At 63.8% G+C, this 56568-nt stretch carries 52 protein-coding genes, 1 other RNA gene and 1 pseudogene (1 of these 54 only partly in view); 41 read left to right on the forward strand and 13 right to left on the reverse strand.

Going from position 1 to position 56568, the window contains the following annotated elements; translation table 11 throughout:
- Nucleotides 1-159: 159 nt before the first annotated feature.
- Nucleotides 160-2772: pseudogene (locus tag NKI06_RS12745) on the reverse strand (hydantoinase/oxoprolinase family protein); the annotation flags it as partial.
- 177 nt (nt 2773-2949) lie between these two features.
- Here NKI06_RS12745 and NKI06_RS12750 point away from each other — a divergent pair.
- The 7 genes from NKI06_RS12750 (at nt 2950) to NKI06_RS12780 (ending at nt 6931) form a co-directional block, all read left to right on the forward strand.
- Nucleotides 2950-3147, forward strand: coding sequence for a hypothetical protein (locus NKI06_RS12750; protein ID WP_023668260.1), 198 nt, complete (start codon nt 2950-2952; stop codon nt 3145-3147).
- Between the two features lie 209 nt (nt 3148-3356).
- Nucleotides 3357-4076 (forward strand): J domain-containing protein, encoded by a 720-nt coding sequence (locus NKI06_RS12755; RefSeq protein WP_023699613.1) that lies wholly within the window; start codon nt 3357-3359, stop codon nt 4074-4076.
- Nucleotides 4073-4840: an N-acetylmuramoyl-L-alanine amidase gene (locus NKI06_RS12760; protein ID WP_352985581.1), complete on the forward strand. Its 768-nt coding sequence runs from the start codon at nt 4073-4075 to the stop codon at nt 4838-4840. Before NKI06_RS12755 ends, NKI06_RS12760 begins: the two co-directional genes overlap by 4 nt.
- Before the next feature lie 183 nt (nt 4841-5023).
- A complete protein-coding gene (locus NKI06_RS12765) occupies nt 5024-5728 on the forward strand; it encodes a lytic transglycosylase domain-containing protein (RefSeq protein WP_352859430.1) in 705 nt (234 codons plus the stop codon).
- A gap of 50 nt (nt 5729-5778) precedes the next feature.
- Nucleotides 5779-6176: RNase P RNA component class A (gene rnpB, locus NKI06_RS12770), an RNA gene on the forward strand.
- Nucleotides 6177-6356: 180 nt separating this feature from the next.
- Nucleotides 6357-6641 carry a type II toxin-antitoxin system ParD family antitoxin gene (locus NKI06_RS12775; RefSeq protein WP_023668264.1) on the forward strand — a complete coding sequence of 95 codons (285 nt, stop codon included), beginning with the start codon at nt 6357-6359 and terminating at the stop codon, nt 6639-6641.
- On the forward strand, nt 6638-6931 hold the full coding sequence (locus NKI06_RS12780) for a type II toxin-antitoxin system RelE/ParE family toxin (protein ID WP_023668265.1): 294 nt from the start codon (nt 6638-6640) through the stop codon (nt 6929-6931). The genes NKI06_RS12775 and NKI06_RS12780 overlap by 4 nt, the downstream gene beginning before the upstream one ends.
- 8 nt (nt 6932-6939) lie before the next feature.
- Here NKI06_RS12780 and NKI06_RS12785 read toward each other — a convergent pair whose 3' ends face one another.
- Nucleotides 6940-8055, reverse strand: coding sequence for a cystathionine gamma-lyase (locus tag NKI06_RS12785; protein WP_352859429.1), 1116 nt, complete (start codon nt 8053-8055; stop codon nt 6940-6942).
- 402 nt (nt 8056-8457) lie between these two features.
- On the opposite strand from NKI06_RS12785, the gene mraZ reads away from it, so the two are divergent.
- The 21 genes from mraZ to NKI06_RS12890 all read left to right on the forward strand — a co-directional run bounded on the left by mraZ (nt 8458) and on the right by NKI06_RS12890 (nt 34614).
- Nucleotides 8458-8931: a division/cell wall cluster transcriptional repressor MraZ gene (gene mraZ / locus NKI06_RS12790; protein WP_352859427.1), complete on the forward strand. Its 474-nt coding sequence runs from the start codon at nt 8458-8460 to the stop codon at nt 8929-8931.
- Nucleotides 8928-9944, forward strand: coding sequence for a 16S rRNA (cytosine(1402)-N(4))-methyltransferase RsmH (gene rsmH, locus NKI06_RS12795; RefSeq protein WP_352765077.1), 1017 nt, complete (start codon nt 8928-8930; stop codon nt 9942-9944). Before mraZ ends, rsmH begins: the two co-directional genes overlap by 4 nt.
- A gap of 4 nt (nt 9945-9948) precedes the next feature.
- A complete protein-coding gene (gene ftsL / locus NKI06_RS12800) occupies nt 9949-10341 on the forward strand; it encodes a cell division protein FtsL (RefSeq protein WP_023682142.1) in 393 nt (130 codons plus the stop codon).
- A 14-nt stretch (nt 10342-10355) separates the two neighbouring features.
- Nucleotides 10356-12080 (forward strand): peptidoglycan D,D-transpeptidase FtsI family protein, encoded by a 1725-nt coding sequence (locus NKI06_RS12805; protein ID WP_023682141.1) that lies wholly within the window; start codon nt 10356-10358, stop codon nt 12078-12080.
- Nucleotides 12081-12134: 54 nt separating this feature from the next.
- Nucleotides 12135-13589: a UDP-N-acetylmuramoyl-L-alanyl-D-glutamate--2,6-diaminopimelate ligase gene (locus NKI06_RS12810; protein WP_352985584.1), complete on the forward strand. Its 1455-nt coding sequence runs from the start codon at nt 12135-12137 to the stop codon at nt 13587-13589.
- Nucleotides 13586-15019, forward strand: a complete 1434-nt coding sequence (locus tag NKI06_RS12815; protein WP_352985586.1) for a UDP-N-acetylmuramoylalanyl-D-glutamyl-2,6-diaminopimelate--D-alanyl-D-alanine ligase — start codon at nt 13586-13588, stop codon at nt 15017-15019. The genes NKI06_RS12810 and NKI06_RS12815 overlap by 4 nt, the downstream gene beginning before the upstream one ends.
- Before the next feature lie 18 nt (nt 15020-15037).
- Nucleotides 15038-16120 (forward strand): phospho-N-acetylmuramoyl-pentapeptide-transferase, encoded by a 1083-nt coding sequence (gene mraY, locus NKI06_RS12820; RefSeq protein ID WP_023668273.1) that lies wholly within the window; start codon nt 15038-15040, stop codon nt 16118-16120.
- 8 nt (nt 16121-16128) lie between these two features.
- The gene (gene murD / locus NKI06_RS12825) at nt 16129-17529 is read left to right on the forward strand and encodes a UDP-N-acetylmuramoyl-L-alanine--D-glutamate ligase (RefSeq protein WP_023712435.1); all 1401 of its coding nucleotides are present in this window, start codon (nt 16129-16131) and stop codon (nt 17527-17529) included.
- On the forward strand, nt 17529-18680 hold the full coding sequence (gene ftsW, locus NKI06_RS12830; protein WP_352985588.1) for a putative lipid II flippase FtsW: 1152 nt from the start codon (nt 17529-17531) through the stop codon (nt 18678-18680). Before murD ends, ftsW begins: the two co-directional genes overlap by 1 nt.
- Nucleotide 18681: 1 nt before the next feature.
- Complete coding sequence (gene murG / locus NKI06_RS12835) at nt 18682-19806, forward strand: undecaprenyldiphospho-muramoylpentapeptide beta-N-acetylglucosaminyltransferase (protein ID WP_023668276.1); 1125 nt, start codon at nt 18682-18684, stop codon at nt 19804-19806.
- Nucleotides 19806-21212 carry a UDP-N-acetylmuramate--L-alanine ligase gene (murC, locus tag NKI06_RS12840; protein WP_352985590.1) on the forward strand — a complete coding sequence of 469 codons (1407 nt, stop codon included), beginning with the start codon at nt 19806-19808 and terminating at the stop codon, nt 21210-21212. The genes murG and murC overlap by 1 nt, the downstream gene beginning before the upstream one ends.
- Nucleotides 21209-22174, forward strand: a complete 966-nt coding sequence (gene murB, locus NKI06_RS12845) for a UDP-N-acetylmuramate dehydrogenase (RefSeq protein ID WP_031244260.1) — start codon at nt 21209-21211, stop codon at nt 22172-22174. Before murC ends, murB begins: the two co-directional genes overlap by 4 nt.
- Before the next feature lie 303 nt (nt 22175-22477).
- Nucleotides 22478-23404, forward strand: coding sequence for a D-alanine--D-alanine ligase (locus tag NKI06_RS12850; RefSeq protein WP_023668279.1), 927 nt, complete (start codon nt 22478-22480; stop codon nt 23402-23404).
- Complete coding sequence (locus NKI06_RS12855; RefSeq protein ID WP_352985592.1) at nt 23392-24333, forward strand: cell division protein FtsQ/DivIB; 942 nt, start codon at nt 23392-23394, stop codon at nt 24331-24333. Before NKI06_RS12850 ends, NKI06_RS12855 begins: the two co-directional genes overlap by 13 nt.
- Entirely contained in the window at nt 24330-25637 is a 1308-nt protein-coding gene (gene ftsA, locus NKI06_RS12860; RefSeq protein WP_023688034.1) for a cell division protein FtsA, read from the forward strand. Before NKI06_RS12855 ends, ftsA begins: the two co-directional genes overlap by 4 nt.
- 66 nt (nt 25638-25703) lie before the next feature.
- Nucleotides 25704-27362: a cell division protein FtsZ gene (gene ftsZ, locus NKI06_RS12865; RefSeq protein WP_023705548.1), complete on the forward strand. Its 1659-nt coding sequence runs from the start codon at nt 25704-25706 to the stop codon at nt 27360-27362.
- A gap of 271 nt (nt 27363-27633) precedes the next feature.
- Entirely contained in the window at nt 27634-28581 is a 948-nt protein-coding gene (gene lpxC, locus NKI06_RS12870; protein WP_023668283.1) for a UDP-3-O-acyl-N-acetylglucosamine deacetylase, read from the forward strand.
- A gap of 262 nt (nt 28582-28843) precedes the next feature.
- Nucleotides 28844-29713 carry an outer membrane protein assembly factor BamD gene (locus NKI06_RS12875; protein WP_023668284.1) on the forward strand — a complete coding sequence of 290 codons (870 nt, stop codon included), beginning with the start codon at nt 28844-28846 and terminating at the stop codon, nt 29711-29713.
- A gap of 219 nt (nt 29714-29932) precedes the next feature.
- The gene (gene recN, locus NKI06_RS12880) at nt 29933-31606 is read left to right on the forward strand and encodes a DNA repair protein RecN (protein ID WP_352985594.1); all 1674 of its coding nucleotides are present in this window, start codon (nt 29933-29935) and stop codon (nt 31604-31606) included.
- Between the two features lie 111 nt (nt 31607-31717).
- Nucleotides 31718-33922 carry an NAD-dependent DNA ligase LigA gene (gene ligA, locus NKI06_RS12885; protein WP_352985596.1) on the forward strand — a complete coding sequence of 735 codons (2205 nt, stop codon included), beginning with the start codon at nt 31718-31720 and terminating at the stop codon, nt 33920-33922.
- On the forward strand, nt 33919-34614 hold the full coding sequence (locus NKI06_RS12890) for a DUF2461 domain-containing protein (RefSeq protein ID WP_352985598.1): 696 nt from the start codon (nt 33919-33921) through the stop codon (nt 34612-34614). The genes ligA and NKI06_RS12890 overlap by 4 nt, the downstream gene beginning before the upstream one ends.
- Before the next feature lie 22 nt (nt 34615-34636).
- On the opposite strand, the gene NKI06_RS12895 is transcribed toward NKI06_RS12890, so the two are convergent.
- Complete coding sequence (locus NKI06_RS12895) at nt 34637-35395, reverse strand: SDR family NAD(P)-dependent oxidoreductase (RefSeq protein ID WP_023821776.1); 759 nt, start codon at nt 35393-35395, stop codon at nt 34637-34639.
- Nucleotides 35396-35508: 113 nt separating this feature from the next.
- Here NKI06_RS12895 and NKI06_RS12900 point away from each other — a divergent pair, with 113 nt between their 5' ends.
- A complete protein-coding gene (locus tag NKI06_RS12900; RefSeq protein WP_352985600.1) occupies nt 35509-36237 on the forward strand; it encodes an AzlC family ABC transporter permease in 729 nt (242 codons plus the stop codon).
- A complete protein-coding gene (locus tag NKI06_RS12905; RefSeq protein WP_023690882.1) occupies nt 36234-36530 on the forward strand; it encodes an AzlD family protein in 297 nt (98 codons plus the stop codon). Before NKI06_RS12900 ends, NKI06_RS12905 begins: the two co-directional genes overlap by 4 nt.
- A gap of 155 nt (nt 36531-36685) precedes the next feature.
- On the opposite strand, the gene NKI06_RS12910 is transcribed toward NKI06_RS12905, so the two are convergent.
- From NKI06_RS12910 to NKI06_RS12920, 3 genes are all read right to left on the reverse strand, one after another.
- A complete protein-coding gene (locus tag NKI06_RS12910; RefSeq protein ID WP_352985603.1) occupies nt 36686-38530 on the reverse strand; it encodes an aminopeptidase P family protein in 1845 nt (614 codons plus the stop codon).
- A 105-nt stretch (nt 38531-38635) separates the two neighbouring features.
- On the reverse strand, nt 38636-39508 hold the full coding sequence (locus tag NKI06_RS12915; RefSeq protein WP_023682125.1) for a 50S ribosomal protein L11 methyltransferase: 873 nt from the start codon (nt 39506-39508) through the stop codon (nt 38636-38638).
- An 82-nt stretch (nt 39509-39590) separates the two neighbouring features.
- Nucleotides 39591-40166: an SCO family protein gene (locus tag NKI06_RS12920; protein ID WP_023697009.1), complete on the reverse strand. Its 576-nt coding sequence runs from the start codon at nt 40164-40166 to the stop codon at nt 39591-39593.
- Nucleotides 40167-40347: 181 nt separating this feature from the next.
- On the opposite strand from NKI06_RS12920, the gene NKI06_RS12925 reads away from it, so the two are divergent.
- From NKI06_RS12925 to NKI06_RS12935, 3 genes are all read left to right on the forward strand, one after another.
- Complete coding sequence (locus NKI06_RS12925; RefSeq protein ID WP_023753104.1) at nt 40348-40866, forward strand: CreA family protein; 519 nt, start codon at nt 40348-40350, stop codon at nt 40864-40866.
- Between the two features lie 91 nt (nt 40867-40957).
- Complete coding sequence (locus NKI06_RS12930; protein ID WP_352985605.1) at nt 40958-41599, forward strand: DapH/DapD/GlmU-related protein; 642 nt, start codon at nt 40958-40960, stop codon at nt 41597-41599.
- A gap of 383 nt (nt 41600-41982) precedes the next feature.
- A complete protein-coding gene (locus NKI06_RS12935) occupies nt 41983-42414 on the forward strand; it encodes a low affinity iron permease family protein (RefSeq protein ID WP_031197064.1) in 432 nt (143 codons plus the stop codon).
- Nucleotides 42415-42440: 26 nt separating this feature from the next.
- Here NKI06_RS12935 and NKI06_RS12940 read toward each other — a convergent pair whose 3' ends face one another.
- Nucleotides 42441-43307, reverse strand: coding sequence for an SDR family NAD(P)-dependent oxidoreductase (locus NKI06_RS12940; RefSeq protein WP_352985607.1), 867 nt, complete (start codon nt 43305-43307; stop codon nt 42441-42443).
- A 132-nt stretch (nt 43308-43439) separates the two neighbouring features.
- Between NKI06_RS12940 and NKI06_RS12945 the strand changes: the two genes are divergently transcribed.
- Complete coding sequence (locus NKI06_RS12945; protein ID WP_023668298.1) at nt 43440-43721, forward strand: hypothetical protein; 282 nt, start codon at nt 43440-43442, stop codon at nt 43719-43721.
- A 12-nt stretch (nt 43722-43733) separates the two neighbouring features.
- Here the strand turns inward: NKI06_RS12945 and NKI06_RS12950 are convergent, their stop codons facing one another.
- Together NKI06_RS12950 and NKI06_RS12955 are read right to left on the reverse strand one after the other, a co-directional pair.
- Nucleotides 43734-44084 carry a hypothetical protein gene (locus tag NKI06_RS12950; protein WP_352985609.1) on the reverse strand — a complete coding sequence of 117 codons (351 nt, stop codon included), beginning with the start codon at nt 44082-44084 and terminating at the stop codon, nt 43734-43736.
- Complete coding sequence (locus NKI06_RS12955; RefSeq protein ID WP_352985611.1) at nt 44048-44308, reverse strand: TMEM175 family protein; 261 nt, start codon at nt 44306-44308, stop codon at nt 44048-44050. The genes NKI06_RS12950 and NKI06_RS12955 overlap by 37 nt, the downstream gene beginning before the upstream one ends.
- Nucleotides 44309-44461: 153 nt before the next feature.
- Between NKI06_RS12955 and NKI06_RS12960 the strand changes: the two genes are divergently transcribed.
- A complete protein-coding gene (locus NKI06_RS12960) occupies nt 44462-45670 on the forward strand; it encodes an MFS transporter (protein ID WP_023668300.1) in 1209 nt (402 codons plus the stop codon).
- Between the two features lie 3 nt (nt 45671-45673).
- On the opposite strand, the gene NKI06_RS12965 is transcribed toward NKI06_RS12960, so the two are convergent.
- A complete protein-coding gene (locus NKI06_RS12965; RefSeq protein ID WP_023739847.1) occupies nt 45674-47146 on the reverse strand; it encodes an MATE family efflux transporter in 1473 nt (490 codons plus the stop codon).
- A gap of 176 nt (nt 47147-47322) precedes the next feature.
- On the opposite strand from NKI06_RS12965, the gene NKI06_RS12970 reads away from it, so the two are divergent.
- Complete coding sequence (locus NKI06_RS12970; protein WP_352839911.1) at nt 47323-48117, forward strand: L,D-transpeptidase; 795 nt, start codon at nt 47323-47325, stop codon at nt 48115-48117.
- Nucleotides 48118-48195: 78 nt separating this feature from the next.
- On the opposite strand, the gene NKI06_RS12975 is transcribed toward NKI06_RS12970, so the two are convergent.
- On the reverse strand, nt 48196-49671 hold the full coding sequence (locus NKI06_RS12975) for an esterase-like activity of phytase family protein (RefSeq protein ID WP_352985614.1): 1476 nt from the start codon (nt 49669-49671) through the stop codon (nt 48196-48198).
- 161 nt (nt 49672-49832) lie between these two features.
- Nucleotides 49833-50858 (reverse strand): LacI family DNA-binding transcriptional regulator, encoded by a 1026-nt coding sequence (locus tag NKI06_RS12980; RefSeq protein WP_023697001.1) that lies wholly within the window; start codon nt 50856-50858, stop codon nt 49833-49835.
- 194 nt (nt 50859-51052) lie between these two features.
- On the opposite strand from NKI06_RS12980, the gene NKI06_RS12985 reads away from it, so the two are divergent.
- The 5 genes from NKI06_RS12985 to NKI06_RS13005 all read left to right on the forward strand — a co-directional run bounded on the left by NKI06_RS12985 (nt 51053) and on the right by NKI06_RS13005 (nt 56040).
- Complete coding sequence (locus tag NKI06_RS12985) at nt 51053-52084, forward strand: Gfo/Idh/MocA family protein (RefSeq protein WP_352985616.1); 1032 nt, start codon at nt 51053-51055, stop codon at nt 52082-52084.
- Nucleotides 52081-52989, forward strand: a complete 909-nt coding sequence (locus NKI06_RS12990; protein ID WP_352985618.1) for a sugar phosphate isomerase/epimerase family protein — start codon at nt 52081-52083, stop codon at nt 52987-52989. The genes NKI06_RS12985 and NKI06_RS12990 overlap by 4 nt, the downstream gene beginning before the upstream one ends.
- Before the next feature lie 116 nt (nt 52990-53105).
- Nucleotides 53106-54119, forward strand: a complete 1014-nt coding sequence (locus NKI06_RS12995; RefSeq protein WP_023682113.1) for a substrate-binding domain-containing protein — start codon at nt 53106-53108, stop codon at nt 54117-54119.
- 86 nt (nt 54120-54205) lie between these two features.
- Nucleotides 54206-55003, forward strand: coding sequence for an ATP-binding cassette domain-containing protein (locus NKI06_RS13000; RefSeq protein ID WP_352723543.1), 798 nt, complete (start codon nt 54206-54208; stop codon nt 55001-55003).
- Nucleotides 55000-56040 carry an ABC transporter permease gene (locus NKI06_RS13005; protein WP_023668309.1) on the forward strand — a complete coding sequence of 347 codons (1041 nt, stop codon included), beginning with the start codon at nt 55000-55002 and terminating at the stop codon, nt 56038-56040. The genes NKI06_RS13000 and NKI06_RS13005 overlap by 4 nt, the downstream gene beginning before the upstream one ends.
- Before the next feature lie 321 nt (nt 56041-56361).
- Here NKI06_RS13005 and NKI06_RS13010 read toward each other — a convergent pair whose 3' ends face one another.
- On the reverse strand, nt 56362-56568 hold the 3' end of the coding sequence (locus tag NKI06_RS13010) for an ATP-dependent helicase (RefSeq protein WP_352985621.1). It continues 2508 nt past the right edge of the window; the window shows 207 of its 2715 coding nt (coding positions 2509-2715); its start codon lies beyond the right edge, outside the window; it ends in the stop codon at nt 56362-56364.

Below are 56568 nucleotides of genomic sequence, written 5' to 3' on the forward strand. Positions count from 1 at the left end.
CGACCTGCCTGCGTTCGATCAGCCCGCCCCGGTGGGGGGGGCGGGCGCGGGCCCGCCCCCGTAGGGGGTCGTTGCGGCAGTGCTCGACGCTCTTGTGGTGCCTTCTGAGAGGACCCCACCCGGCCGCTGCGCGGCCACCCTCCCCTCAAGGGGGAGGGAAAACACCGGCGTCACCACGGTGATATCAGGCAAATGCGTGCCGCCATTGTAAGGGGCGTTCAGCGCAAAGACGTCGCCGGGATGGATGTCGCCGGAGTTCAGCCGGATAATGGTTTCGACCGAGCGGTCCATGGAGCCGAGATGCACCGGCATGTGCGGCGCGTTGGCGACCAGCGCGCCATGACGGTCGAAGACGGCGCAGGAAAAGTCCAGCCTTTCCTTGATGTTGACGGAATAGGCGGTGTTCTGAAGCGTGACGCCCATCTGCTCGGCGATCGACATGAAGAGGTTGTTGAAGACCTCCAGCATCACCGGATCGGCTTCGGTGCCGAGGGCAGCCGTGCGCACTTTCCGTTCCGTGCGGCGGATGACGACGTGATTGACATCAGTGATTTCGGCCTGCCAGCCCGGCTCGACGACGATGGTCTGGTTCGGCTCGATGATCAAAGCGGGGCCCGGGACCAGATTGGATGGGCGCAGGTTTTCGCGGCGATGGATGCCGGCCTCATGCCAGCGGCCCTCGGTATAGATGCGCCGCGTTCCGGACGCACCCGCTTCAACCATTGCCGGTCCGGCGGGCGCAACGGCTTCGGCCGTGGTCTCGACGATCTCGGCGCCTTCCACGCCAACGGTCTCGACGATCATCGGCTTGTCATCATAGACGAACCCGAACTGCGCCTTGTGGGCGATTTCGAAATCGCGCCTGGCCTGGAAGATCGAGTCCTGTTCGAAATTAACCGGCAGCGTGGTGTCGGTGCCGTCATAGCGGATGTGCAGCACCGGCTTTGCCGCAATCTTGTCCTCGGCGATGCCTTGCGCTGCCAATTCGGCGATGACGGCTTTTTTCAACGTGCCGATGAGGCTGCCGATCTCGGTCCTGGATTCTTCGGCAAGTGGCTTGAGCAGCGCCTGCTGGCGCGACGCGAAAACCGACGACAGGCCGATACCATAGGCTGAGAGCAGACCGGAAAAGGGGTGGATCAGTACCGCCTCCATGCCGAGCGCGTCGGCAACCAGGCAGGCATGCTGGCCGCCGGCGCCGCCAAAACAGTTCAGGAGATATTCGGTGACGTCGTAGCCGCGCTGCACGGAGATCTTCTTGATGGCATTTGCCATGTTTTCCACCGCGATGGTAACGAAGCCTTCGGCGACGGCTTCCGGCGTGCGGCCATCGCCGATTTCGGCGGCGAGCGCAGCGAATCTTTTATGCACGGCGGCGACGTCCAGCGGCTGGTCCTGGCCTGGGCCGAAAATTGCCGGGAAGAAATCGGGCTGGAGCTTGCCCAGCATGACATTGGCGTCGGTGACGGCGAGCGGGCCGCCGCGCCTATAGGCAGCTGGGCCTGGATTGGCGCCGGCGGAATCCGGCCCGGCGCGGAAGCGGCTGGCTTCGTAGTGCAGGATCGAGCCGCCGCCGGCGGCGACCGTATGAATGCGCATCATCGGCGCGCGGATGCGCACGCCGGCAACTTCGGTGTCGAAGGCGCGCTCATACTCGCCGTCAAAATGGGCGACATCGGTGGAGGTGCCGCCCATGTCGAAGCCGATGACTTTCTCGAAGCCGGCGAGCTTCGCCGTCTCGACCATGCCGACAACGCCGCCGGCCGGACCGGACAGCAGCGCGTCCTTGCCCTGGAACATGTCGGCGGCGGTGAGCCCGCCAGAGGACATCATGAACATCAGGCGAGGGTTCTCCCTCCCCCTCGAGGGGAGGGTGGCGGCGAAGCCGCCGGGTGGGGTCGCCGCGGCAGTGCTCGACGCTTTGGTGGTGCCTCCTGAGAGAACCCCCTCTGTCGGCTTTGCCGACTGCCCTTCGCTATGGCTCCGGGCGTTCGTCGCTGAAAAAGCCAAATCGTCGGCTTTTTCTCGGCCTTTGGCCGACCGCTCCTCACCCCCCACAAGTGGGGAGATTGGCGTCGCGCCCAGTTCTCCCGCCACCCTTTGCACATAGCGCGACAGGATCGGCGACAGATAGGCATCGACCACGGTGGTGTCGCCGCGGCCGACCAGCTTGATCAGCGGCGAGACCTCATGGCTGACCGAGACTTGGCTGAACCCGATCTTGCGGCAGACTTTCGCCACCGCCTTCTCGTGGTCGGGATATTTCCAGGCATGCATGAAGACGATGGCCACCGCATCGATGCCGTCAGCCTTCGCCTGTTCGATGGCGGGGCGGCAGGCGGCGATGTCGAGCAGGCGCTCGACATCGCCATTGGCGCGCACACGCTCGTCGATCTCGATGACCCGCTCGTAGAGCTGTTCCGGAAGGATGATCTCCTTGGCGAAGATGTCCGGCCGCGCCTGATAGGCGATCTTCAGCGCGTCGCGAAAGCCCTTGGTGATGAGCAAAAGCACACGGTCGCCCTTGCGCTCCAGCAACGCGTTGGTGGCAACGGTGGTACCCATCTTGACGTCACCGACCAGGCCCGGAGGAATAGCGGTGCCGGATTTCAGCCCCAGAAGCTCGCGGATGCCGGCTATGGCCGCGTCGGGATAGGCTTCGGGATTTTCCGACAGGAATTTCCTGGGATGCAAACCGCCTTGCGGATCACGTCCGATCACGTCGGTGAAGGTGCCGCCGCGGTCGATCCAAAAATCCCATTTCTTGTCCACGCAGAACTCCGGCATTGCATTTGGGTCCAGACTGTTAGTTCGGCATCGCCCGGCCCGCAATCGGTAGTGCGCGGATGTTACATCAGGAAACGCAACGTTACGAAACTCATGGCCGTTTGATGCATTTTGCCTTCGACCGTTCACCGCAACGTGAGCGTGTGTTGAAGGAGAGATGTCATGAAAAAGCTCATTCTTGCTTCCGTTTCCGCCCTGGCCCTGTTCGGCGTTGCCGCCTGCAGCGACAGCGGTACGGATAACACCACCACCCAGAGCACCAATCCGCCAGCCGCCGAGCCCATGAAGCCGGCGACGCCGGATGCACCGAAGCCTGCAGAACCGGCTCCGGCAACACCTGCTCCTGCCCCCGCGCAGTAGCAGCAGTCCCGGTCACTTTGACGTGACGAGAGAGGAGGCCGGCTTCGCGCCGGCCTTCCTGCGTTTAGGTCGATTCGGGGCTCAAGGGCCTTGAACCGGCTCTTTCCTACGGTTTGGGATCTGGCGCGTCGGTTGCTCGCGTAAATTCGATCCACTCTGCGGCGCTGTCTTGGCTTGATAGCAATGGCCGGCGGCCCTAATAAGCGCTCATGTCGATTTGGGATCGCCTCGGCGACTTCATCACCCGCGTTTCATCTTCAGCCACGTCCGGCGTCGCCGATGTGGTCGAGGCCGTGCGCACGGTTTTCTCGGGTGACGCTGATCTGCGCCGGCGCGTTGCCTTCTCTGTGGCGATGATTGCGCTGTCAGCCAAGATGGCCAAGGCCGATGGCATCGTCACCCAGGACGAGGTTCGCGCGTTCCAGGAAATATTTGAGGTGCCGCGAGAACAGACCCGCAATGTGGCGCGGCTTTACGATCTGGCCAAGCGCGACGTCGCCGGGTTCGAGACCTATGCCGAGAGTATGGCGCAGATGTGCGGCTCGGGCCATTCGAACTGCGTCATGCTGGAAGACATACTCGACGGTCTGTTCCATATCGCCAAGGCGGACGGGCTGGTGCATGAGCGCGAAGGGATTTTCCTGCACCGTATTGCCGAGATTTTCCGCATCGACGAGGTGCACTACGAAGCCATCCTGGCCAGGCACGTCAATCTCGGCGCCGGCGATCCCTATATCGTGCTCGGCATTGAGCGCGGCAAGCCGTTCGAGGAGGTCAGGAAGCGATACCGCAAGCTGGTCTCCGACAATCATCCGGACCGGCTGATCGCGCGCGGCCTGCCGCAGGAATTCATCAAGATTGCAACGACCAGGGTCGCGGCGATCAACGCGGCCTATGAAATGATCGAGCGGGGCCTCAGGCACGCATGACCGGCTTCTCGCCCGACGAGCCAAGCGCGGAGGTCAGGGTATCGCCGAATTTCGGCCCGCGGCGCGAAACGCTCAGGCCCGACATGATCGTGCTGCACTATACCGGCATGGCGACTGGTGCTGCCGCGGAAGCCTGGTTGTGCAACCCCGCAAGCGAAGTCTCGTCGCACTACCTCGTCCATGAGGATGGCCGCATCATCCAGATGGTGCGCGAAAGCGACCGCGCCTGGCATGCCGGTGCAAGTTCCTGGTTCGGTCGTCGCGACATCAACTCCTGTTCGGTCGGCATCGAAATCGTCAATCCCGGCCATTCGCTCGGCTATTCGGCCTTTCCCAAGCGGCAGGTGGAAGGGGTGATCGGGCTTTGCCTTGGTATCATCGAACGCCATTCCATTGCGGCGCAAAGGGTGCTTGCCCATTCCGACATCGCGCCGGGGCGCAAGATCGACCCAGGCGAGAAATTCCCCTGGAAGGCGCTGTTTGCGGCCGGGGTCGGCCATCTCGTGCCTGCGGCGCCGGTCCGGCGCGGCGCTGTGCTGAAAGCCGGCGATACCGGCGCCGAGGTCGAGGCACTGCAGTCGATGCTGGCGCTCTATGGCTATGGCGTCGAGATATCAGGTGTCTTCGACCGCCAGACCGAAATCGTCGTCGAAGCTTTTCAGCGGCATTTCCGACCACGCCTGGTGGATGGCGTCGCCGACGGCTCTACGTCTAGCACGCTGCAAAGCCTGCTGACTTCCCTTAGGTCAGTTGCGTCTAAATAATCTTTTCCTAATATTCAAGTTACAGCCTGTCACTGAAAGTGAATTGCCTCGCCTTGTTCGACACAAATTCCGCCCTCAAAGGCAGTTCGTGCAAGTTATCGGACCTCCAGCCCCCGGATGCTCCGATATTGATTAGGCCTTGCTGCGTGAAGATCTTCGCGCGGCCAAACAGAACAGGACCACATGCAGAAATTGACCGTTGTAACGGCAGCTATTGCTGCCGGCGTAATGACTTTTGCCTTCAGCACGGCCGATGCCGCACCACTGAGCCAGAGGGCAGACCAGGGCTTCATCGCCGCACCCGCCAAGGCCACCATGACGAAGGCAAACCCGAAAGCAAAAAGGGCAACCACCGCGAAAGTGCGCAAAGCAGCCGTGGTGAAGGCCAGAAAAGCCACGGCCAAGAGGCATTTTAAGCGCAACAGGAAGAGCGTCGACCTGACGACGACCGCATCGATCCGCCCAAGCACCGCTGCGGAGTCGACTGCGGCAGCCGCGCTTGGCGGCCAGTATTCGGCAATCATTGCCCGCTATGCTGCGGCCGAAGGCGTGCCGGTGTCGCTGGCCCAGGCGGTCATCAAGATCGAGAGCAACTACCGGCCGAACATCGTCGGCAGCGCGGGTGAAATCGGCCTGATGCAGATCAAGCCGGCAACGGCGCGGATGATGGGGTATAGCGGCTCCGCCAAGGGTCTGTTCGATCCCGACACCAACATCAAATACGGCATGAAGTACCTTGCCATGGCGCGCAATCTCGGCGGCGGCACCACCTGCGGCACGATCCTGAAATACAATGCCGGCCATGCCGCGACGAGGATGAACCCGGTGTCGGCGGCCTATTGCGGCAAGGTCAAGGTGCAGTTGGCGGCATTGGGATCGCCGGCATAAGTCTGCTTTTTCATTTGCGTTTTGGAACGTGAACCCCTTTATACGCTCTGCCAGCTGGCCGGGCGGCCGCACCCGCAAAGCCGAAAGGCTGCGGGTGAGGAAAGTCCGGGCTCCATGGAAACACGGTGCCGGTTAATGGCCGGCGGGGGCGACCCCAGGGAAAGTGCCACAGAAAGCAAACCGCCACGATTTATCGGGGCAAGGGTGAAAGGGTGGGGTAAGAGCCCACCGCGCGACTGGCAACAGGAGCGGCACGGTAAACCCCACCGGGAGCAAGACCGAATAGGGACGGTGCGAGGGGAAACCTTCGAGGGCTGTTTCCGGCTCACCGTCCGGGTAGGTTGCGTGAGGCGCATGGCAACATGCGCCCAAGATGAATGGCCGCCACGTTCTCGCCCCGAAAGGGGCGAGGGCCATACAAAACCCGGCTTACAGGCCAGCTGGCAATTTCTCCCCCATATCGGGATTAATCCTTTGGATCAGCAGTCTGCGCCTTCGGGCGCAGCTGGCGATTCAGGTGCTTGAGCGATTGAATCAAGTACGCATGCTGGGGTCGAGACAAACGCATCCTTGAAGCTGGTACGATTTAATCGTACCATGATTGTCATGGTTTGATCAGGAGCGCATCATGGGTCACGTCGACAAACGCAGCATCACGCTTTCGCCGGAACTGGCGGCGGCGGTCGACGATGTCGTGGCCGCCGGCGAATATGCCTCGGCCAGCGAAGTCATCCGTGATGCGCTGCGACAATGGAAAGACCGCCGCGATCTTCTCGGCTACACGGTCGAGGAATTGCGCAGGCTGGTTCAGGAGGGGATCGACAGCGGACCGGCGGTGGACGGCCAGCCCTTCATGGACCGGCTGCGAGCCAAATATCACAGGATGTCGGAAGCTGCAGGCTCGGAAGAGTGAAATATCGGCTGCTTCCTCAGGCGATATCAGATGTCGAAGGCATCGGTGACTACATTGCGGAACATAGCCCAAAGGGAGCCATGCGCCTTGTGGACGCTTTGGAGAGGCGCTGGACACTGCTCACCTTGCACCCGTTCTCAGGTGCGCCGCGCGATGATATCGCGCCCGGCATTCGTCATCTGATCGTCGGCGAATATGTCACTCTGTATCGCATGGGCGAAGACGCGATCGAGATCGTCCGCGTTTTGCACGGCAGGCGCGATATTGGCGCCGATGACTTGGTGACCTAACCGCCAGCTCAGATGCCGATCTTGTCCAGCGATGCCTCGATCGCCTGCCAGAGTTCTTCCACCGGCTCGCAGCCCACCGACAGGCGCACGAAGCCGGGCGGAACCGAATCTCCTCGCTTGGCCCGCCGCTCGGCGGAGGTGTGGACACCCCCGAACGACGTTGCCGCCTGCATCAGCGTGCAGTTGTTGATGAAATCCTCGGCCTTTTCCTGGGAGAGGAGTTCGAAGGACATGAGGAAGCCGAAGCGCTCCATCTGCGCCCGGGCGAGGTTGTGCGACGGGTCGCCCTCCAGCCCGGGGTAGCGCAAGCCGCTAACGGCGCGATGGTTTTTCAGGCGCTTCGCGATCACCTCGGCAGAAGTACACATGCGGTCGAAGCGTACCTCCAGCGTCTCCAGGCCGCGATGCACCAGCCAAGCCTCGAACGGGCCGGGAATGCCGCCCGCGGTCTCGCGCCAGCCGGTGACGTCCGCGATGATGTCTGGATTGCGGCTGGCGACATGGCCGAACAGCACGTCGGAATGCCCGTTGGCCGCCTTGGTGTCGGCAGCAACGACGATGTCGGCGCCGAGATCGAGCGGGCGCTGGCCGAACGGCGTCATCGTGGTGTTGTCGACGACGACGATCGCGCCCGCTTGGTGCGCGGCCTCGGCGACCGCTGTGATGTCGCAAATGTCCAATCGCGGATTTGACGGGGTTTCAACGTAGACAAGGCGGTAGCCGTCGAAGCCGCCGTCGAGGAATGTAGCTGTCGGCCGCAGATCATAGGCGACGCCGAAGGGCTTGAGGAAACGTTCGGCCAGCGCGCGTGTGGCATGGTAGCCGTCCGAAGGCAAAAGCACGCGGTCGCCGGATTTCAACAGGCCGAAAAACACCGCCGAGATTGCCGCCATTCCTGAGGGGAAGCCGACGCATGGCGCGTCTTCGAGATGCGCCAGCATGTGCTCGACTGCATCCCAGGTGGCGTTGCTGTAGCGGCCGTACTGGCTGTAGCCGGCGCCGTCGCCCGGGTTGTGGAAAATAGCGGCCATGGTCAGCGGCAATGGGATGGGGTCGCCTTTGGCAAGTCCGTCGCGCCGCAGATGGGCAAGGGAGGCCGCGCGGGACCTTGCTGTTTCGGACATGGATTTCTGACCTTGTTGCTCAGCGAAAAGACTGACGACGCTATTCGCGGCAGTGATGCGCGGCAAGCCGCTTCCGCTTGGGCCAGCCCGCTCTAAACGGTTCGTTAGGCTTAATGGGAGATAAAGACGGGAGTGTTGTCAGAGCTGCTCTCACCGGTTGTGGCGCGCGCGTTTGTGAAGCCTGTTCCCGTTGACGCCCATAGTGCCCCATGATATCCCATTTCGATACCAAAGCCTTCGTTCCGCGTCAGGGTAAAGCGTACGCCAATCGGGCAGCCGCGGCGGCTGTGCGTTTGCGGGGTTTTGCCGCTGGGACCGAAGCGGATTTTCGGCAGGGGACGCGCTTCGGCGCGGACGAAAACATGGAGAGGGGTGCGGCGGCGGAAGCGGCTGCAGCGTGTCATGGACCGGTTTCTGTCAAGCGCGGTGAACAGGATCGATGCGAAGGGGCGGGTCTCCGTTCCGGCGCATTTCCGCGCGGTCGTGCAGAAGCGCGGCTATTCGGAACTCTATGCGCTGCGCGGCCTGGACGTGCCTGCGATGGATGTCGGCGGGCTCGATCTGCTCGACCGCTACGAGCAGCGCATCGCGCTGGAAGACCCTTTTTTGCAGACGGCGGACGATATGTCGTTCTTCTGCCATGGCGACGGGACGTTCCTGAAGCTCGATCAGGATGGCCGCATCACGATGAGCGATTTCATCCGCGAGCATACGGGCATCACGAGCGAAGTGGCCTTTGTCGGCCGTGGCAATTTCTTTCAAGTTTGGGAGCCTGGACGGCTGGGCGCCTATGGGGCGCAGGCGCGCGCTCGGCTTTTGCAGCTTCGGCAGGGGACGAAGGCTCACGAGGCCAAGGCTGGGGAGCGGCCGGAATGATGGCGGATCACGGCGATGATCTCAGCGCCGTTGGCGGACCGGTCCGCCACATTCCGGTCCTCCTCGCCGAAGTGCTGGAGGCGCTCTCACCCAAAGAAGGCGATGTGATCGTCGACGGCACGTTCGGCGCCGGCGGCTACACCAAGGCGATCCTGGCGAGCGGCGCCTCGGTGGTGGCGATCGATCGCGATCCCGATGCGATTGCCGCCGGGCGCGGCCTGGAACAGCAATCCGGCGGCAGGCTGAGGCTGGTGCAGGCGCCGTTCTCGACGCTGGACGAACAGGTCGAAAGCGCCGACGGCGTTGTCCTCGACATCGGCATTTCCTCCATGCAGGTCGACCAGCCCGAGCGCGGCTTTTCGTTCCGCACGGACGGGCCGCTCGACATGCGCATGGCGCAGGCGGGTTTGAGTGCTGCCGACGTCGTCAATTCGTTCAAGATAGGCGACCTTGCCCGCATCTTCGGCTTCCTCGGCGAAGAGCGTAACGCCGGGCGCATTGCCCGCATGATCGAGAGCCGCCGCGAAAAACGGTTGTTTGAGCGTACGCTTGATCTCGCCGACGCCATCGAGACGCATATCGGCCGCGCGCCGAAGGACAAGATTCATCCGGCCACCCGCGTCTTCCAGGCGCTGCGCATTTTCGTCAATGACGAGCTGGGCGAATTGGCCAAAGCCCTAATGGCATCCGAGCGGGTATTGAAGCCCGGCGGGCGGCTTGCGGTGGTGACGTTCCATTCGCTGGAAGACCGCATCGTCAAGCGCTTCATCGCCGACCGCGCCGACGTCGCCACCGGCTCACGTCATTTGCCCGAGGCGCACGCGCGCACTGCGACCTTCCGCAAGGCCGGTGGCGGCGTGACGGCAGGCGATGCCGAGGTCGCTGCCAATCCGCGGGCGCGCTCGGCCAGGCTGCGTACCGCCATCCGCACCGAGGCGCCGGCGCGCGCCGGTGATCTCACCATTTTCGGCCTTCCAAAGCTTCCCGGCATCCAGGCGCCGCGAGAGAGGTGAATACGTGTTTCGAACCAGCGACATAGTCCTGATCGCCGTCATGGTCTCGGCCGCGGCCCTGACCTACAAGGCCAAGCGCGAGGCCGAGGAACAGCTGGCTTCGGTGCAGAAGATCGAGGCGCAGATCCGCTATGAGGAGGACACGATCGACCTGCTCAAGGCCGACTGGAGCCTGCTGACCCAGCCGTCGCGCCTGCAGAAGCTGGCTGAAATCTACAAATCGCAGCTCGCACTCGAGCCGGTCAATGCGCGGCAGATCGTCGGGCTCGACGACCTGCCGGCAAAACCGCTCAACATCGAGGACCTGTCGTCGCAGCGGCTTGGCGGCATGGCCGACAATTCCGGCAAAGGACCAGCCGACAAGGATCCCGTGGTCACCGGAGCCATCGTCCAATGATCGCTGGATTTCCAATGCGCGCCAAACTTCCGTCGGTCGGCAAATTGCTGAAGCGCCGCGCACGGACCGGCGAGGACGGCTCCATCGTGGTCGAAGGCGCGCGCAAGGCGACCGGCGGCAAGGCCAAGACCCGCATCGTGATGACGATGGCGGTGTTCTTCGGCATCTATTCGACCATCGCCGGGCGGCTGGTCTATCTCGGTTTCCAGTCCCCCGACATGTCGAATGGGCCGCAAAGCCGGGTGACGGCGTCGCGTCCCGACATCGTCGACCGCAACGGCGAGGTGCTGGCGACCGACATCAAGACGGCATCGCTGTTTGCCGAGCCGCGCCGCATCGTCGATGCCGACGAGGCGATCGAAAAGCTGTCGACCATTCTGCCAGATATCGACCCCGAGCAGACCTATCACAAGCTGAAAAGCGGCGCCGGCTTCGTCTGGCTGCAGCGGCAGCTGACGCCCAAGCAGCAGGCCGACATCATGCAGCTCGGCATTCCCGGCATCGGCTTTCGCACCGAAAAGCGCCGCTTCTATCCGGCCGGCGTGACCTCATCCTACATTGTCGGCCTCACCAACATCGACAATCAGGGCATCTCCGGCATGGAGAAATACATTGACGAGCAGGGCCTGAGCGACCTGCAGGCCTCAGGCTTGGCGATCGCCAAGGATCTGAAGCCGGTTCAGCTGTCGATCGACCTGCGCGTCCAGCATGTGGTGCGCGACGAGATTGCCGCCGGCCTCGAGCGCTATCGCGCCATGGGCGCAGGCGCCGTCGTGCTCAACATCAAGACCGGCGAAGTGGTGGCGATGGCCTCGGTGCCGGATTTCGATCCGAACAATCCCTTCAATGCGCAGGACAAGGACCGCCTGAACCGCATGTCGGCCGGCCTCTACGAGATGGGCTCGACCTTCAAGAGCTTTACCTCGGCCATGGCGCTCGATTCCGGCAAGGCGAACATGAACAGCCGTTTCGACGCCTCGCATCCTATCCGGGTCGGCCATCAGGCCATTCACGATTTCCACGGCAAGAACCGCGTGCTGTCATTGCCGGAGGTGTTCCTTTACTCCTCCAACATCGGATCGGCGCGTGAGGCCGAAATGGTCGGCATCGAGGGGCACCGCGAATTCCTGCATCGCCTTGGCCTTCTGGACAGGATGCAGACCGAACTGCCTGAGGTCGCGCGCCCGACCGAACCGAAGGTCTGGAAACAGGTCAACTCCTTCACCATCGCCTTCGGCCATGGCGTGTCGACGACGCCGCTGCAGGCCGCCGTCGGCTGCGCGGCGCTGATGCAGGGCTATTTGATCCCGCCGACTTTCCTGGTCCGCAGCGAGCAGGATGCCATGGCGGTGGCCAAGAGAGTGGTCAGCGAAAAGACTGTGGAGGGCATGCGCTACCTCTACACGCTCAATGCTGAGAAAGGCTCGGCCAGAAACGCCAGGGCCCCCGGCTACCGCGTTGGCGGCAAGACCGGAACCGCCGAGAAGGTGATCAATGGCCGCTACTCGAAGGAACTGAATTTCAACACCTTCGTCGCTGCCTTCCCGATGGACGATCCGCAATATCTGGTGTTTACGATCGCTGACGCTCCGCACCCGGAAAAGCCCGGGATGACCGACGTCGCCGCCAACAATGCGGGTGTCATGGCCGGAAACATCATCAGGCGGGCAGCCGCCATGCTTGGCGTGAAGCCAGATTTCAGCCATGAAAATGGCGCAACGCTGGTTTCCTATCAGTGATTCTTAGGGCGCGCCGGCAACTGCGCGCCATTTTGTTGAGATAAACGGGGTTCGATGCACCTGAGAGATTTAGCCGGTATCCTGCCTGTCGAGGGAACATCTTCCCGCGATGTGGAGGTAACCGGGATTTCGTCGGATTCCCGCACGGTCAAGACCGGCGTGGTCTTTTTCGCGCTCGCCGGCAGCAAGGCGGATGGTTCGGCCTATGCCGCCGATGCGGCAAAGCGCGGCGCAGCGGCGGTTGTCGTGGGCAAGGCCAGCGCCGTTTCCGGCCTGTCCGTCCCGGTGCTCAGCGTCGACGACCCACGCCTGGCGCTGGCGCTGAGCGCGGCACGTTTCTTCGGCAGCCAGCCGGAGACCATGGTCGCGGTTACCGGCACCGCAGGCAAGACCTCGGTCGCCGCCTTCACCAGGCAGATCTGGGAGCAGGCCGGCTTTGCCGCCGCGTCCATCGGCACCACCGGCGTGGTGGCGCCGGGCCGCAACGATTACGGTTCGTTGACCACACCCGATCCAGTGGCTTTGCACCAGTTGCTCAAGGAATTTGCGGAGGCCGGCGTCACACACGCCTCGATGGAGGCTTCCAGCCATGGTCTCGACCAGCGCCGTCTCGATGGCGTCAAGCTCGCCGCGGGCGGTTTCACCAATCTCGGCCGCGACCATATGGACTATCATCCGACGGTCGAGGACTACCATCGCGCCAAATTGCGCCTGTTCGACACGCTGCTGCCGAAAGGCGCGCCGGCGGTCATCTTTGCCGACGATCCGTGGTCGGCGCCGACCATCCAGGCTGCGCAGGCCGCGGGGCTCAATGTGCTGACTGTCGGCCGCCATGGCGATTTCCTGCGCCTGAAGCGGGTCGAGCACGAGCGCCACCGCCAGCGCGCCGAGGTCGAAGCTGACGGCGTGCTCTACGAGATCGACCTGCCGCTCGCCGGCGACTTCCAGATCGCCAACGCCCTGGTTTCGGCCGGACTGGCCATTTCCACCGGAACGCCGGTCGCCAAAGCTTTAATGGCATTGGAGAAACTTCAGGGGGCGCCAGGACGGCTCGACCTGGTCGGCGCCACCGCCAATGGCGCGCCCGTCTATGTCGACTATGCCCACAAGCCGGATGCGCTGGAAAATGTACTGGCCGCCGTGCGCCCATTCACCACCGGGCGCGTCATCGTCGTGTTCGGCTGCGGCGGCGACCGCGACCGGGGCAAGCGGCCGATCATGGGCGAGATCGCCACGCGGCTCGCCGATGTCGTCATCGTCACCGACGACAATCCGCGCTCGGAAGTGCCGGAAACGATCCGTGCCGCGATCCTGGCGGCCGCGCCCGGCGCCATTGAAATCGGCGACCGCCGCAAGGCGATCCACGAAGCGGTCGCCATGCTGAAAGCGGGCGATACGCTGATCGTTGCCGGCAAGGGCCATGAAGAGGGCCAGACCATCGGCGCCGAGACTTTTCCGTTCTCCGACCACGAAGAAGTCCGGTCGGCGCTGCGGGAGCGGGCCGCATGAGCGTGCTCTGGACTTCCGAGGCGCTGGTCGACGCCATGGGCGGTCGGCCGCTCGGGCCGATGCCGGAGGGAATTTCGGGGATCTCGATCGACAGCCGCAGCCTCCAGCCGGGCGACGCCTTCTTCGCCATCAAGGGCGAGGCGATGGACGGCCATGACTTCGCGACCGCGGCGATCAAGGCCGGCGCCGGCGTGCTGGTCGTTGCCGAAGGCAAGTTGCCGTCGCTCGGGCGGCTGACGGCGCCGATGATCGTGGTGCAGGACGTGCTGGCGGCGCTGGAAAAACTCGGTGTCGCCGCGCGCGCGCGTTCGAAGGCGAAAATCATCGCTATCACCGGATCGGCCGGCAAGACCACCACCAAGGAGGCGCTGCGTCATGTGCTGTCGGCCGTCGGCACGGTGCATGCTTCGGCGCAGTCCTTCAACAATCATTGGGGCGTGCCGCTGACGCTGGCGCGCATGCCCGGCGATTGCGACTATGCGGTGTTCGAGATCGGCATGAACCATCCGGGCGAGATCCGGCCGCTGGTCAAGATGGTCCGGCCACATGTGGCCATCGTCACGATGATCGCCGCGGCGCATCTCGGCTTCTTTAGAAATCTCGACGAGATCGCCAAGGCCAAGGCCGAGATTTTTGAAGGCATCGAGCCCGGCGGTGCGGCCTTGCTCAACCGCGACGATGCGCGATGGAAGCTGCTCGACAAGATGGCGCGAGCCGCCGGCGTCGAACATGTCTTTGGCTTCGGCGAGAATGCACGGTCGACCTATAAGCTGACCAAATGCGAGCTGCATGCCGATCATTCCGACATCACCGCCAGGATCGGCGGGCAGGATGTGACGGCGCGCATCGGCGCGCCCGGCCGCCACATGGTACAGAACGTCCTGGCGGTGCTCGGCGCCGCGCATTTGGTTGAAGCCGACATCGGCAAGGTGGCCTTGGCACTGGCCGATCTGTCGGCCGAGCGTGGCCGTGGGAAGCGCCATATGCTTCGCCACTCCAAGGGACCGATCACACTGATCGACGAGAGCTACAACGCCAATCCGGCCTCGATGGCTGCTGCCATGGCGCTGCTCAACGCGACGCCTGTCACGGGCGAGGGCCGGCGCATCGCCGTGCTCGGCGACATGCTCGAGCTCGGCGACCATTCGGCCAAGCTCCATGCAGCCCTTGCCGAGTTGATCGTCGGCACCGGCACAAACACGGTCTTTCTCGGCGGTCCGGAAATGCGGGCGTTGGCAGACATCCTGCCCGACGAGATCAAAACGGAATACCGCGCCGGCGCCGAGGAATTGAAGCCGCTGCTGTTGTCGACGCTGAAGGCCGGCGACGTGGTGATGATCAAATCGTCGAAAGGCATCGGCTTTTCAAAGCTGGTCGAGGCCTTGCTCGGCAAATATCCGGCGGAAGCCGCAGGCACGAAACAGAACTAGTCCGGGGAACGGAATCGTATGTTTACATTGCTCGTCGATTTTGCGGACAAGGTCTCGGTCTTCAATGTCTTCCGCTACATAACTTTCCGCACCGGCGGTGCGCTGATCACGTCGGCGCTGATCGTCTTCATCTTCGGGCCGACCATCATCAATTCGCTTAGGCTGCGGCAAGGCAAGGGCCAGCCGATCCGCGCCGATGGCCCGCAGACGCATTTCAAGAAGGCCGGCACGCCGACGATGGGCGGGCTGATGATCCTGTGCGGCATCGTCGGCTCGTCGCTTCTATGGGCGAACCTCTCCTCGATCTATGTCTGGGTGGTGCTCTTGGTGACGCTGGGCTTCGGTTCGATCGGCTTTTACGACGACTATCTCAAGGTAACCAAGCAGTCGCATCTCGGCTTTTCCGGCAAGGCGCGGCTGGCGTTGGAATTCGTCATCGCCGGCATCGCCGCCTGGGCGATCATGCATAATGGCCAGGCGCCGTTCTCGTCGTCGCTGACCTTCCCCTTCGCCAAGGAATTCATCATCAATCTCGGCTGGTTCTTCGTGCCGTTCTCTTGCTTCGTCATTGTCGGCGCCGGCAATGCGGTGAATTTGACCGATGGCCTCGACGGGCTGGCGATCGTGCCGATCATGATTGCGGCGGCATCCTTTGGCGTCATCGCCTACCTCTCCGGCAATGCGGTGTTCGCCGAATATCTGCAGATCCATTTCGTGCCCGGCACCGGCGAGCTGGCTGTCGTGCTCGGCGCCGTCATCGGCGCCGGCCTCGGCTTCCTCTGGTTCAACGCGCCACCGGCGGCGATCTTCATGGGCGACACCGGTTCGCTGGCCATGGGCGGCCTGATCGGCACGGTCGCGGTCGCCACCAAGCACGAGATCGTGCTGGTCATCGTCGGCGGATTGTTTGTCGTGGAAATCCTGTCGGTCATCATCCAGGTCGGCTACTTCAAGATGACCGGCAAGCGCGTGTTCCTGATGGCGCCGATCCATCATCATTTCGAAAAGCTCGGCTGGACCGAAAGCCAGGTGGTGATCCGCTTCTGGATCATCGCCGTCATCCTGGCGCTGGTCGGCCTGTCGACCCTCAAGCTGAGATAGGAACCCGCTTGATTCCCGCCGCATCCTTTTCGGGCAAACGCGTTTCGCTCTTCGGGCTCGGTGGCTCGGGGATCGCCACGGCGCGCGCGCTGATCGAGGGCGGCGCCGACGTGTTGGCGTGGGACGACAATCCCGATAGCGTCGCCAAGGCCGCTGACCAAGGCATTGCGACCGCCGATCTGCGCGGCGCCGACTGGTCGAAATTCTCGGCCTTCGTGCTCTCGCCCGGCGTGCCGCTGACGCATCCCAAGCCGCACTGGACGGTGGAGTTGGCGCGTGGTTCCGGCGTCGAGGTGATCGGCGATATCGAATTGTTCTGCCGCGAGCGGATTGCGCGCGCGCCTGATGCGCCGTTCATCGCTATCACCGGCACCAACGGCAAGTCGACGACCACGGCGCTGACCGCGCATATCCTCAAATCGGCAGGGCGCGACACGCAGATGGGCGGCAATATCGGCCGGGCCATCATGACGCTCGATCCACCGCAGGCTGACCGGGACTATGTCGTCGAGTGTTCGTCCTACCAGATCGATCTCGCGCCCTCGATCAACCCGACGGCCGGCATCCTGCTCAACCTGACGCCCGACCATCTCGACCGCCACGGCACCATGCAGCATTACGCTTCGATCAAGGAGCGGCTGGTTGCCGGCAGCGAGACGGCGATCGTCGGCGTTGACGATTCCTGGTGCGCGCAGATCGCTGACCGGCTGGAGAGGGCGGGCCGGGAGGTGATCCGCATCTCCAAGCGGCTGCCGCTGACCGACGGTTATTTCGCAGACGGTTCCGATCTGATGGAAGCCGTCCATGGCCGCTACAGCCGCGTCGCCTTCCTCGAAGGCATCGGTTCGTTGCGCGGCCAGCACAATGCGCAGAATGCGCTTGCCGCTGTTGCCGCCTGCCTCAGGGTCGGCTTGAGCCTGGGCGAGATCCAGGCGGGACTGGAGAGCTTTCCAGGCCTCGCGCATCGCATGGAGCAGGTCGGACGCAAGGACCACGTGCTGTTTGTCAACGATTCCAAGGCGACCAATGCCGATGCGGCGGCACCCGCGCTGTCGAGTTTTTCGCGCATTTACTGGATCGCCGGCGGACTGCCCAAGGAAGGCGGGATCGAGCCGCTGCGCGGTTTCTTCCCGCGCATCGCCAAGGCCTATCTGATCGGCGAGGCGGCGCCCGCATTCTCGGCGACGCTCGGCGAAGCCGTGCCCTATGAAATCTCGGGCACCCTGGCCGCCGCGGTCGACCATGCCGCGAAAGACTCGGCCAAGGATGACAACGGCGAGGTGGTGGTGCTGCTGTCGCCGGCCTGCGCCAGTTTCGACCAGTTCAAGAATTTCGAAGTTCGCGGCGAAGCCTTCAGGCAAGCTGCGAATGCTATCGAGGGTGTCAAACCCATCGGAGGGGCACGATAATGCAAAGCCGTCTCGACAAAAGCCCGGTTGCAACCTGGTGGTGGACGATCGATCGCTGGTTCCTGGCGGCGTTCCTGTCGCTGATGGGGCTTGGCATCGTCTTGTCCTTTGCGGCAAGCCCGGCGGTGGCCGAACGCATCGGCCTCGATAGTTTCCACTTTGCCACCAGGCAGATCATCTTCACCGTGCCGGCGCTCGGCGTGATGCTGGCGGTCTCCTTCCTGGAATCGCGGCAGATCCGGCGCATGGCGCTGATCATCCTGGGCATCATCCTGGTGCTGATGGTGGCCGTGCTCTACATCGGCGTCGAGGTGAAGGGCGCGCGGCGCTGGGTGTCGTTTGTCGGCATGTCGATCCAGCCGTCGGAATTTCTGAAACCCGCCTTCGTCATCGTCTGCGCCTGGCTGTTCGCCGAACACAAGCGCCAGCCCGACATCCCCGGCAATTTGTTTGCCATGCTGCTGCTGATCCTGGTCATCTCGCTTCTGGTAGCGCAGCCCGATCTCGGCCAGACCATGCTGGTGACCGGCACCTGGGGCGTCATGTTCTTCATGGCCGGCCTGCCATGGCTATGGATCATCGCGCTTGGCGCCACCGGCGCCGGCGGCCTGTTTGCCGCCTATACGGTGTTCCCGCACGTCGCCGCCCGCATCGACAAATTCCTGACCGGCGAAGGCGACACGTTCCAGGTCGACATGGGCCGCGAGGCGCTGATCAACGGCCACTGGTTCGGCGTCGGCCCGGGCGAGGGCACGGTCAAGCGCGTCATCCCCGACGCGCATGCCGACTTCGTCTTTTCGGTCGCCGGCGAAGAGTTCGGGCTGATCATGTGCTTCTTCATCATGTCGATCTTCGCCTTCATCGTGCTGCGCGGCCTCAGCACGGCGCTGAAGGAACATGATGATTTCACCCGCTACGCCGTCGGCGGTCTCGTCACCGTGTTCGGCCTGCAGTCGGTCATCAACATGTGCGTCAACCTGCAGCTGATGCCGGCCAAGGGCATGACGCTGCCTTTCATCTCCTATGGCGGCTCCTCGCAGATCGCCATTGCCATCTCGATGGGCATGGTGCTGGCGCTGACCCGCAAGCGACCGGAAAAGCGCAAGCAGATGGGCTTTGCCCTGTCGCAGCGCGCCCTGCCGGCGGAGTGATATGGCGCGGGGTGTGATCCTTCTCGCGGCTGGCGGAACCGGTGGACATCTGTTTCCGGCCGAGGCGCTGGCGCATGAGCTGATCGAGCGCGGCTGGGGCGTGCATCTGGCGACGGACGACCGCGCAGAGCGCTTTGCCGGCCATTTCCCGGCCGCCGCCATCCATCCGATCCAGTCGGCGACGATGGGCTCGAAAAACCCTGTCGCGCTGCTTGGCGCGTTCTGGAAGATCTGGCGCGGCGTGCGCCAGGCCTCCGCCGTCATCGCCAGGATCAAGCCTGATGCGGTCGTCGGCTTTGGCGGTTATCCGACCTTGCCACCGCTCTATGCCGCGACGCGGCGCAAGCTGCCGACGCTGATCCATGAGCAGAACGCAGTGATGGGCCGCGCCAACCGGGCGCTGTCCGGGCGCGTCGATGCCATCGCCGGCGGCTTCCTGCCGCAAGATGAAAGTGCCACAGGCGCCAAGACGGTGACGACAGGCAATCCGGTCAGGCCGCCAATCCTGGAGGCGGCCAAGACGCCCTACACCGCATCCAAAGGGGCGGATCCGTTCAGGCTCCTGGTGTTCGGCGGCAGCCAGGGCGCGCAGTTCTTTTCCGACGCCATGCCGACGGCGATCGCACTTCTGCCGGAGGCGCAGCGCAAGCGGCTGGTGATCACCCAGCAGGCCCGCGCCGACGACGTGGCGCGGGTGAAGGCTGGCTATGCGGCACTCGGCGTCCATGTCGAGGTCTCGCCCTTCTTCACCGATATGGCACAGCGCATGGGCGCGGCGCATCTGGTGATCTCGCGCTCCGGCGCCTCGACGGTTTCGGAGATCGCCGTCATCGGCCGGCCGGCGCTGCTGGTGCCTTATCCCTATGCGCTGGATCACGATCAGGCGGCGAACGCAGCCGCCCTTGCCGCGGCGGGCGGCGGCGAGGTGCATCCGCAATCGTCACTGTCGCCGGAGCGCATCGCGGCTCTCATTGGCGGGCTGATGGACACTCCCGAGCGGCTGACGGCCATGGCTGCCGGAGCGAAGTCGGCTGGCCGGCCGAACGCGGCACGGTTGCTCGCTGATCTCACAGAGGCTATTGCGTCCAGAAAAACCGTTTCGGATTTCAGGAAAGGGACGCATTGATGAAGATGCCGCAGACCATCGGCCTTGTGCATTTCATCGGCATTGGCGGCATCGGCATGAGCGGCATCGCCGAGGTTCTGCACAATCTCGGCTACAAGGTGCAGGGTTCGGACCAGGCCGACAGCGCCAATGTCCAGCGGCTGCGCGACAAGGGCATCGAATGCTTTGTCGGCCACAAGGCCGAGAATATCGGCGCGGCCGAAGTGGTGGTCGTCTCCACCGCGATCAAGAAATCCAATCCCGAGCTGAAGGCCGCGCGGGAGAAGTTGCTCCCAATTGTCCGCCGGGCCGAGATGCTGGCCGAACTGATGCGCTTCCGCCAGGCGGTCGCGATCGGTGGCACGCATGGCAAGACCACAACCACGTCGATGGTGGCGACGCTGCTCGATGCCGGCGGGCTCGACCCGACGGTGATCAATGGCGGCATCATCAATGCCTATGGCACCAATGCCCGTATGGGCGATGGCGAGTGGATGGTGGTCGAAGCCGACGAAAGCGACGGCACCTTCCTCAAGCTGCCGGCCGAGATCGCCGTCGTCACCAACATCGATCCCGAGCATCTGGACCATTATGGCAGTTTCGACAAGGTGCGCGAGGCCTTCCGGCAATTCGTCGAGAACGTGCCGTTCTACGGTTTTGGCGTGATGTGCACCGACCATCCGGAAGTACAGGCGCTGGTCAGCCGCATCGAGGACCGCCGCGTCATCACCTATGGCGAGAACGCGCAGGCCGATGTGCGTTTCACCAACCACCGCATGGCCGGTGCCGTCTCAGCATTCGACGTGGTGATCCGCGACCGCAAGACCGGCGGCCAGACGACGATATCGGATCTGCGGCTGCCGATGCCCGGCCGCCACAACGTCTCCAACGCCACCGCCGCAATTGCGGTCGCGCATGAACTCGGCCTGTCGGCCGAAGCGATCAAGAAAGGGCTGTCGTCCTTTGCCGGCGTCAAGCGGCGCTTCACCCACACCGGCTCGTGGAACGGCGTCGACATCTTCGACGATTACGGCCACCACCCGGTCGAGATCACGGCGGTGTTGAAAGCGGCGCGCAGCGCCACCAAGGGCCGCGTCATCGCCATTGCGCAGCCGCACCGCTTCACCCGGCTGCACGATCTGTTCGACGAATTTTCGGTCTGTTTCAACGATGCCGACACGGTGATGGTGGCGCCGGTCTATGCGGCGGGCGAGGAGCCGATCGACGGCGTGACCTCGGAGGCGCTGGTGTCGCGCATCCGCTCCGGGGGCCATCGCGATGCGCGCTACGTCGAAACCCCTGCCGCGATTTCGCCCGTCATCCGCGCGTTGGCCAAACCGGGCGACTTCGTCATCTTCCTGGGCGCCGGCAACATCACCCAATGGGCCTGTGCGCTGCCTGGGGAACTCGGCGGTACCGTCTCATGATGCGCGGCCAGGACCTGCTCGACAAACTTGGCGACCGGCTTGCCGGCCTGCGCGGCCGCATCACGCCCAATGCCGAGATGGACAAGATCACCTGGTTCCGCGCCGGCGGTCTGGCGGACGCCCTGTTCCAGCCGGCCGACGAGGAGGATCTGGCTGCCTTCCTGCGCGCCGTGCCGGAGGACATCCCGCTCACCATCGTCGGTGTCGGCTCCAACCTCCTGGTGCGCGACGGCGGCATTCCAGGTTTCGTCATCCGGCTTTCGGCCAAGGGCTTTGGCGAGGCCGAGGTGGTTTCGCCGACCGTCATCAAGGCCGGTGCTGCGACGCCCGACAAGCGCGTCGCGGCCGTCGCTTATGAGGCCGGTATTGGCGGCTTTCATTTCTATCACGGCATTCCCGGCGCCATCGGCGGGGCGCTGAGGATGAATGCCGGCGCCAATGGCGTCGAGACGCGGGAACGTGTCGTCGAGGTTCGGGCGCTCGACCGCAAGGGCAATCTCCACACCCTCAGCAATGAAGACATGGGCTATGCCTATCGTCACTCGGCCGCACCTGCCGGGCTGATCTTCACCTCCGCCGTTTTCGAAGGTGTTCTGGAAGACCCGGAGGCGATCAAGGCGGCCATGGACGCCGTCCAGACGCATCGCGAGACGGTGCAGCCGATCCGCGAGAAGACCGGCGGCTCGACCTTCAAGAATCCGGAAGGCACCTCGGCCTGGAAGGAAATCGACAAGGCCGGCTGCCGCGGGCTGATGATCGGCGGCGCGCAGATGTCGCCGATGCACTGCAACTTCATGATCAACACCGGAACAGCGACCGGATACGACCTCGAATATCTCGGCGAGACGGTGCGCGCCCGCGTGCTTGAAAATTCAGGCATCCGCCTGCAGTGGGAAATCAAGCGGCTCGGCAATTTCCGCCCCGGCCATGCCGTGCAGGAATTCCTCGGACAGCTTCTTTAGCGCAAGCTGAAGTTCATGTGATGCTTGAACTTCAAACGGTCTGAAACAACAGCGCCACCGTTGCTCCAAAGACTCACAACACGCTTTTTCCGGTCGTTTTCGCGGAAAGTGAATCTGTCGGAATCATAAGCACTTGCCAGCGAATCAACTCTCTGATTCTCTGCCTTAAAGCGTTTCCTGATTTGAGTCGTTCGACGCGTCGACCGCGTTTTCCGTCTGGGGGGGCAACCTGCCGGGAGACTCGGACTCAATCTGGTCGCTGAATGCGTGGTTGCGGGCCCGCCGTGAGAGGGATGACGGGATATGAAGAACAAGCATGTGGCTGTCCTCCTGGGCGGATTCTCGTCCGAGCGGCCCGTGTCTCTGTCTTCGGGAAAGGCGTGTGCGGATGCGCTTGAGAATGAAGGCTACCAGGTTACCCGCGTCGATGTTGCGCGCGATGTCGGCGCCGTGCTCACCGAACTCAAGCCTGATGTCGTCTTCAACGCACTGCACGGCCCGTTCGGTGAAGACGGCACCATCCAGGGCATCCTCGAATATCTGGCCATTCCCTACACCCATTCGGGCGTGCTCGCCTCGGCGCTCGCCATGAACAAGGAGCAAGCCAAGAAGGTCGCCAAGGCTGCCGGCATCGCGGTGGCGGAATCGAAGGTTGCCAGCCGCTTTGCCATCCAGAACAAGCATCCGATGAAGCCGCCCTACGTGGTCAAGCCGGTCAATGAAGGCTCAAGCTTCGGCGTCGTCATCGTGCATGAAGGGCAGTCGCATCCGCCGCAGGTCATCGGCTCGTCCGAATGGAAATATGGCGAGACCGTCATGGTCGAGCGCTACATCCATGGGCGCGAGCTGACCTGCGCCGTCATGGGCGACGTGGCGCTCGGCGTCTGCGAGATCATTCCGACCGGCCATTCCTTCTACGACTATGATTCAAAATACGTCGCCGGCGGATCAAAACACGAAATCCCTGCTAAAATTTCATCAAATATTTACCAAAAAATACAGACACTGGCACTCAAGGCACATCTGGCTATCGGCTGCCGGGGCGTTTCCCGATCGGACTTCCGCTATGACGACCGTCACTCCGAAAACGGCGAGATTGTCTGGCTCGAGATCAACACTCAGCCGGGCATGACGCCGACGTCTTTGGTGCCTGAAATCGCCGCCCAGGCCGGGCACTCGTTTGGCGAATTGTTGAGTTGGATGGTGGAGGACGCTTCGTGTCTGCGTTGAAATGGGGACAGGACAAGGGCAGGGGCGGCGCCGGGCCGGCGCTGTTCGGCATGCCGTTGTCGTTCGACCATTTCGTGCTGCCGCGCGTGCTGCGCCGGCCGGTGCGCGTGCTGGCGCGCCTGGGCGGCGGCGACTTCGTCGCGCCGCGCTTTTCCGCGGCCATCCTGTCGGCTTCGCTCATTGCTTCAAGCAGCCTCTATGGCGCCATTCTCGGCGGTCATGCCGACGACATCGTCCAGAGCATCACCGCCCGGACCGGCTTTGCCGTCGACCAGATCAAGGTGGTCGGCAACCGCCAGACTTCGGAGATCGACATACTGGACCGGCTCGAGCTCGACGGCTGGACGTCACTGATCGGCTTCGATGCTGAGGCCGCGCGTGAACGTATTGATACCTTGCCCTGGGTCGAAGTGGCGGCGGTGCGCAAGGTCTATCCACATACGCTGGAAGTGCGTGTCGAGGAGCGCGAGCCCTTCGCGCTCTGGCAGCAGGGCGCGGGGCTTTCGGTCATCGAACGCTCCGGCGCGGTGATCGCGCCGTTCTCCGGCGGCAAGCAGGCGCTGCTGCCGCTGATCATCGGCACCGGCGCACCGGCCAAGGCGCCCGACTTCGTGGCCAAGATCAAGAAATTTCCCGAGCTCGCGGCTCGGGTCAAAGGCTATATCCGCATCGGCGAACGGCGTTGGGACCTGAAGCTGGAAAACGGCATCACGATCAAGCTGCCCGAGGATGGCGAGGATCAGGCGATTGCCGACCTGGTTCGGATGGACCACGATAACGGCCTTCTGACGCGCGATATCGCCGCCGTCGACATGCGCATCTCCGATCGCCTGGTGGTGCAGCTGACGCCGGAAGCGGCGACGCAGCGCCAGGCCGCGCTCAATGAAAAGCCGCAAAATCTGAAGCGCAAGTCGGGGACGAAGATATGAGCTGGCTTGGCGGCAACAGCGATGCCTCTTCGCGGCGTTCCGGCACGCTCACCGTGCTGGATGTCGGCTCAAGCAAGGTTTGCTGCGTGGTGGCGAAACTGAAGCCGCGCGAGGACGGCAAGCTGTTGCGCGGCCGCTCGCACCGCATCCAGGTGATCGGCATCGGCCACCAGAAATCGCAAGGCGTGAAGTCGGGCGTGGTCGTCGATCTCGACCGCGCGGAGCACGCCATTCGCCTGTCCGTCGACGCAGCCGAACGCATGGCGGGACTGACCGTGGATTCGCTGATCGTCAACATGACGGCGGGCCGGCTGAAGAGCGAAACCTATTCGGCCACGATCAATCTCGGTGGCCATCAGGCCGACGAAGCCGACATCAAGCGCGTGCTTGCCGCCGGCGCCAAGCAGGCGCTCAAGGCCGAACGCGACGTGATCCATTCGCTGCCCGTCGGCTTTTCGCTGGACGCCGAGCGCGGCGTGCGCGATCCGCGCGGCATGGTCGGCGACCAGCTCGGCGTCGATATGCATGTGCTGACGGGCGATGCCGCGCCGCTGCGCAATCTGGAGCTCTGCATCAACCGCTCGCATCTTTCGGTCGAGCGCATGGTGGCGACGCCCTATGCCAGCGGGCTTGCGGCCCTGGTCGACGACGAACTGGAAATGGGTGCGGCCTGCATCGACATGGGCGGCGGCACGACGACCATCTCGGTGTTTTCGGAAGGCAAATTCGTCCACGCCGATGCCATTGCCATCGGCGGCAATCATGTGACGCTCGATATGGCCAAGGGCCTGTCGACCTCGCTCGACGCCGCGGAGCGGCTGAAGGTGATGCATGGTTCGGCGCTGCCTGGCAGTGCCGACGATCGCGACCTGGTCTCGATCCAGCCGATCGGCGAAGACGGCGAGATGCCGCTGCAGATCCCGCGCTCGGTGATGACGCGCGTCATCCGCGCCCGCATCGACGAGACGCTGGAACTGTTGCGCGACCGGCTGAACAAGTCGGGCTACGGCAATGCCGTGGGAAAACGCGTCGTGCTGACCGGCGGCGCCAGCCAGCTTGCGGGTCTCCCCGAGGCGGCGCGCCGCATTCTGGGACGCAATGTGCGCATCGGACGCCCGCTCGGCGTGGCGGGCCTGCCGGAAGCTGCCAAGGGGCCGGCTTTCTCGACGGCGGTCGGGCTGCTGATCTATCCGCAGATGGCGAGCTTCGAGAGCCATCCGGCTAAAGGAATTTCCGGTCTCAGGATGACCGGGACGGGCGGAAAACTGCATCGCATGAGTCAGTGGTTGAGAGACAGTTTCTAATTGACGGGGACAGCCCCATAGGCGGCCGCGGCGGCGAAGCGGCGGGAAAGGCAAAGGACGGAGACAATGACGATCAATCTGCAAAAGCCGGACATCACCGAGCTCAAGCCGCGGATCACCGTATTCGGTGTCGGCGGCGGCGGCGGCAATGCCGTCAACAACATGATCACCGCGGGCTTGCGCGGTGTCGAGTTCGTCGTGGCCAACACCGATGCACAGGCGCTGACCATGTCGAAGGCCGAGCGGCTGATCCAGCTCGGCGCGCATGTCACCGAGGGGCTCGGCGCCGGCTCGCAGCCTGAAGTGGGCCGTGCGGCGGCGGAAGAGTGCATCGATGAGATCATCGATCATCTCTCCAACACCCATATGTGCTTCGTCACCGCCGGTATGGGTGGCGGCACCGGAACCGGTGCGGCTCCCGTCGTTGCCCGCGCGGCGCGCGAACGGGGTATCCTCACCGTCGGCGTCGTCACCAAGCCGTTCCATTTCGAAGGCCAGCGCCGCATGAAGACGGCGGATCTCGGCATCGAGGAGCTGCAGAAATGTGTCGATACCCTGATCGTCATCCCCAACCAGAACCTGTTCCGGCTGGCCAATGACAAGACCACCTTTGCCGACGCCTTCGCCATGGCCGACCAAGTGCTCTACTCCGGTGTTGCCTGCATCACCGACCTGATGGTCAAGGAAGGCCTGATCAATCTCGACTTCGCCGACGTGCGTTCGGTGATGCGCGAAATGGGCAAGGCGATGATGGGCACCGGCGAAGCTTCGGGCGAGGGCCGCGCGATGGCCGCCGCCGAGGCGGCGATCGCCAATCCGTTGCTCGACGAGACCTCGATGAGGGGCGCCAAGGGCCTGCTGATCTCGATCACCGGCGGCCGCGACCTAACCCTGTTCGAAGTCGACGAGGCCGCGACCCGCATCCGCGAGGAAGTCGATCAGGACGCCAACATCATCCTCGGCGCCACCTTCGACGAGGAACTCGAAGGCGTCATCCGCGTCTCCGTGGTCGCCACCGGCATCGACAAATCGGCAGCTGAAATTGCCGCGGCGCCGATCTCGATCCGGGCGGTGCCGCCGCAGCAGAAGCCGGTCAGCCGCCCAGCGGCTCCGGGGGCGGAAGGCCGTCCGGCACCCGTCCAGCAGCAGACCTATGAGCAGCGCGCGGCCGATCCGGTGGCCGAGGCGATCCAGCTTGCCGAGGCCAATGCGGCGGCAATGGCTCGTCCGGCGCCGATGGCCCAGGCGGAAGATTTCCGCCCGCAGAGCAAGATCTTCCAGGCCCCGCCTGCCCAGCCGCAGCCTGTCGTGCAGCAGGTGATGCAACCGGCGCCGATGCGGGAAATGCCGCAGCCGGTGGCTGCCGCACCGCAGCGCATGCCGCGGGTGGAGGATTTTCCGCCGGTGGTGCGGGCCGAGGTGGAAGCCAAGGGCCGTCCGGCCGACCATGAAAACAGCGGGCCGATGGGGCTGCTCAAGCGGCTGACCAACGGGCTGACGCGCCGCGAAGAAGAGCCGGCCCGGTTGCAGCCGGCACAGCCGCGCGAACCGAAACTGCGCCAGGCGGCGCCGGAAATGCGCCGCCTTGCCAGCCAGGATCCGCAGCTTTACGCGCCGCGCCGCGGCCAGCTCGACGATCAGGGCCGGTTGACGCCGCAGACCAGATCGACCCAGGAAGACGACCAGCTGGAGATACCGGCTTTCCTGCGCCGCCAGGCCAACTGAGCCGTTAACGGTATGTAACACTTGTCAACAGGCAGACGAGGAATTGTCTGCCTGTTAACGTTTAAAGTGGTTTAATAACAAGGCGTTACGATCTGACGCTCAAGGTCTGTCGCGGTTACACAGAGTAAGAAACCGTGATTTGGAGTCTCCCTGACAGACCATTATCTTTGCCGCAGCACTTTCGGTGTGCTGGGATTCGGGGAAGTGGCCCTGCCTGCCGATAAAAAAGAGCCGCGCCTTTTGGGTTAAAGCGGACTTAGGCGTTTGGGCTATGGGGTTTGTCTTGCAAGACTATCAGACGACACTGAAATCGCGTGCAACGCTGACCGGTACCGGCGTTCACAGCGGCAAACCGGTCACCGTCAATTTCCTCCCTGCGGACGCCGACACCGGCGTGCTCTTCCACCTTTCGAACGGAAGCGAGAGCCGCGAGTTCCGCGCGCTGGTTGCTGAAGTCGGCGCGACCGATCTCTGCACCATGCTCGGCGATCCGGCAGGCGAGCATATCGCCACCGTCGAACATCTGATGGCGACGCTTTTCGGGCTCGGCATCGACAACATCGTCATCGAGATCGACGGTCATGAGGTTCCGATCCTCGATGGCAGTGCGGTGGCGTTCGTGGAAGCCATCGACCAAGCCGGCATCGAGACGCTGGCGGTCAAGCGCCGCTACATCAGGGTGGTCAAGCCCGTCCGCATCGAGAATGGCGCGTCCTGGGCCGAGTTCAGGCCCTATAGCGGCACGCGCTTCGAGGTCGAGATCGATTTCGAAAGCCCGGCGATCGGCCGCCAGCTATTCGCCTCCGACATCAACCCCGACATCTTTCGCCAGGATATCGCGCGCGCCCGCACCTTCGGCTTCATGAAGGATGTCGAGCGGCTGTGGGCGGCCGGCTATGCGCTGGGCTCCTCGCTGGAGAACTCGCTGGTGATCGGCGACGACAACCGGGTGATCAACATGGGCGGCCTGCGCTACCCCAATGAGTTCGCTCGCCACAAGACGATGGACGCGATGGGCGACCTGGCGCTGGCCGGCGCCCGTTTCATCGGTTGCTTCCGCTCCTATCGCGGCGGTCACCGGATGAATGCGGCTGCTTTGCGGCGGCTTCTGTCCGACCGTTCGGCCTTCGAGGTCGTCGAGACCACGCGCCGCGAGCGCGGCCGCACCGCCGAGATGAGCGCCGTCACCGGCCCTGTCTTTGCACCTTGGGTGATCTGATTCTTAACGTATTTCTGGCTTTCTGAGCGCTGGCCGGTGTTGCACGGATGCATCACCGGCGGTGAAAGTGCATAGCTTTCCGGGCAACACCAAGCCGCCACAAAAATGTGCGATTGGCTAGACATAGCGTTGCTGGGCAAGGCAGTTATGGTTTATGGCTGCTGCCGTCTGTTAGGCGCATGTCGCTCAAAAGTGGGGATCAGTTTTGAGGGAACGCCATGCGAAAGGCATTGAACTAACGCCGAAAGGGCGCAATCCAATCATGTTCTTCAAGCGAGTTGGTCAATCGAAAGCGCCGTATCGGGCTGTTTTCCTGGCGCTTTCGGTGGTTGTGCCATCGCTGTTCCTCTCGGCCTGCATGTCGTCCGAGAAAGACGTCGACCTGTCGACCTATGTCGACCAGACCGAACCGGCCGACGTCCTTTACAATCAAGGCCTTGCCAATCTCAATGCCGGCCGCCTGGATGAGGCGAGCAAGAAGTTCGACGCCGTCGACCGCCAGCACCCCTATTCGGAATTCGCCCGCAAGTCGATGGTGATGGGCGCCTTCGCCGACTACCGCGCCGGCCGTTATGACGAAGCGATCGGCTCGGCAAAGCGCTATCTGACGCTTTATCCGTCGACCGACGACGCGGCTTACGCCCAGTATATTATCGGGCTGAGCTACTACAAGCAGATCAAGGACGTCACCCAGGATCAGAAGGAAGCACGCCAGACCGTGCAGACGATGCAGGATCTGGTGACGCGCTGGCCGACGTCGGAATATGTCGACGACGCCAAGGAAAAGATCCGTTTCGCCAACGACCAGCTGGCCGGCAAAGAGATGCAGATCGGCCGCTATTATCTCGAGCGGCGCGAATACATTGCTGCCGTCAAGCGCTTCCGCAACGTGGTCGAGAACTATTCCAACACCCGCCATGTCGAAGAGGCGCTGGCGCGTCTGGCCGAAAGCTACTACGCGATGGGCTTGACCTCGGAAGCGCAAACCGCCGCTGCGGTGCTCGGCACCAATTATCCCGACAGCCAATGGTACAAGGATACCTACAAGCTGTTGCAGAGCAACGGGCTTGAGCCGCGCGAGAATGCCGGATCGTGGATATCCAAGGCCGGCAAGCTGATCACCGGCGCCTGACGCCCGAGCATCGACTGAGGCGGAACGCGCTTTTCGGATTGATCCGACGCTCAAACAAAAAGATAGTGCGGCGCTGCGACTCCATCGGTCGCATGCCGCTTCACAGCGGTTCAGTGGTTTGATTGAGGCGCTGAACCGTCCTAACTTTTTGTTCTACGCAATTCCGGACGGAAAACCGCTACGCACTTTTGCTGGGAATTGCTTGAGGTCCGGGTTCTGATGCTTTCCAGACTGTCGATCCGCGATATCGTCCTGATCGAGAAGCTGGATATCGACTTCCAGCCCGGCCTTTCCGTGCTGACCGGTGAAACCGGCGCCGGCAAATCCATCCTTCTCGACGCGCTGTCGCTGGCGCTTGGCGCCCGCGGCGACGCCTCGCTGGTGCGGCACGGTGCTGCCCAGGGCCAGGTCATTGCCGTCTTCGATGTGCCGCGCAACCACCCGGTGCGCGCGCTGCTGGCCGAAAACGCCATCGAGGATGACGGCGACATCATCCTGCGCCGGCTGCAGACCGCGGATGGCCGCACCCGTGTCTTCGTCAACGACCAGCCGTCCAGCGTCACCCTGATGCGCGACATCGGCCACGCGCTGGTCGAGATCCACGGCCAGCATGACGAGCGCGCGTTGGTCGATCCGGGCGCGCATCGCGAATTGCTGGGCAGTTTTGGCGGCCATCTGGGCGCTGCTGGCGCGACCGGCGAGGCGTGGCGCTACTGGCGTGGCGCCGAGCAGGAGTTGGTCAGGCACCGCGCCAAGGTCGAGGCGGCGGCGCGCGAGGCCGATTATCTCAGGGCCTCGGTGGCGGAACTGGCAAAGCTCGATCCGCAGCCCGGCGAAGAGACGCAGCTGGCGGAATTGCGTGCAACGATGATGCGGGCGGAAAAGATCGCCTCGGAAATACACGACGCACAGGATGTGCTGTCAGGCCCGTCCTCGCCGCTGCCGCAACTGGCCAGCCTGTTGAGGCGCCTGCAGCGCAAGGCCAGCGAAGCGCCGGGACTGCTCGAGGATGTGGTGAAGTCGCTGGACGAGGCGATGCTGTCGCTGGATGCGGCGCAATCGGGCGTCGAGGCGGCACTGCGCGCCACCGAATACGATCCGCAGCGGCTGGAGAAGGCGGAGGAGCGGCTGTTTTCGCTGCGTGCGGCCTCACGTAAGCACAGTGTGGCCGTTGACGATCTGGCGCAACTGCGCGACACCATGTCCGCCGATCTCGCCGATCTTGATGCCGGCGAGGGGCGCCTGCATGTCCTGGAAAAGCAGGCCTCAGCGGCGCGCGAAGCCTACGATATTTCCGCAGCCCAGCTCTCCGCCCTTCGCCATGCGGCCGCGGTCGGCCTGACCAAGGCTGTGATGGCCGAATTGCCGGCGCTGAAGCTGGAACGGGCTGAGTTCATCGTCGAACTGGCCAGCGATGGCGAGAACCGCATGGAAGAAGGCATCGACCAGGTCGAGTTCTGGGTGCGCACCAATCCCGGCACCAGGCCTGGGCCGATGATGAAGGTCGCCTCCGGCGGCGAGCTGTCGCGCTTCCTGCTGGCGCTCAAGGTGGCGCTGGCCGACCGTGGCTCGGCGCCGACATTGGTCTTCGACGAGATCGACACCGGCGTCGGCGGCGCCGTGGCCGATGCGATCGGCCAAAGGCTGGCCAGGCTGTCGAAGCGCGTGCAGGTGCTGTCGGTCACGCATGCTCCGCAAGTGGCGGCACGCGCGGCAACGCATTTCCTGATCTCCAAATCCGGCGGCTCGGACAAGGTCGCCACCGGCATCGCCGAAATGGACCGGGCGGCGCGCCAGGAAGAGATCGCGCGCATGCTGGCCGGCGCCACCATCACCGAAGAGGCGCGCGCAGCCGCCGAACGGCTGCTACGCGAGAATATTGCTGCAGCGTAGTCGTCGCAAGGCTTTCGGACTGAGTCAGGATATGGCTCCATCCCGCTGTTCAGGAATGCTTTTTCCGAAATCCTGATTTATGGTGCCTCGCCACTGTCCAGGGACCGCTGCATGTCTGAAAAACCAGTCGAATCGTTGAGCGAAAGCGAAGCCGCGGATGAGCTCCAGCGGCTGGCCGAGGAGATCGCCGGTCATGACCGGCGCTATCATGCCGAGGACGCGCCGACGATTACGGACGCAGAATATGACGCGCTGCGGCGGCGCAATCTTGCCATCGAGGAGCGCTTTCCCGGTCTGGTGCGCGAGGATTCGCCCTCGCTGCGGGTCGGCGCCGCGCCGGCGGAAGGCTTTGCCAAGGTGCGCCATGCGGTGCCGATGCTCAGCCTCGCCAAGGCCTACACAGACGAGGACGTCACCGATTTCATCGAGCGTGGCCGGCGCTTCTTCGACCGCGACAAGGACCTCGACATCGCGTTTACGGCCGAGCCGAAGATCGACGGCCTGTCGGCGTCGCTGCGCTATGAACGCGGTGTGTTCGTGCAGGGTGCTACGCGCGGCGACGGCGCTGTCGGCGAAGACATCACCGCCAATCTCAGGACCATCGCCGACATCCCCGCCAAGCTCAAAGGATCGGGCTGGCCCGAGACCATCGAGATCCGCGGCGAAGTCTACATGACCTATGCGGAATTCGAGGCACTGAAGGCCCGCTCGGCGGCGGTGGGCGGCCAGGACTATGTCAATCCGCGCAATACCGCGGCCGGCTCACTGCGACAGAAGGATGCGTCCGTCACCGCCAGCCGCAATCTTAAGTTTTTTGCCTATGCCTGGGGCTACACGACAGCGGATCCGGCGCCGACCCAATATGATTCGGTGCAGAAATTCGCCGAATGGGGGTTCAAGGTCAGCCCGTTGATGGTGCGGGCGAAGTCGGTCGAGGAGCTGATCGCGCACTACCACAAGATCGAGGAGCTGCGTTCGTCGCTCGGCTACGACATCGACGGTGTCGTCTACAAGGTCGACCAGCTGGAATTGCAGCGTCGCTGGGGCTTTGTCACCGGCGAGCCGCGCTGGGCCGTTGCGCACAAATTCCCGGCCGAACAGGCGATGACGACGGTGCAGAAGATCGACATCCAGGTCGGTCGTACCGGTACGCTGGCGCCGGTGGCGCGGCTGGCGCCCGTCACGGTCGGCGGCGTGGTGGTCGAAAACGTCACGCTGCACAATGAGGACTACATCAAGGGTTTTGACAGCAACGGCCTGCCGATTCGCGACGGCATCGATGTCCGCATCGGTGACACGGTTGTCATACAACGGGCGGGCGATGTCATTCCGCAGATCGTCAGCGTGGTCGTCGACAAGCGGCCGCCTGATGCGGTGCCTTACGAATTCCCGCACATTTGTCCGGTCTGCGGCTCGCCGGCGACGCGCGAAATCAACGAAAAGACCGGCAAGGAGGATTCGCGCCGGCGCTGCACCGGCGAGCTGATCTGCGCCGCCCAGGCTGTGGAGCGGCTGCGTCATTTCGTGTCGCGCGGCGCGCTCGACATCGAGGGGCTGGGCGCCGAGAATATCGACCTGTTCTTCAATTCGGGACTGGTCAAGACCGCCGCCGATATCTTCACCCTCAGGGATCGCCGCCCGGCCGTCACCAGGGCGCTGGCCGAGCGGCGCGAGGAGCAGGCGCGGCTGCGCGAGGCGGCATCGGGCAAGGCGCGCAAGAATGTGCGCGGTGTCGAGGACCGCAATTATGAAGGTCTCGACAAGCTGTTCGCGGCCATCGATTCGCGCCGCCAGCCGGAGCTCGACCGCTTCATCTTCGCACTCGGCATCCGCCATATCGGCGAAACGACGGCGGCCGTGCTTGCCCGGACGTTTTCGACCATCGAGGAGCTGATCCGCGTCGGCAAGGAAACGGCGGCGGCTGAGGATCCGCACAGCGTCTTCCCCTCCATCAACGGCATTGGCGATACAGTGATCGATGCGTTGCGCGATTTCTTCGGCAATGAACGCAATGACGACGTGCTCGACAGACTGCTCGAACAGGTCAAGCCGAAGCCGTATGTCGTCACCGTGTCGACCGACAGCGAGGTTGCCGGCAAGACCATCGTCTTCACCGGCACGCTGGAAAAGATGACACGCTCCGAAGCCAAGGCGATGGCCGAACGGCTCGGCGCCAAGGTGGCGGGTTCGGTGTCGGCGAAGACCGATCTGCTGGTGGCCGGGCCGGGCGCCGGCTCCAAACTGAAGCAGGCCAGCGAACTCGGCGTCGAAGTCATCGACGAGGACACCTGGCTGCAACGGGTCGGCAAGGCATGACCGCCGGTTCGTTCAAAGGGTTCGGGCAAAAAGCCATACCGTTCCTCAAGGCGCTCGACTTCCACCAGAGCCGCGAATGGTTCCAGGAAAACCGCGCGCTTTACGACAGCGAGTTGCATGAGCCGTTCTGCGATCTGGTCGAGACGCTGACGGAGCGCTTCGCGGCGGCGGGTCTGGGCTTGCGCGGAGACCGCAAGAAGTCACTGTTTCGCATCAACCGCGACGTGCGCTTCGCCAAGGACAAGCGGCCCTACAACCAGCATTTGTCGGCCATGCTGTCGCCGGATGGCACCAAGATGGAGCAGGGCGTGTTCTTCGTCTATGTCGGGATCGACCGCTGCTTTGCCGATGTCGCCTGGTGGAACCCGGAGCCGTCCCTGCTGCTGGCGATGCGCAAGGCGATCATCGCCCGGCCGGCGGACTTCCGAAAACTGCTTTCAACGCTGAAGAAAAACGGCTTCGAACTCGAAACCGAGGGCCGCATGAAGCGCACGCCGCGCGGCTTCGAGCAGGTCAACGAACCCGATCTTGTCGACGCCATCCGCAACCGGCACTTCTATGTCCAGCACATGATCGATCCGGCTGGAATTCACGCGCCGACGCTGGTCGACGAGCTTGTCGATTTCGCCTCGCGCGCCAAGCCGCTGCTCGACTGGGGCAGGGCGATCCAGGGCACGGCACCGCGGAGCTAAATCAGCCCGGCGCACTGCACGGCTACATCCGCATCAAAAGACCACCGTCGACTGCCAGTTCGATGCCGGTGATGTAGCTTGCCGCATCGGAAAGCAGGAATAGCGCGGCATTGGCCATGTCCTGCGGCGTGCCGATGCGGCCGAGCGGCGCATAATTGGCAACGGCCGCGCGTTTCTCCTCGGTGTCCCAGCGCGCCTGCAGCGGCGTCAACGCCATGCCCGGGCAGATCGAATTGGAGCGGATGCCATCGCCCGCCAACTGCATGGCGAGCGACTTCGACAGCGCACAGACGCCGGCCTTCGATGCCTGGTAGGCATCCTGCGGGGTCGGATCGCCGCGATACCACTGGATGGTGGAGAAGTGCACCATGGCGCCGCCGCGTCCGCCGGCCCGCATATGGGGAACCACCGCCCGCGCGGTGTGGACGAAGGATTTCAGATTGATGTTGAAGACCTGGTCCCAGACATCGAGGTCCATCTCGAGGGCCGATTTGTCGCGACCGAACCAGAGCACGCCTGCGACATTGGCGAGATAATCGATGCCGCCGCGCTCGCGGCCCGCGGCATTGATGGTCTGCTCGACGAAGGCGGCGTCGGTGAGGTCGCCCTGGGCAAAGGTGAGCCGGTCGTCATAGACGGCAAGCGACGCCGGACGCGGCTTGACGTCGATGGCGGTGACCGAGGCGCCGGCCTCGAGCAGCGCCAGCGAGATCGCCTCGCCCATACCGCCACCGGCGCCGGTGACGACCGCGTGCCTGCCGGTGAAATCATAAGCGATCATCCGAACCCCTCATTTTTTTACAACATCAGTTTCGCTGATTTGTTGGCTCAAGCGAATTCGTCTGACTTTTCAAACGCCGGCTCCTACATAGCAGCGCGAGATGGGAATGTGGCATGTCGGCAGAGACCTTAAGCGAAAATTCTGTGGCCAGCGACTTCTGGGACGGCGTGCGGCTGTCGATGCCGGTCGTTGTCGCTGCGGCACCATTTGGGCTGCTGTTCGGCGCCATCGCCGTCGACAACGGCTTTTCCGTTCTCGAAGCTTTCTTGATGAGCGCGCTGATCTTCGGCGGCGCCAGCCAGATGGTCGGCATCGAATTGTTCGGCCAGCATGTCGCGCCATGGCTGATCGTGCTGTCGATCTTCGCGGTAAACTTCCGCCACGTGCTTTACTCCGCCAGCATCGGCCGGCGAATCGCGCACTGGCCGGTTATCAGCCAAGCGCTGGGCTATTTCGTGCTCACCGATCCGCAGTTCGCGGTGGCGGAGCGCAGGGCCGAAGCCGGCGAGACCGTCGGCTTTGCCTGGTACATGGGCCTTGGCCTGCCGGTCTATGTGTTCTGGGGGATTGAAAGCGCGCTGGGTGCGGTGTTCGGCAAGCTGATCCCCGACACGCATGCCCTGGGCATCGATTTCCTGCTGCCGATCTATTTCCTCGGGCTGGTCATGGGCTTTCGCAAGCGGCCGCTGTGGCTGCCGGTGGTGATCGCCAGCGCCGCGGCGTCGATCATTGCCTACAAAACTGTGGGCTCGCCCTGGCACGTCTCCATCGGCGCCGTTGCCGGCGTGCTTCTGGCCGTCATCCTGCCGCCGCACCATAGCGGTGTGGAGGCAAAACGATGAGCGCGACCTTGTGGATCATCATTGCCGGCGCGATCGCCACCTATCTCACCCGCGTCGGCGGCCATCTGGTGATCTCGCGCTTCGACCACATCCATCCACGCGTCGAGGCGGGTTTGAATGCCGTGCCGGCCGCGGTGTTGACGACGCTGGTGGCGCCCGCCGCACTCAGCGCCGGACCGGCGGAATGGGCGGCGCTGGTCGTCGCCGCTGTGGTCTCGCTGCGCGGCGGCCTGATGGCGATGTTTCTGGCCGGGGCGGTGGTGCTGATCCTAGCGCGGCAGTTTGTGGCATAGGGCGCCCGCCGGGCAGAACAGTTTCGAACGGTCGGCGCCGCCCCTCATTGCCCTGCCGGGCGTTCGTCACTCGAAAAGCCAAGCAATTGGCTTTTCGTCCGCTTCGCGGACCGCTCCTCACCTCCCCGTATAGTGACGGGAGAAAGAAGCTCATTTCAGATCTTGGCGTCGTGCGGCAGCGGCGCTGTTGCCTTCTCCAGCCAGGCCAGCGTCTCGCCGTCGAGCATCGGGCCGATCTCGGCCAGCACCCAGGCATGGTAAGTATCCAGCCAGTGCAACTCCTCGCGCGTCAGCAGGTCGGTGCGGATCAGCCTGATATCGATCGGCGCCAGCGTCAGCGTCTCGAAACCGTGCATGGCGATGTCGCCGCCCTCGACCTGTTCAGCCGGTGTCACCAGGATCAGGTTCTCGATGCGGATGCCGTAGGAGCCTTCCTTGTAATAGCCGGGCTCGTTGGAGAGCATCATGCCGGCCAGCAGCTTTTCGGTGCCGGTGCGGGCGATGCGCTGCGGCCCTTCATGCACGGCCAGATACGAGCCGACACCATGGCCGGTGCCATGGGCAAAGTCGCAGCCATGCTTCCACAGCGCCATGCGCGCCACCGCGTCGATTTCCGAGCCGCGCGTGCCGGCGGGAAAGCGCAGCGTCGAAATGCCGATCATGCCCTTCAGCACCAGCGTAAAGCGCTCGCGCATCTCCTCGGTCGGCTGGCCGATCGGCACCGTGCGGGTGATATCGGTGGTGCCGTCCTGATACTGGGCGCCGGAATCGAGCAGGAACAGCTCGCCCTTTGCCAGCTCGCGGTTGGTGGCGCGCGACACGCGGTAGTGCATGATGGCGCCGTTCGGACCGCTGCCGGAAATGGTGTCGAAGGAGACATCGCGCAGCGGCATCTGCGTTTCCTCGCCGGTCTGCCGGCGCACCTCCTCCAGCTTGGTGACAACGGTTATTTCGTCGAGCGTGCCCGGCTTCTGCCGTTCCAGCCAGCACAGCAGTTTCGCCACCGCCGCCCCGTCTCGGCGGTGCGCGGCGCGGCTGCCGGCGATTTCCGCCTGGTTCTTGGTGGCGCGCGGAATGCGGGCGGGATCGGCCGCTGAAACAAATGCGCCGCCATTGTCCTCGACCAGCATTCTCAGCTTCTCCGCCGCCAGCACCGGGTCGAGCGCGATCTTGGCGCCGCCCTTGGCAAGGGTAACGACCGCCGCCTCGAATTCGCCGGGCTCGTGCAGATCGGCGAGTTGGGTGAGATAGGCGGCGACCGTGCGCGAAAACTTGCGCTGGTCCATGAACAGCTGGTGCTTGCCGTCGGCGGCAAGGATCGCGAAGCCGAGCGCCAGCGGCGTGTGCGGCACGTCACCGCCACGGATGTTGAAGGCCCAGGCGATCGAGGAGGGGTCGGTGAGCACGGCGTGCGTCGCGCCCTCCTTGCCGATTGCCGCCGCCAGCCGCGCCAGCTTGTCCTTGGCGAGTTCCCCGGCAAAGCCGATCGGGTGGATTTCGACCGGCGCCACGGGCGGCGCCGGCTGATCCTTCCAGATGATGTCGATCGGGTTCCTGTCGAGCGGCACCAGCGTCGCGCCGGATTGCTCGGCCGAGGTTTTCAGCGCCTTGACCTCAGCGATCGTGTGCAGCCACGGGTCGAAGCCAAGCCTGGCGCCCTTGCCGAGATTGTCCTTGATCCAGGAGGCCGGCGGGTTGTCGACGAGACTCTCGATCGCAAAAATGTCGAGATCGACCTCGTGGCGCACTTGCAAGGTATAGCGGCCATCGACGAACATGAAGGCGCGGTCACGCTGCACAAGTGCTACGCCGGCCGAGCCGCTGAATCCGGTCAACCATTTCAGCCGCGCCGAGCGATCGGCGACATACTCGCCCTGGTGCTCGTCGGCGCGCGGCACCAGGAAACCGTCGAGGCCATTATCCGCCAGCCATCGCCGCAGCAACGTCACGCGCGGCTTGCCGACGCTGGGGTCGCCTGCGGAATCGAAGGTCTGGAACATGGTATGCCTCCTGTATCGGGCGCGACCGTAGCGCATGACCCGGAAAACCGGAATCGATTTTCGCCAATCGCAACAGGCTCGGATTGGTCCAAAGCGCGTTGCGTCTCAGTGCTTGAGGTGGATCGTCACCCAGCCTTCGCGGTGCAAGGTCCTGACATGCCGAAAATTCTGGCCGACATAGGCCGAGATCACCGCATTGCACTGGCGCTCGAGGATGCCGGACAGCACGATCGAGCCGCCGAGGCTGATGTGCCTGGCCATCTCAGGCGCCAGCCGCATCAGCGGCCGCGCCAATATGTTGGCGACGATGAGGTCGAAAGGCGCGCGCTTGCCGAAGATCGGGTGGTGGAAGCCGGGCGCCGTCACCGTTTCGACCAGCGCCTTGACGTGGTTGAGGCGGGCGTTGGCGGCGGCGACCCTGACGGCGATCGGATCGATGTCGGTCGCCAGCACCGGAATATGCGCCAGTTTGGCGACGGCGATCGCCAGCACCGCGCTGCCGGTGCCGAGGTCGAGGGCATTCCTGGGACGTTCGCGGCGCACGACCCGCTCCAGCATTTCGAGGCAGCCGGCCGTGGTGCCGTGATGGCCGGTGCCGAAGGCAAGGCCGGCCTCGATCTCGATGGCCAGTTCGCCGCTGTGGCGCTTCCTGCGGTCATGCGCGCCATGGACGAAGAAACGTCCGGCGCGCACCGGCTTCAGTCCCTCCAGCGAGCGCGCCACCCAATCGATGTCGGGCAGAACCTCGCGCTCGATCGGCTTCGACAGGGACAGTCCGGCGAGGCTGTCCCTTAGCCGCGCCTCAACCGCGTCGACATTGCCGTCGGTGTAGAGCGAAACCTCATAGATGTCGCGGTCTTCATCGACTTCGAGCACGGCGATCGGCAGGCCTTCATCCTCGAAAGCCGGTTCGAGCGCGGCAAAGATGCGGTCGGCCTCGATCTTCCCAGCGATGAAGTGGAGCCTGGTCTGACCCATCAGCTGGTCTCTTGTTTGAGCATGATCTCTGGACAACACTTTTCTGTCCGAGAAAACCGGATTCCACATTTCGGGATCATGCCTAGCCTGCCGCCAGCCGCTTCAGCTTGGCGATCGCGGTATCGGCGCTTTCGCCATAGGCTATGGTGCCCGAAAACTCGCCCTTGGCGTTGAGCAGCAGCGCGGAGGCGGTGTGGTCCATCGTGTAATCGCCGTCGCCGGTGTCGACCTTCTTCCAGTAGATGTTGAAGGACTTCGCCATCGCGTGCACCTTGTCGGGATCGCCCGATATGCCGACGATGCGGTCGGAGAAATTGCTGACGTAAGTGTTCATCACCGGCGGCGTGTCGCGCTCTGGATCGACGGTAACGAAGTAGGCGTTGAGGTTCTTGCCGTCGTCGCCCAGCGTCTTCAGCCAGCCGGCCATTTCGAACAAAGTGGTCGGGCAGACTTCCGGGCAATGGGTGAAGCCGAAGAAGACGATGCTGGGTTTTCCCCGGAAGGCGGCTTCGGTGATTGGCGCGCCTTTCTGGTCGACCAGCGTGAATGGCGCACCATACGGCTCGCCACCATAATGGCCGCGATAGAAGTCAAAGGTGAGCCAGCCGATGCCCGCCGCCATCAGAACCAGAATGCCGACCAGAATTGAACGCATCATCAGGAAGTGTCCGTCGCAGAAATCGAGCGCCGGATCGGCGCTCCTGTTGGCGAGCAGTCTTAGCCGGTCGCAGGGAGCAAGGCAAAGATGCCGCGTTGCCGCAACCGGGCTGGACGCTACCTTGCAAACAGCTGGCCCTTATCCCACCTGAGACCGGCAAACCGAACCTGAGGAGGCTCCCTTGCAAAGACGGACTGGGCAGAGACGGATTGGGCAGAAACTGATCGGCGGCGCGCTGGCCGCATGCATTGCCCTTGGCGCCGGTGCCGCCGCGGCAGAGGAGGTCGGCAAGGTCGGCGTCGATTGGGTCGGCAACGACATCATCGTCGAGGCGATCAAGGACCCCAAGATCGACGGCGTGACCTGCCATGTCTCCTATTTCGACCGCAGCGTCATCGACCGCTTGCACAAGGGCAACTGGTTCGAGGATCCGTCTGATTCCTCGATCTCCTGCCGCCAGACCGGGCCGATCACCATCGGCGACATCGACATGAGCGAAGGCGGCGAAGAGGTGTTCAAGCAAGGCATCAGCCTGATCTGGAAGAAGCAGGTGGTGAACCGCATCTACGACAAGAAGAACGAGACGCTGATCTATCTCTCGCATTCGCGCCAGGTGCAGGACGGCTCGGCGAAAATGTCGGTGACGACCGTGCCGCTGTTCGGCCAGAACGTGGTGTGGACCGGCGGCAAGCCGAAATAGCCGGTCGGAGCCGACGCACGATCCCCCCGCCTGCGGGTCCGATCGCGACGCGACAATTGCTTCTGCAATTGCGCGGGGGTAAATCCGCCAGATGGACCGTACCGAAAACCTCGTCCTGAAAGATCCGGAGCCGCGCATCCATCCGACCGCGGAGCTGAAAGCGTGCAAGCTTGGCCGCTATGCCTCGATCGGCGAACGGGTGGTGCTGCGCGAGGTCAATGTCGGCGATTTCTCCTATTTCGAGCGCCACGCCGAGGCGATCTACACGACGATCGGAAAATTCTGCTCGATCGCCGCCAACAGCCGCATCAATGCGTTGGAGCATCCGATCGAGCGGATCACGCAGCACAAGCTCAGCTACCGGCCGAACGAGTATTTCCGCTGGCTGGGCGTCGACGCGGCGTTCCGCGCGCGGCGGCAGGTTAAGGCGGTCGGCATCGGCAATGATGTCTGGATCGGCCATGGCGCCGTCATCATGCCCGGCATCAGCATCGGGAATGGCGCGATCGTCGGCGCCAATTCGGTGGTGACGCGGAATGTACCGGCCTACACAATCGTCGCCGGCGTACCGGCGAAGCCGTTGCGCATGCGCTTTCCCTCCGAGATCGCGGCGCGGATCGAAAGCCTCGCCTGGTGGGACTGGCCGCCGGAGAAACTCGCCAAAGCGGTTCCCGACATGCAGGCCTTGCCGATTGAGGATTTCCTCGATCGCTGGGAGCAAGAGCATTCCTGAGAGCTCGCCGCGCGTGCGCGGTTTCATCGACTGGCTGGCCGAAATCCTGGCGCCAAAATTCTGAACGGCACGTGTCGGGAAGAGTTCCGCCGGTCTGCGGCAACGCAACGCACCCCTTCCGCCATGCGGGGGTGGCGCAGCGGAAGGGGCTTGGAGACAAATCCGCGTGAAGCGGACGGAACAGGTTTTTTGGCCTGCATGGTGACTAATGGCAACAAACCGATAAGGCGGCTTTTCACGGCGCTGCGCCTTTGGCGTGCATACAATTGCATCAGCGATGCCATCTGCGACAGGGAACCGGAAGCGGCTGCCGGTTGTTTATTGTTGGAGCGATGAATGCGGCCTTGGTCAGCTCATCGCGCTTTGACCCGTTGAGGATGTGAATGATCGAAAAGCTGTTTACCAGAATCGCCAACACCGTTTCGCACTTGGCGGGCCTGCCGCCGACTTTCATCGCCTGCTGCGCCATCGTTATCGTCTGGGCGGTAAGCGGGCCATTCTTCGGCTTTTCCGATACGTGGCAGCTCGTCATCAACACGGGAACGACGATCATCACCTTCCTGATGGTGTTCCTGATCCAGAACACCCAGAACCGCGACGGTGCCGCGGTTCAGGCCAAGCTCGACGAACTGATCCGCGTCAGCGAGGGCCACAATCATTTCATCGGCATCGAGCACCTGACCGAATCCGAGGTCGAGGAGATCAGAGACAAATGCGAGCGGGCGGCAAAACGCCATGACCACGAGCTCGCCGAACTCGCGGCCAAGAAGGCCGTCTCGCAAAAGCGCACCGCGAAAAAACGCGCGCCCGCCTGAGTCTCGGCTTTGGCTGAGTTCGACGATCAGTTTCCCATAAAGGCCGCGAAAGCGTCCTTATGGTCGGGGTGCCAGCGCGAGAGAGCAGGCCGGTTCTCGATGATGTCGCCGATCGCCCAGGCCATGCGCTTTTCATCGGTCGGCCGCATCACCTCATTGTCGGGGCACAGGATGTAGAAGTCCCCACGCGCCAGCGAAGCCAGCATGAAGTCGACCACCTGCTCGCCGGTCCAGGCGCCAGCCGGTTTTTCGACCGCTCCTTCGGTGAGGCCGGTGAAGGTGAAGCCGGGAATGAGAAGATGCGCCGCGACCTTCGCGCCCGGCTCGTTGCGCAATGCGTGCGCCAGGCCTTCGGTGAACGTCTTCAATGCCGATTTGGAGACGTTGTAGGCGAGATTGCCGGGTGGCGTGGTGATGCCTTGCTTGGAGCCGGTGTTGATGATCAGGCCCGGCTCTCCGGAGGCCAGCATGGCCGGCGCAAAGGCCTCGACGCCATGTACGACGCCCCAGAAATTGATGTCGATCAGCCGCTTCCAGGCGTCGCCGTTCTGCCACGGTTTTCCCGGATTGTTGCCGACACCGGCATTGTTCATCAGCAGCGATGCGGCGCCGAAAGCGGCATGCGTCTTTTCCGCCAGCCGGTCGAGTTCGTCGGCCTTCGAGACGTCTGTGGCGACGGCAAGCACGGCATTCTCGCCGGCGATCGCGGCGACTGCCTGGCGGGCCGCATCGAGGCGCGCGCCGCCAATGTCGGCCAGCACCAGTCTCATGCCCATAGCCGCCAGCCTTTTGGCAGCGGCAAGCCCGATGCCGCTGGCGCCCCCGGTGATGACGGCGACGTTGCCTCGGCTGAGGGCGGGCAAAGCGGATTGGATTTCGGCGTCGGAGGTCATGATCTTTTTCCTAGGGTTCGGGTGGCGCCGAACTTAGCGCGGGACGCGCATCGTGCAAGGCCGTCCCGCGTGTTCGGGTTGACCGCATCAACGGCGGCTGTGCATGCTGCTGCCGAACAGGGAGACTGCCGATTGACCGACTGGGTTGCGATCCTGAAGGAGCAGACCGCCACCGGCGACCAGATGGGCCGCGAGGTGCCGCAGATGCTTGCCAATCCGGACATAAGCGAAGCGCAGGTGAAGACCTTGTTTTCGGCACTCGAAAAACAGGCCGAGTTCGTCGAGAAATTGCGCATGGCGCTGGAAAAATTCGGCCATGATTTTTCGATCATCAAGGCGGCCGAGCGACTGGAGGAGCGCTATGCCGACCTTGCGGCGTCGGTTGCCGAAAAGCTGAAGGCGATGCGCAAGTAGAGACGTGCTACGCTACTTTTCCAGCACCCGCGAAAAACGCGTGTCCGGCACGAACCAGACGGCGGCCACCAGCACGAAGATCGCAACGCCGATCCATTGGTTGACGAAGGCAAGCGGGACGGCTGCGGCGTAGAGGGCCACCGAGATCTTGCCCTTGCGGTCATTGCCCAGCGCCTTGGCGAAGGCGGTGTCGTTGCCGTGCAAATGGTGCAGCTTGGTGGCGAGAAAGGTGTAGGCGACCGCGCACAGCACCAGGTCGATGCCATAGACCGCGACGGGGACGGGCGCGAAATGGTTCTCGCCCATGAAGGCCGTCGTTGCCGGCATCAGCGACAACCAGAACAGAAGGTTGAGGTTGGCCACAGCACGCGGCCGTCGACCCTTTGGACGGTGTGGAACATGTTGTGCAGATTGTTCCAGTAGATGCCGACATTGATGAACGACAAGACATAGCTGAAAAAGATCGGCCACAGCGGCAGAAGCGCTGAAAAATCCTGGCCATGCGGCACTTTCAGCTCCAGCACCATGATGGTGATGATGATGGCGACCACCCCATCGGTGAATGCCTCGACTCTACCTTTTCCCATGGATTCTCCCTCTCGATGGAAAGACGTTAAGCGAGGACTTCGGGCAAGACCATCCTGACAAGGTTGTCAGGATGAAGTTCGGCGCGTGGAACGGCCATCCTTACATGGACGTTGGGGCGCAATTGGGCGTTGGGCGATTGGCCGGAGGTTGCCATGACCAGCTATGCCGAGACCACGACGCGCGACAACGGACTCGATGGCCGGCCCGCGATGGCCGCGGTTGCCGCCATGATCGCCGCGCTGTTCGCCGGCAGCACGGTGCTGACGCCGCTTTACGTCATCTACAAGCAGGCCTTCGGTTTCTCGCAGATCACGCTGACGCTGGTCTACGCCGTCTATGTCGTCGGCAATCTCGGCGCATTGCTGATGTTCGGGCGCTTGTCCGACGGCATTGGCCGCCGTCCTGCGGCGCTGGCGTCGATGGCCATAGCGGTGGTCAGCGCGGTGGTGTTCCTGCTGGCCGAGAATGTCGCATGGCTCGATGTCGCCCGCATATTGAGCGGCCTTGGCATCGGCGTCGGCGCGGGAACCGGCACGGCCTGGCTTGCCGAGTTGATCGAGGGTAAGGACAAATCGCGCGCGGCAATCATCGCCACCAGCACCAACTTCGTTGGCCTTGGCCTCGGCGCGCTGGCATCGGGCCTGCTCGCCGAATATGCGCCCTGGCCGTTGAGACTAACGTTTGCGGTCTATCTTGCCTTGCTCGTGGTGGTGACGCTGTTGATCTGGCGCACCAGGGAAACCGTTTCGCGGCCGGGAAGGTTGGCCGATGTTTCGCTGCGGCCGCGGCTGTCGGTGCCCGCTGATATCCGCGCCGCTTTCGTGGCGCCGGCCGTCACCGGCTTCGGCGCCATGGCGCTGGTCGGCTTCTATGCAGCCCTGGCGCCGAGCATCCTGGCGCAGCAGCTGCATGTGGCCAACCATGCCGAGGCTGGCGGGCTGTTCTTTGAACTGTCGATCGTTGCGGCCGCGACCATTCTGGCCACGACCCGACTGTCCAGTCGCGCCGGCATGCTGGCCGCGCTGGCGCTGATGATCCCGGCCGTAGGGCTGATGGTTGCTGCTCAGTTTTTCGCGTCGATGTCCCTGATGGTTGCCGCCACCGCTGTGTGCGGCGTGGCGGCGGCGCTCGGCTATCGCGGCGGCCTGCAGGTGGTGAACCAGATCGCACCTGCCGAGCGTCGCGCCGAATTGGTGTCGGCGTTCTTCATCTGCTGCTTCTGCGGCAATGCGCTGCCGGTGATCGGCATTGGGCTGCTGTCGAGTTGGGCCACTCCGACGACGGCAAGCCTGGCCTTCGCCGGCATGATCACGCTGTTCTCTGTCGTAGCGCTGGGGTTCGGCGTCAAATACGCGCGCTGAGCCTCACCCGCTTGGCGTCCCGGGCGCCATGTTTGCCCGTCCGCGCGGGATGCCGAGGCCGGTGTCGGGCGGCTCGCCGGCGGCCGGCCGGTCCTCGATCATGTGCATGGTGCGCCAGCGGCCGAAGCGATAATAGGCGGCGGCCAGCACCAGCGAGGTGATCGATCCCGCCGGAAAACTCCACCACAGCGCTTCCTCGCCGATGTAGCTCCTGAAGAAGTAGGCAAAGCCGGTACGCACGACCATCACGGAAATCACCAGAATGATCAGCGGCGGCATCACGGCACCGGTGGCGCGCACGGTCGCGAACAGCACGATGGTGACGCCGAACAGGATGAACGACCAGGACGCCACCTTGTTGATGTGGGCTGCAATGTCGATTGCGGTGCTGTCCCCGCTAAGGAACAGGCCGAGTACCGGCCTGTCGAAGAAGAACAGCAGCGCCACCAGGGCGCCGGTGAGCACCAGGTTGAAGCCGACGCCGGACGCCGCGATGCGACCGATGCGGTCCCACCGCCCTGCGCCGACATTCTGGGCCGCCATCGACGAGACTGCGGCGCCGATCGCCAGTGCAGGCATCTGGATATAGGTCCACAGCTGCGCCGCGATGCCGTAGGCGGCGGCGACCTGCGAGCCGTAGGAGTTGACGATGCCCATCACGGTCAGCGCCGCCGCCGAAATGACGATCATCTGCAGGCCCATCGGCACGCCCTTGAAGACGACGATCCTGAGCAGCGCCGGATCCGGCCGCAGCAGAGCGAGGTTCGCGCCGGCGAGCCGCAACGGATGCTTTCTGGCATAAAGCACGACGAGGATGGCGATCACGCTCACCGTCTGGCCGATCAGCGTCGAGGTGGCGGAGCCGGCGATGCCGAGCTCGGGGAAGGGGCCGATTCCGCGAATGAGCAGCGGATTGAGGATGATGTCGAGCACGACGGCGAGCGCCATGAAGAAAAATGGCGTGCGCGAATCACCCGCACCGCGCAGCACCGTCATGACGAAGGACAGAAGATTCATCATCGGCACGGCGACGAAGATGATGCGCAGATAGGAGCGCGCCAGCGGCAGCGCATCGGGCGGGGTGCCCAGTGTGTTGAGGATAGCGTCGACCCAGATCCAGCCGCAGACGGCGAAGATAGCCGAGACGAGGAAGAAGAAGCTGGCGCTGGTGCCGACGATGCGCCGCGCCTCGGGCAGGTCGCGGGCGCCGACCGATTGCGCCACCAGGATGGTGGCGGCCATGCCGATGCCGAACACGGTGCCAAGAATCAGGAACAGCACCAGATTGGCGTTTGAGGTCGCCGTCAGCGCCGATTCACCGAGGAAGCGGCCGACCCAGACGGCGTTGATCGAACCGTTGAGCGACTGCAGCACATTGGAACCGAGCACCGGAAGCGCGAACAACAGCAGCGTGCGAGGGATTGGGCCGCTGGTGAGATCGCCGGTGCGCCGGCGCGGTAGTATTTTTTCGTCCATGGGCTGTTCGGCGAAGGTTCATCTCAAAGTCCGCCCGGCAATGATCGCCGATTTAACGGACAAGGTCGATGCGGCATTGGAACATCACGCTTAACGCGGCTGAGGCGATCAGGTTCTCAAAGCTTGCGTGATGGGCTATGGGTCATCGCCGCGAGGGGCCGCAAACCGGGGGGATCATGTCCGACAATCCATTATTTTCTGAGCGCCTGAATAGGCGCGCGTTTCTGGGAGCATCCACTTTGGGTGCCGCTGCCATGGCACTTTCGGCCTGCACAACCACTGATGTGGCAGTACCGCCGACGCCGGCGCCGGCACCCGCACCCGAGCCCGCTTTCGGCGATGCCGCCACCATGTATTCGGCGCGCGTCGATGAGGGCTTTTCGTTGCCGGCAATCCCCGTGGCCAAGCTCGATCCGAAATTCGTGCGCCAGATCGTGGACGATCCGACCGGCGAAAAACCCGGCACGATCGTCGTCGATACATCCGAGCATTTTCTCTATCTGGTGCGCGACGGCGGCAAGGCAATGCGCTATGGCGTCAGCCTCGGCAAGGCCGGGTTTGGCTGGACCGGCAGCGCCGTGATCCAGGCGCGCAAGAAATGGCCGGTGTGGACGCCGCCGCCGGAAATGATCCAGCGCCGGCCGGAACTGGCGAAATACAAGGACGGCATGCCGCCCGGACCGCAGAGCCCGCTCGGCGCGCGCGCGCTCTATCTGTTCCGCGACGGCAAGGACACGATGTACCGGCTGCACGGCACGCCGGAATGGGATTCCATCGGCAAGAACGCGTCGTCGGGCTGCGTGCGCTTCATGAACCAGGACATTATCGACCTCTACAGCCGGGTCAACGGCGTAGCCCAGGTCTATGTGCGCCCGAACCTGTCGGCCGCAGGCAAGATCATGGCCGTGTCGAGCCGGACCGCCGAGCCGATCGATGCCGGCGTGCCAAGGGATGCGGAGATTTTGAAATAGGTGCCTTCACGGCATCGCTGATCGCCGACAGACGTTTAGAGGCGGACGCGCCGGGCGCGTCCGCCTTTCCGTAAACGGCTACTTCTTGGCGAGGCCCGGAAGCGTGACCTGATAGACCAGGAACATGGTGTCGACATCGGCGCCGTCGTCGGCCTTGTAGGGCGCGCCGACCTGAAAACCGTCCTGGGTGAGAAAGTCGTTATCGTTGCCGACGAACAGGAAATAGTCGTCGGGCAGCGCCGGCTCGAGCAGGCTGACCACAGACATTGCTTCCCACTTCTCCGAGAGATTGTTCTTGTCGTTCGGCTTGCCGTCATGCAGGCCGAAACGGCCGAGTTCCTTGTTGTCGTTGATGTCAATGAACGGCGTCAGCTTGGCCGGGGTCACCGAGGGGTCGAGCACGCCCTTGGGCGCCAGCGGCTTGTCGGCGGCATCGAAGGCGCCGCCGGCAATGTCGGTGGCGCCAGAGACGTCGACGACGAAAATCTGGCGCAGCAGCGAAGTATCGCCCTTCACCCCCTGGCCGTTTCCGCTGTCGCGCGCCAGCATCAGGAAGGTCTTGTCGGACAGCGCCACGATTTCGCTCTGCGCGGCGACCTTGGTCTTGTCCTTGGCGTCCTTGAACACCGGCAGCGGCACGGCATATTCATGCACCAGCTTGAGATGGGCCGGGTCGGAGGCGTCGTAGACCAGCGCGCGGGTGTTCTGGCGCGTCGCGGGCGAATCGCCGCCATCCTGGCGGGGCGCCGACTGCAGCATAGTGATCAGCGACTTGCCGTCCGGCGTCAGCGCCATGCCTTCGAGGCCTTGATTGTTCTGGCGGCCGGTTTCGGGATCCTTCGGATCGGGTTCGGCTGCACCGGGGCCCGGATTGTCGGAGGCGAAGTTCGGCGCGCCCTTGCGCATCGGCACCAAAGCGGCGGGCGGCTGCGTTGCCGACAACAGATGGCCGTCGGCCGAGAAGCGGTAGATGTTGGGGCCGTATTCGTCAGAGATGAACATGGTGCCGTCGGGCAGCCGCGCGATCGCCTCATTGTCGAGCGCCAGCTTGCCATTGGCCTCGGGCAGGATCGGCAGGTCGCCATTGGCCGCGCGCACGCCGTTGAGCGGATCGAGGCCGGTGGCGTCAGCGCCCTTGTCGTCGGTGAGGAGCAGGGAATCGGCAAGCGTCGCCTTGACGCCTGTCTGTTCCTGGCCGGAGGTGGGCGTGGCGCCCAGTGCGGTCGGCGTGAATTCGATATGAATAGTGTTGAGGCGCGGCCGGTAATCGGTGGTGCCGACGACATTGTAGCCACGGTCCGGCAGCAACCAGAGCGAGCCCTTGTAGCCGTCCGCGCCACGGGTCCAGCTTGCGGCGTCGATGGACATGCCGGAGCCGGAGCCGAAGGTCTCGCCGAACTTGTCCTTCTGATCGGCCGGGATGCGGCCGACGCCGACCAGGCCCTTGTTGACGAAGCCGCCAACGGTGGCGGTGCTGTCGGCAAGGGCAGAGGTCAGGGCGGTAAACAGCGCCAGCGCGGCGCCGAGCGACACGGTTCGGTGCGAGATTTTCATGGAGATCCTTTTTGTGACAAGCCTTGAGCGGCGCAAAGGGGCCACCGCATCGCATCGACGATGTCGCCCTCTCGCAAAGCGGTCTAGGACGCGAACATGATACTTGCGTGACAGAGAGGGCCTCTTCCTTGTCCCTTGTAGGAGAGGGAAGAGCGCAATGATCAATCGCTGTCGCGGGCGATCAGTTCCAGCGGCCAGACTTCGCGGATGATGCGCGGACCTTCCGGGCCGGCAAAGGCGGGAAGCGAGGCCAGCAGCATTTCGGCCAGCCGCCGGCCCATCGGCTCCAGCGACGGACGGAAGGCGGTCAGCGCCGGCGAGAAATAACGGCAGAGCGGCGTGTCGACGATGACGATCACCGCGATGTCGTGGCCGGGCCTGATGCCCATCTCGGCCAGTGCCTTGCAGCCGCCGAGCGCCATTGCGTCATTGTTGAAGATGATGGCTGTGGGCCGGTCCTTGGAGAGCATCACGCGCGGCGTCACCTGGTAGCCTCCGGCCTCGTTGATGAAGCCGTCGGCGATCAGGCCGGGGTCGACTTCGATGCCATGCCGCCCCAGCGCCTTGCGGTAGCCGTCGAGGAACAGGTAGCCGAAGTTGAGATCCAGCGAAGGGCGGATGGCGGCAATGCGGCGGTGGCCGCGCGCGACCAGCCGGTCGACGGCTTCATCACCCGCCCTCTCGAAATCGATATCGAGCGAAGGATAGGTGTCGTCGCCGGATTGACTTCGGCCAAGCGTGGCGAAGGGAAAGCCAGCCTTGCTGAGATAGTCGATCCGATCGTCTTCCCGCCGTGTGTTGGCCAACACGACCGCGTCGGCTCGGCGCGTCTCAACCACGCGGCGCAGCCTCTCCTGCTGATATTGGCCGGGCTCGCCCATGACGACCATCAGATCCAGGTCATCCTCGGCCAGTCGGCCCTGCAGACCGATCAGGAACGGGATGAAGAACGGTTCGCCATATTGCTGGTCGCCCGGATGCGGCTGCAGCATGAAGGCGATCGAATGGGTGGTGCCTTGCCGCAGGCTGCGGCCGGACTGGTTGGGCGAATAGTTCAATTGCTTGGCGGCGGCGAGCACGCGCTGGCGGGTGTCGGCATTGACGTCGGCGCGGCCGTTCAGCGCCCGCGACACGGTGCCGATCGAAATGTTCAGGTGACGCGCAAGGTCATGGATGCTGGACGCCAAGGACAGTTCTCCCCCTGTCTTGGCTAGCACCGGCTGCCGCCCAGGCCAAGGCTTCGGGATGATTTTCGCTGGCAGCCGATTGACATTCTACGCCATCGGGTGTGTTCTCGTAAACGTTTACGGAGAAACGTTTACGGTGATGCCGGAAATGCCGTGACATTCGGTCTGGAGGGACCGGACGGGAGGAATGCCGGATGATGAATGCCGTCCTCGTCGGCTGTGGTGCGATGAGCAAGGCCTGGCTCGATGCCGCGAGGCAGATCGACGGGCTGGCCATTGTCGGCCTTGTCGATCTCGACGCCGAACGGGCGAAGGCGAGGGTGCACGAATACGGGCTCGACGGCGCGGTAATCGGCACCAGCCTCGACGCGGTGCTCGACCAGACCAGGCCCGACGCGGTGTTCGATGTCGTGGTTCCAGCCGCCCGGCGTGATGTCGCCTTTGCCGCCTTTGCCCATAATTGCCATCTGCTGACGGAAAAGCCGCTGGCCGATACTCCGGAAAATGCGCGCGCCATCGTCGATGCGGCGCGTAACGCGGGGCGCGTCCATGCGGTCGTGCAGAACCGCCGCTATGTCGCCAATGTCCGGCGCATCAGGCGGTTTCTCGATTCCGGCGCCATCGGCAAGCCAACCAGCATCCATGCCGACTTCTTCGTCGCGCCGCATTTCGGCGGCTTTCGCGAGGAGATGGCCCATGTGCTCTTGCTCGACATGGCGATCCACACATTCGACGCCGCCCGCTACATGGTCGCAGGCGATCCCGCCGGTGTTTTTTGCCAGGAATGGGAGCCGGCCAATTCCTGGTACCGGCAGGGATCGTCGGCCAGCGCTATCTTCGATCTCGGTGGCGGCAAGCGCTTCACCTATGCAGGCTCCTGGTGCGCGGCGGGCTTCCGCACCAGTTGGGAGAGCACATGGCGCATCGTCGCCGAGCACGGCAGCCTGCTCTGGGACGGCGAGGACGGGCTGAAGGCCGAGGTTGTGTTGTCGGTCCGCGACGGCCTGTTCGACCTGACCCAGCCCATCATCGTGCCGCCGCTCGATCCCGCCGACCGCATCGGCGGTCATCTCGGCGTCATCAAGGATTTCATCCACGCCATCGAGACCGGTAGCGAGCCGGAAACCCGTGGCAGCGACAACATCAAAAGCCTGGCCATGGTTTTCGGCGCCATCGAAAGCGCCGAGACCGGACGGCGCGTCGCAATCACACAGGAAGCATCATGATGCCAAACCCGCTTCTCGACATCCGGATCGGCACCATGGTGCGGGCCAATCTCGAAGACCCGGCCGCCTACATCAAAGAGATTCTGCCGCTCGGCTTCGAGAGCATCCAGCCCTTCTTCTGGCAGACGCTGGGCGGCAAGGACTTGCCCCGGCTCGCCGGTGAGATTGGCGAGGCGATCGGCGATGCCGATGTCGCCGTGTCGTCGATCGGCGTGTTCGGCAATCCGCTGGAGGACGGCGAGGTCGATCGCGGCGTGCTCGCGGCCTGGGAAACCGTCATCGACAATGCGCATCTGTTCGGCGCCTCGACGGTCAGCGGCTTCACCGGCCGCCTGCGCGGCAAGAAGCTGACCGACAGCCTGCCGCGCTTCCGTGAGGTCTGGGGGCCGCTGGCCAAACGCGCTGCCGACAAGGGCGTGCGCATTGCCTTCGAAAATTGCGCCATGGACGGCAACTGGGCCGCCGGCGACTGGAACATCGCCCACAATCCGGACGCCTGGGAGCTGATGTTCAACGAATTGCCCGACGAGAATCTCGGCCTGGAATGGGAGCCCTGCCATCAGCTTGTCTACCTCATCGACCCGATGCCGCAGATCCGCAACTGGGCGCCGCGCATCTTCCATGTCCACGGCAAGGACGCGACGGTGCGCTGGGATGTGATCCGCGAGCACGGCGTGTTCGGCAAGCTGCCCTTCGTGCAGATGCGCACACCCGGGTTTGGCGACAGCGACTGGACGCGGGTGATCAGCGAATTGCGGCTGGCCGGCTACAAGGGCGCTATCGACATCGAAGGGTGGCACGACCCGGTCTATCGCGGCGACCTCGAAATCACAGGTCAGGTGCGCGGGCTGGAATACCTCAAGCAATGCCGCGGAGGAGCGACCTATCTGCCGAACCCGGCGTGATTGAGGGCCGGTGGGAGGAGCCGGCCGGACAGATTGCCAAGCACTGCCGACAAGCACTGCCGAGAAGCGACTGACGAAACCCCTCGGCTCACCGAGGACAAAAGGGAGGAACGTGCATGAGCATCGCAATGAGAACGACACTTCTGCGCTCGACCGTCGTGGCCGCCGCCACGGCGCTGTGTGCTGCCATCTCCACTCTGCCGGCGCAGGCGCTCGACGCCCAGTGGTGCAAGGATGTCCACATCCGCTTCTTCGTCGGCGGCGCCGAGGGCGACGCTTTCGGCACCATCGTCTACAATGGCGCCAAGCAGGCGGCGTCCGATCTCGGACCCAAGGTCGACTACATCTTCTCGCAGTGGGACGTCGAGAAGATGGTTCAGCAATTGCGCGAGGCCGTCGCCGTGAAGCCCAACGGCATTGCCATGATGGGCCATCCCGGCGACGCCGCGATCATGCCGCTGGCCGAACAGGCGCACAAGGACGGCATCAAGATGATGTACCAGAACGTGCCGGTGCCGACGGTGGTGGCTGCGTTCGGCGGCGGCTATGTCGGCGCCCAGCAGGAGCAGCAGGGCCGCGCGCTCGGCGTCGAAGCGTTCAAGCTCGGCAATCTCAAGTCCGGCGACAAGGCGATCATGATCGGCCCGTTCGAGAACGAGGCCCGCGGCGCGCGCGAGCGCGGCACGGTGGCAGCACTCAAGGAAGCCGGCGTCGAGGTCATCCAGCTGTCGTCGCCGCCGAGCGGCGAATGGGCGTCCGACCCCAATCTGGCGATACCGGTGATCACCGCGGCCCTGCTCAACAATCCCGACGTCAAGGCGGTCGGCTATCCCGGCGGCCAGATGCTGGGCAACGTCGCCACCTACATGCAGGCGGCAGGACGCAAGCCCGGCGACATCTTCAACTTCGGCTTCGATACCAGCCCGCAGATCGTCGAGGCGTTCAAGGGCGGCTGGGTGCAGCTGACGGCTGATCAGCAGCCGTTTCTGCAAGGCTATCTGCCGATCCTCAGCCTTTGCCAGCAGGTGGTGCTGGGCCTGGCGCCGATGAATGTCGACACCGGGGCGGGCTTCGTCACGCCGCAGAATTACGAGATCGTCGCCGAGCTCGCCAAGCAGGCGCTGCGCTGACCTCCCAAGCCGCCGGCTGGGCGCAAGCCCGGCCGGCAGGACCGCCGGCACCAGGCCGGGATGATACCACAGGAGCGAGGATCGCCATGGCCGAACGCATCATCGAACTGCGCGACATCAGCAAATCCTATGGCCAGGTCTATGCGCTGGGCGGGGTCAATCTCTCGGTCGACCGCGGCGAGGTGGTTGGCTTGATCGGTGACAATGGCGCCGGCAAATCGACGCTGATCAAGATTCTGTCCGGCGTCGTCAAGCCGACCAGCGGCGAGATCCTGGTGCGCGGCAAGCCGGTGACCGGCTGGAGTGCGGCGCGCTCGCGCGACGCCGGCATCGAGACGGTCTTCCAGGACCGGGCGCTGGCCGTGCAGCAGACCATCGTGCGCAACATCTTCATGGGCCGCGAACTCACCGGCTTCATGGGCTTTCTGAAGGTCAATAAAGAGATAGAGGAGGCGAGCCGGCTGATGCGCGAGATCGGCTTCACCTCGAAGGTGTTCACGCCGCATTCCATCGTCGGCCAGCTCTCCGGCGGCGAACGCCAGGGCGTGGCGATCGCGCGCGCCATCTACAAGCAGGCGGAGCTGATCATCCTCGACGAGCCGACGACGGCGCTGTCGCTCACCGAGACCGCCAAGGTCTTCCATTTCGTGCGCCAGGTGCGGGCGAGCGGCCGTTCGATCCTGTTCATCGGCCACAACATCCATCACGTCTTCGACATTGCCGACCGCTTCGTTGTGATTGACCGCGGCAAGGTGGCGCTGACCGCCGATCGCACCGAGGTCAAGTCGGCCGAAGAGCTGATCAACTTCATGGAAGACGTTGCGCATCCCGGCGGATTGCCGGGGCTGCACGAGGCCGGCGACGCGGAGAGGGCAGTACGATGAGCAAGACCATGGAACCCGATCTGCAGAGCCCTCTCGGCGGCAAGGCAGCCCGGCCTGAGTGGAAGCATCCGTCCGACCATTGGCTGCGCGGTTTCGTCATCGACAACCGCGCAGCGCTCGGCACGCTCGCCGTGTTCATCATCATGATGGCGGCGTTCCTGATCGCCAACCCGACCGTGTTCACCACCTGGTATCTCTACAGATCCGTGCTGACCACGCTGCCCGTTGCGCTGTTCGTGGTGGTGCCGCTGGTCTTCGTCGTCACTTGCGGCGAGATCGACCTGTCGTTTCCCGCAACCATGGGCTTTGCCTCCTGGGTGTTCGCGCTGGTGGTGCAGGCCGGCTACGATCCGTTTCTCGGCATCGCAGCGGCGATTCTCACCGGCACGCTGCTCGGCTTTCTCGTCGGATCCCTGGTCGTTTATGGCGGGCTGTCGTCGCTGATCGCCACCCTCGGCATGAATTTCCTGCTGCGGGGACTGATCCAGATCATCAACGAGGGCAGATCGACGGCATTGACCGGTCTCAGCGACAGCTGGGCGTACACCATCTTCTCCGGTCAGGTGTGGGGTTTTCCGGTACAGGTCTTCTGGGCACTCGCCTTCGTCATTTTGTCGGCAATGCTCTACAACCGGCACCGCTTCGGCGCGCAGGTGAGGGTCGTCGGCGACAACCCCGACAGCGCCCAGCAGATGGGCATCGACGTCAAGCGTGTGCGGGTGAAAGTGTTCATCTTCACCGGCATCGGGGCCGCGATCGCCGGCACGTTTTCGGTGATGATCAACTTCACCTGGTGGCCGACCGCGGGCGACGGCTATCTCTTGCCGGTGCTGGCTTCGGTGTTCGTCGGCGGCACGCCGACCTGGGGCGGCATCGGTACGGTCGCCGGTGGAGCGATCGGCGCGGTCACCGTGTCGTTCATCCAGACCGGCGTCGTGGCGGCGGGCTTGAGCGGCTTCTACGTGCAGTTCTTCAACGGGCTGATCATCATCCTGTCGCTGCTGGGGCATAAGTGGAACCAGGCAAGGTATAGGTGAGGGGGCTAATTGACGGGGACGCTCATGTTGCGGACCGCATGCCCCGACGATTGGGCAGACGCCCGTCGCTTCGTCATTCTAGGGCGGAGCAGGAGCGAAGCTCCGTCGCGTAGGCCCTGGAATCCATTCCGTGACCTTGGCCGTGGAGTGCCGCGGCGCAGAATTCTGCACCGTGGCAACGCGTTGAAGACGCGGCATGGATCCTCGGGTCTACACTGCGTCGCTGTGCTCCTTGCTCCGCCATAGGATGACGAACGCGTGGAGGGCTCCGCCGGGCCACAACAACGTGGTCGCTTGTAGGACAACAGGGCAAGCGGGCGCTCACACCGCCGCCACAAACCCGTCCAGCACGCGTTTCTGGCCGGCCTTGTCGAAGTCGATGGTCAGCTTGTTGCCTTCGATGTTGGAAATGTTGCCGTTGCCGAATTTCTGGTGGAAGACGCGGTCGCCGACGCTGAAGGGCGACGGCGTGTCGGCGACGGATTTGGCGACCAGTTCGCCGTCAATGGTGCGGCCTTTGACGCTGGT

It is taken from the genome of Mesorhizobium sp. M0772, assembly GCF_040320135.1.
Lineage (GTDB): Bacteria > Pseudomonadota > Alphaproteobacteria > Rhizobiales > Rhizobiaceae > Mesorhizobium.

Bases quoted from the DNA above. Each gene is read 5' to 3' on its own strand.
- NKI06_RS12900 (WP_352985600.1), top strand. From the start codon at position 35,509: ATGTCGGCAGAGACCTTAAGCGAAAATTCTGTGGCCAGCGACTTCTGG.
- NKI06_RS12775 (WP_023668264.1), top strand. From the start codon at position 6,357: ATGGGTCACGTCGACAAACGCAGCATCACGCTTTCGCCGGAACTGGCG.
- lpxC (WP_023668283.1), top strand. From the start codon at position 27,634: ATGGGGTTTGTCTTGCAAGACTATCAGACGACACTGAAATCGCGTGCA.
- NKI06_RS12905 (WP_023690882.1), top strand. From the start codon at position 36,234: ATGAGCGCGACCTTGTGGATCATCATTGCCGGCGCGATCGCCACCTAT.
- NKI06_RS12815 (WP_352985586.1), top strand. From the start codon at position 13,586: ATGAGCGTGCTCTGGACTTCCGAGGCGCTGGTCGACGCCATGGGCGGT.
- NKI06_RS12920 (WP_023697009.1), bottom strand. From the start codon at position 40,166: ATGATGCGTTCAATTCTGGTCGGCATTCTGGTTCTGATGGCGGCGGGC.
- ligA (WP_352985596.1), top strand. From the start codon at position 31,718: ATGTCTGAAAAACCAGTCGAATCGTTGAGCGAAAGCGAAGCCGCGGAT.
- NKI06_RS12915 (WP_023682125.1), bottom strand. From the start codon at position 39,508: ATGGGTCAGACCAGGCTCCACTTCATCGCTGGGAAGATCGAGGCCGAC.
- NKI06_RS12975 (WP_352985614.1), bottom strand. From the start codon at position 49,671: ATGAAAATCTCGCACCGAACCGTGTCGCTCGGCGCCGCGCTGGCGCTG.
- NKI06_RS12850 (WP_023668279.1), top strand. From the start codon at position 22,478: ATGAAGAACAAGCATGTGGCTGTCCTCCTGGGCGGATTCTCGTCCGAG.
- NKI06_RS12970 (WP_352839911.1), top strand. From the start codon at position 47,323: ATGTCCGACAATCCATTATTTTCTGAGCGCCTGAATAGGCGCGCGTTT.
- NKI06_RS12940 (WP_352985607.1), bottom strand. From the start codon at position 43,307: ATGACCTCCGACGCCGAAATCCAATCCGCTTTGCCCGCCCTCAGCCGA.
- NKI06_RS12955 (WP_352985611.1), bottom strand. From the start codon at position 44,308: ATGGGAAAAGGTAGAGTCGAGGCATTCACCGATGGGGTGGTCGCCATC.
- NKI06_RS12810 (WP_352985584.1), top strand. From the start codon at position 12,135: ATGCACCTGAGAGATTTAGCCGGTATCCTGCCTGTCGAGGGAACATCT.
- ftsW (WP_352985588.1), top strand. From the start codon at position 17,529: ATGCAAAGCCGTCTCGACAAAAGCCCGGTTGCAACCTGGTGGTGGACG.
- ftsA (WP_023688034.1), top strand. From the start codon at position 24,330: ATGAGCTGGCTTGGCGGCAACAGCGATGCCTCTTCGCGGCGTTCCGGC.
- NKI06_RS12985 (WP_352985616.1), top strand. From the start codon at position 51,053: ATGATGAATGCCGTCCTCGTCGGCTGTGGTGCGATGAGCAAGGCCTGG.
- NKI06_RS12785 (WP_352859429.1), bottom strand. From the start codon at position 8,055: ATGTCCGAAACAGCAAGGTCCCGCGCGGCCTCCCTTGCCCATCTGCGG.
- NKI06_RS12960 (WP_023668300.1), top strand. From the start codon at position 44,462: ATGACCAGCTATGCCGAGACCACGACGCGCGACAACGGACTCGATGGC.
- NKI06_RS12910 (WP_352985603.1), bottom strand. From the start codon at position 38,530: ATGTTCCAGACCTTCGATTCCGCAGGCGACCCCAGCGTCGGCAAGCCG.
- NKI06_RS12995 (WP_023682113.1), top strand. From the start codon at position 53,106: ATGAGCATCGCAATGAGAACGACACTTCTGCGCTCGACCGTCGTGGCC.
- rsmH (WP_352765077.1), top strand. From the start codon at position 8,928: ATGATGGCGGATCACGGCGATGATCTCAGCGCCGTTGGCGGACCGGTC.
- NKI06_RS12755 (WP_023699613.1), top strand. From the start codon at position 3,357: ATGTCGATTTGGGATCGCCTCGGCGACTTCATCACCCGCGTTTCATCT.
- mraY (WP_023668273.1), top strand. From the start codon at position 15,038: ATGTTTACATTGCTCGTCGATTTTGCGGACAAGGTCTCGGTCTTCAAT.
- NKI06_RS12895 (WP_023821776.1), bottom strand. From the start codon at position 35,395: ATGATCGCTTATGATTTCACCGGCAGGCACGCGGTCGTCACCGGCGCC.
- NKI06_RS12760 (WP_352985581.1), top strand. From the start codon at position 4,073: ATGACCGGCTTCTCGCCCGACGAGCCAAGCGCGGAGGTCAGGGTATCG.
- NKI06_RS12935 (WP_031197064.1), top strand. From the start codon at position 41,983: ATGATCGAAAAGCTGTTTACCAGAATCGCCAACACCGTTTCGCACTTG.
- NKI06_RS13005 (WP_023668309.1), top strand. From the start codon at position 55,000: ATGAGCAAGACCATGGAACCCGATCTGCAGAGCCCTCTCGGCGGCAAG.
- ftsZ (WP_023705548.1), top strand. From the start codon at position 25,704: ATGACGATCAATCTGCAAAAGCCGGACATCACCGAGCTCAAGCCGCGG.
- NKI06_RS12875 (WP_023668284.1), top strand. From the start codon at position 28,844: ATGTTCTTCAAGCGAGTTGGTCAATCGAAAGCGCCGTATCGGGCTGTT.
- NKI06_RS12930 (WP_352985605.1), top strand. From the start codon at position 40,958: ATGGACCGTACCGAAAACCTCGTCCTGAAAGATCCGGAGCCGCGCATC.
- NKI06_RS12765 (WP_352859430.1), top strand. From the start codon at position 5,024: ATGCAGAAATTGACCGTTGTAACGGCAGCTATTGCTGCCGGCGTAATG.
- mraZ (WP_352859427.1), top strand. From the start codon at position 8,458: ATGGACCGGTTTCTGTCAAGCGCGGTGAACAGGATCGATGCGAAGGGG.
- NKI06_RS12965 (WP_023739847.1), bottom strand. From the start codon at position 47,146: ATGGACGAAAAAATACTACCGCGCCGGCGCACCGGCGATCTCACCAGC.
- NKI06_RS12890 (WP_352985598.1), top strand. From the start codon at position 33,919: ATGACCGCCGGTTCGTTCAAAGGGTTCGGGCAAAAAGCCATACCGTTC.
- NKI06_RS12990 (WP_352985618.1), top strand. From the start codon at position 52,081: ATGATGCCAAACCCGCTTCTCGACATCCGGATCGGCACCATGGTGCGG.
- NKI06_RS12805 (WP_023682141.1), top strand. From the start codon at position 10,356: ATGCGCGCCAAACTTCCGTCGGTCGGCAAATTGCTGAAGCGCCGCGCA.
- NKI06_RS13000 (WP_352723543.1), top strand. From the start codon at position 54,206: ATGGCCGAACGCATCATCGAACTGCGCGACATCAGCAAATCCTATGGC.
- murG (WP_023668276.1), top strand. From the start codon at position 18,682: ATGGCGCGGGGTGTGATCCTTCTCGCGGCTGGCGGAACCGGTGGACAT.
- recN (WP_352985594.1), top strand. From the start codon at position 29,933: ATGCTTTCCAGACTGTCGATCCGCGATATCGTCCTGATCGAGAAGCTG.
- NKI06_RS12750 (WP_023668260.1), top strand. From the start codon at position 2,950: ATGAAAAAGCTCATTCTTGCTTCCGTTTCCGCCCTGGCCCTGTTCGGC.
- murC (WP_352985590.1), top strand. From the start codon at position 19,806: ATGAAGATGCCGCAGACCATCGGCCTTGTGCATTTCATCGGCATTGGC.
- murB (WP_031244260.1), top strand. From the start codon at position 21,209: ATGATGCGCGGCCAGGACCTGCTCGACAAACTTGGCGACCGGCTTGCC.